Origin of the sequence: Scytonema sp. HK-05 (assembly GCF_963872035.1) — a bacterium.
Taxonomy (GTDB): domain Bacteria; phylum Cyanobacteriota; class Cyanobacteriia; order Cyanobacteriales; family Nostocaceae; genus Kalymmatonema.
In genome coordinates this window covers 1-57,671 of the sequence record NZ_CAWMYC010000120.1, presented here as the reverse complement: position 1 = coordinate 57,671, position 57,671 = coordinate 1, and the positions used below count along the sequence as shown (strand labels likewise).

Below are 57,671 nucleotides of genomic sequence, written 5' to 3'. Positions count from 1 at the left end.
TCGCAAGCCAGAGTCTGATGGACAATTCACTTTCATATACTTCTGTTTTAGTGAATTTCTCCTTGGCTCTACAACAAAATGCTAAAGTTGAAAGAGATTAGTGTGAGACACACTCTTGCTGACTACTGTCATTCAAAATCCCGCAAAAACACAAAAAACTGTCTGTGTAAGAGGGATAAAAGGTGGGTAGTTCGGTGATCCGTGAATCAGCACTCTTCTCAGTAGTAACCAATTCAGTTATAGTACCCGAACCGCGTTGGCATGGGTTTTTGGAAAACTTGGTTTAGTACATCAGAAGCTACCTCAACAACCAAAACAACACCCTTAGAAGAGTATGCAGTGGAAACTGTTGGTAACTCAAGCTCTAATAGTGTTGGCGAAGTTCAACAGCAGGAAACTCGCATAGTTTTTAGTACGGAGCGAGATATCGACCTGTATGAACTAGAGGAACTATGTGATTCAGTCGGTTGGTCGCGTCGTCCTCTGCGAAAAGTGAAAAAAGCTATTGAGCATAGTTTTCTCGTAGCCTCTATGTGGCAAGTGCGAGGAAACAAAAGGCGACTTATTGGTTTTGCCCGTGCGACGTCAGATCATGCCTTTAATGCCACAATTTGGGACGTGGTAGTTCATCCGGAATTTCAAGGTAAAGGACTGGGTAAGGCTCTCATGAAATATGTACTCAAAAAGCTTAGGAGTGAAGAAATTAGCAATGTTACTCTTTTTGCTGACCCCCATGTTGTAGATTTCTACCGGACTTTGGGTTTCATGTCCGACCCAGAAGGCATCAAAGGTATGTTTTGGTATCCTCATTAATTTTTAAATGAACACAGTAGCTTTTCCCACAAACTCAGCTAGGATTTTAAGGTTTCAGTATTAAGACGCTGTTTGCCATAGAGCGAAAAGCGGTAATTCCTTATAAGAAGGTAGGCTGAAAACCCCTTGGCAATAGCTGCGGGGATGAAAGCCACAAGGTAGGCTAAAGCCTACAGTCAATTGACAAAAACGTACGAATGAGCAAAAATGAAAAGTACGATTAAATATAAGCAAGTAACGGAACAGATGTGAAAGACAGTAACATCACGTATGCAAAGCTAACGCTTTAGCACTTGCGAAACTTTAATTGTAGGACGAACATCTAAAAAGACAAAAAACTAGGGAAGGGCATTTCCGAAGTAACGCTACAGGAGTTGAAACCTCTACTCTAGCTGGTGCAAACCTGTTAGTGGCAAGTTTTGACGATGAATGTAGAATCCCCTGGCTTTACGAACAAATCAGCGATAGCAAAATTTGTTCACCCAGGGGAGTGTCAATTGCATCACTTCCAATTACAACAAACAAGCGGTTGTTACTTGCTTGCAGTAGGTGAGAATATGCTACACAAAGCTTGACAAAGCAGGGTGTTGGCAAAAAATAAAAAGCGTGGTACGATTAGAAAGCTAATCTAAAAAGTTACACAAGTCAGTCAAGTCAAGCACTATTAGTTTAATAAACAAGCACTATTAGTGTAATAAACAAGTAAAGGTTAGTTAGCTTCTGTAATCGGGATGTAGCGCAGCTTGGTAGCGCGCCTGCTTTGGGAGCAGGATGCCGCAGGTTCAAATCCTGTCATCCCGATATATAAATATTAATGAAGAAATCCTAGATCAATTTACTGGTCTAGGTTTTTTTACATAATATATATCTGGTTAGATACTTACCAGCCCTTCTCGTGTCCCAGACGCTGGAGACCGACAGGGCACGTGCGCAGAACTTATAAATATGAGTTTGTAAATATGAGTTTGGATCTCGCTGAGCGCAAAGTGTACCTCCAGGGCATAGGAAGCACGCAGTCGCTTCTGTCGGGTGTCTACAAATCCTATCATCTCAATTTGGTAATGTAAATTACCAAAGAATACAGATATAAAAGAATATAGTTTTTTTTGCAAAAATTATCAAAAAATCAAATAAAAAGTCAACATTTGCGTGTTTTTGGACTGTTAGTTTGATTTATAAGTGTATGGACACATAAATTGGATATTTTCCCGGAAGCTGTAATGATGCTGCATTGTGCTTTTATTATTCTCTATTAGCCACAGTTATTTTTAAGCAGTGAGTTACCGCAAAAATGCAAAAATCTGTAAATCTTGAGACATTTTGCAGCCGCAGTAGCAGGAACGATTTAATATTTCTTGTCGTCAACTATAGGTGAGAAAGCCAATAAAATGGCAGATGATGCCTTACGGTAAAGAGAAGATTTCTCGCCGATCTTGTTAAGATACAGCAGGCATCTACACTTTGAGTGCAATTTTTACTAAGGCGAAATTGAAACACCAAAAACAGCACAGTCAATTGGTAAAGAAGGTACTATAACTAAGACTAGTTGGTGCTGTGCAAATCCAACTATTTGTCAGACTTGATTTTAGATGTATTGATGCGAGGAGAAATCATGAATTCATTAGTTCGCTGGGGCACAACATTGAGTTTAGTTGGGAGTACTCTGCTGGCAACGGTTTTTAGCGGGAATGCTCCAGTGCTCGCATTGACAGAACAACAAATTAAAGAAAAATTAGACCCAGTACCAGTGTTTTTGATTACTAACAACCAAGGTGTACCTTTAACTCGTACTGTCAATGCGCAAAATGGACAAAATGGACAAAACGCGCAAAAGAAGCAAGCCACAGTGACAGATGTTTTCATGAATGGACAGGACGCTCAGGCTTTTATCACCCAACTGCAGAATGTGCAAGGCAAAGACCCGAAAATGGCAGAAATGTTAAAAAGCCTGCAAGTGACACCTGTACCCTTGGGGATGATTTATCAAAGACTTCGAGAAAATGCTAAGAAACCAGACAACCTCGTGTTTGCTTTTAACCCTGGAAAGCAGGATCTAGACGGGGCAGTGACATTGCTGCGCCAAAGTGGTAAAGAAGTTAAGCAGTTCCCCAGTGTGCCTGTTTTTATCGTTAGGTCGCCAGACAAGGGGTATGTATCCGTTAAACGGAAAACTGACAACAAGGAAGTTATTCCTCTGTTTTTAAGTCAAAAAGACGCTCAAGGTTTGTTGAACCAAGTCAAGCAACAAGTTCCCAAGGCTGAAATTCAGGTTGTGGACATAGACGGAGTTATTAAAACTATGCGGGATAAAAATGATCCTTGGCTTAGCCAAGTATCTATAGTGCCATCTACCGAAAGTATGCAGTATGTCATTAGCAAGCGAAATAATGCAAAGCCTGGTAGCTCTGCTCCGAATCAAACCCCCTCTGCCAAACCTTCTGCACCTGCTCCTAAAAAATAAGAAAAATATGCCTTAGGGTAGAGGCATGAGGGAGAAGCAGTCGTTAGTAACTGGTTTGCAACTTTGGCAGTGGCGGAACGCGGCAATTCAATCTGCGATCGCCACTGGAATTTCACCTGCTGAAGTAGATTGGTTACTACAAGAAGTTGCTGGGTTAGACCGATTAGCATTGCGTTTGGAATCATTTAAAGACCGAAGTCAGCTTGCTTTAGAGTTATCTTTAGAAGATTTAGACAAACTCTGGCAGCGGCGATTAAATGAACATTTGCCAGTACAATATGTTGCTGGAGCGACTCCCTGGCGAAAGTATAAAATTGCTGTATCCAACGCGGTTTTGATTCCCAGACCAGAAACAGAGTCTTTGATAGATTTAGCTGTCGCTGCAAGTGTTAGTGGGACAGATCCATCTTTAAAACAAGGACACTGGGCTGACTTGGGAACTGGTAGTGGCGCGATCGCGATTGGACTGGCAGATGTTTTCACGAAAGCAATCATTCACGCTGTTGATTACAGTCACCAGGCGCTTCTGGTTGCAATGGCAAACGCCCAAAATCTAGGTTTTGGAGAGCGCATTCGATTTTATCAAGGTTCTTGGTGGCAACCTCTGGAATCGCTCAAGGGTCAGTTTAGTGGCATGGTGTCTAACCCGCCTTATATCCCCACCAACATCATACCTACCCTACAACTTGAAGTCGTTAACCATGAACCACATCTCGCTTTAGACGGGGGTGCTGATGGTTTGGATTGCATCCGCCATTTGGTAGAAGTTTCCCCCACCTATTTACGACCCGGTGGGGTGTGGCTGATTGAAATGATGGCAGGACAAGCAGATACCGTGCAAGAAATGTTGCAAAATCAAGGTAGTTATTGCAATATTCAGATTCACCAAGATTTCGCTGGTATTGAGCGCTTTGCCCTAGCATATAAAAAAAGTACGTAATATAGCGCTTGGATTAGGGATTAGGGATTAGGGATTAGGGATAGTCAACAGTGAACAGTGAACAGTACCAGCATGGTACTTGATAACTGAAAACTGGTAACTGATAACTGATAACTGATAACTGTCGCCAGTCCCAAGTCCCCAGTCCCCGTTAATATAGGAAAATTTTCTTCCTTTTTCCACTGATAATTAGGTATTCTGAGTTCTGAGTTTTGAATTCTGAGTTCTCTTGATGCAAGTTTCCCTAGACGCCCTTGTGGCTGGTGTATGTGCTGGTCAATTAATAAGTTTTCCCACAGATACTGTTCCCGCACTGGCAGCTTTACCAGAACAAGCAGGCTTAATTTACGCAGCCAAGCAGCGGAGTCGCGATAAACCTTTAATATTAATGGCAGCCAGTGCGGAAGAAGTCTGGTCTTTTGTCACAGGTGATGACAATGAGCATAACATTTGGCACACAATTGCCAAGAAATATTGGCCAGGAGCGCTGACTTTGGTGTTGCCTGCTTCAGCAAGTGTACCAAAAGCGATGATTTCTATTCCTGATGGAGATTTAGACACCCAAAAGGGTCAGCCGACTGACTCCATGACAATAGGGATTCGAGTGCCTGATTGTAGGATTGCTCAGACAATTTTGACACAAACAGGTCCTCTGGCAACCACCAGTGCTAATTTATCAGGTCAGCCCCCCTTACAAACAATGTTAGAAATTTCGGCACAGTTTCCCGATGTTTTGACTCTGGCGGCGACGGAACTTAAAGACGAGATACGAGGAATTGGTGTCCCTTCCACTGTTGTTAAATGGACTGGAAAGAATTGGCAAATTTTACGGCAAGGTGCTATAAAGGTAGAGCTTTAAGCCTTGGGTTCAGTAGATAAAAGAGTATTTTCTGTATGGGGCGACTGCCTAGGGCAACTATGCTCTTTGCCGAAACAGGTCTGTTGTCTACTTGAGTTGTCTACTTGAATGGCACTATTTTTAAGGTGGATGAGGCGCTTGTCCATCTTTGCCCTACTTTGAGCAATACTTCGGTAACGCTGCACGGCATCTAACCCAACTTAACTACGTTTGTTTATACATAGTATGGACATTGGATGGGAATGAAAGTTCCCGTTTTGTCCTACATCCTTTAGCTTCAGTAGAAGCTTGTTAGGCTTACCGCTTTACTGTTAAGTTAAAACACATTTAGATTGCGTATTTTTGGTTGTGATAAGGGTGTAGGATGTAGTGAATTTATCTAAACCTATACTTTTTATCCCTTAACCAAATGTGCAAACAAGATGTGCAAGAGCTTATCAACATATAAAAGGGTGCATCTGGAGGCAGGCAAATCTAAGTTCACCAGACTAAACCTGCTTAAGTAGGCTTGGTTTGTCAGATGGATGCTCCTGAATCATCAAGAGTAGTAAGAGTCAGGAACATCGCAGTGTTCCCGCTCAGTGCTGTGTGTAAACAATTCCAAAGTTTTCTCTTCAACCTTAAAACTGGGTCAGAAATAGAAGAATTTTTATCTGTAGCTAGAAATTCAGGATTGGAGGACTCTGTTAAAAAGGAGTGAAAGGGGAACTCCGGAACTTTGTTTTGTGCCTCTATGGTTTATTAAAAACGTGATTGTTGCCAGATTATGAATTGGAGTCACTGGGTATATTTAGGAGTAGGACTAGCATTAGGGGTGAGTGTGAGTGGGTTATTTGCGCGGCGGGAGGCGTCTTCTAGCTCATCCACAGTCTCACCAGTGAATGAACAAGAGGCTACATCGGCACTCCTGCAACAGATCAAGCAAACGCAGCTAGCGTATTTTATGGCAAGGGAAATCAGCCAGTTTAAGGCAGGGTTTTTAGCGCGAACGACTCACGTATTGCGATCGCCCCTCAATGGTCTAATTGGCTTGCATCAGTTAATTTTGTCTAACTTATGTGAAAATCCAGAAGAAGAACGAGAATTTATCGCTCAAGCTCACGAGCGAGCGCTGAAGCTGCTAAAACTGATTGATGAAATTCTCAGCGTTGCCAGAATCGAACATGGTACGAACAAATTAAATATTCAGCCTTTAAAACTAGCGGAACTATTGCAGGAAGTTCACAACTTAACTTATATGTTGGCGGAAAACCGCAATTTTCCCTTACTTGTGATACCACCAGACCCAGAAATTTATATTTTTGCAGACCCTTTTTGGCTACGACAAGTCTTAGTAAATTTGGTGGAAACTTCGATTGGTCTGATGGAGGAAGGCAGTATCTGTATTTCTGCCAAAGTTTCCCACACAAGTGATTGCGTTCACATTTGGTTAGATGTGCCAACTGATGCGGCTCCCCAAAGTGAGCCGATAGATTTTATAACATCACAAGAAAATATGCCTGAGGCTGATGGGAAAAAAGACATTTTCATGCCTGGAATGAAGCTATTACTCAATCAAACTCTTTTGGAAGTGATGGCGGGAAAGTTGGAAATCGTTCCCTTTCCCACCACTGAGGGACAAGCCGACGATGTGAGGAGGCTACAAATATCTATCCCCCTAGTGATTCCTGAAGCTGAATTTCCGCTGGAAGAGAACTAAAGTTAGGTTGATTATATAGCACCATTGTGGTGGTGGAATTAGCCTGGAAACCAATCCTTTCGTAGAACCGCTGCTTGTGAGTAGTCATTAAGTAGACACGTTCAACGCGGTTCATACGGGGATGGCTCAAAACGGTTTCCACCAACTTGCTTCCCAGTCCAACACCACGAAACTCTGGATCGATGGCAACATCCCAAATAGTAGCGCGGTAGATGCCATCGGAAGTTGCTCTGGCAAAGCCAATCAGCCGTTTTCCATCCCAAACGGTAATCACAGGGTCACTGTTGGCAATGGCTATGCCCAAATCTTCGATGCTGCGACCTTTTGCCCAAAAAGCAGAAACGTTTAATAGCTGCTGGATCTGATAAAGATCGATTTCAGACTTGCGATCGCTAAATCGAATTTGAGTATGACTATCATTCATGGATTTTACCGAATTGCACGAGTATATTCGCTATCCTGAATCCGATTTTGCAAGATAGCGGTTGAATTGTATCAATGATAAACTTTAAAAAAATTAATACTTTAATTTAACTGCAAACCCATCTCCATAAAGGATGACTTGGTCCTTGCTGGCGTATCCGACAAACCTGTTGTTCTAGGCGTTGCTTTTCCTGCTGTGGTAGTCCTAGTAGCGCATTGCGGCTTTGCCAAATAAGAACAGCAAGGGTGATACCCAGACAAAAATATAGACCAAGAGTAGCCAAGGGATGATAGTATAGCCCGTATCGGACAGCTACCCAGGTAAAGTATTGTCGCCACAGTGCAATTTCGGAACGTAAATCCCACACACAAACAGGCACAACAGTGAGCCACAAAAAACCGACAAACAACCACCTGCCATATACCTGTAGCTGGTGCAGCTTTTGTACTTGTTTAGCAAAAGACCGATCGCTTTCGTCAGGATACCAGCTATTTGGTGATGGTTGTTCTGGTTGAGCCATAAGTGGATAGGAGATGGAGGGGGGAGATGAGGCAATGGGATAAAGAGCGTAAGCGCAAGCGCACGCCAAGGGCTAACGCGCAGCGTGTCGCAAAGCGACGAGCGCCAGTATTGGGGAGAAAATAAACTATTTATTATTCTTAACTCCTAACTCCTAACTCATCACTCATAACTAACTATCAACTGAAGCATCTATTGATTCGGCGCGATTGGGTAGTACCGATTCGCCTTTGCGCTCTCGCCACCAGGCAAGGAGTGTACTAGCGATAAAAATACTGGAATAAGCCCCAGCTGCAAAGCCAATAATCAATGCTAAAGCAAAATTTTTCAGTGTTTCTCCTCCAAATAGGAAGAGAGCAGATAATGTCAGTAATACGGTTAAGGTTGTGTTTATTGACCGTGTTAGGGTTTGGTTTACCGCATCATCTACAATTTCAGCAATGGGGTGATCAGGATTAGTTTTGAGGGTTTCGCGAATGCGGTCATAAATGACCACAGTATCGTTAACCGAAAAACCTGTAATCGTCAGCAGGGCGACGATAAACAGGCTATCTACTTCTGTACCTAGTGTCAAACCCAAAATCGAAAAAATCCCAACCGTGATTAATATATCGTGGAATAGAGCGACGATGGCAAAGACGGCATAGTCCAACTGGAAGCGAAAAGCCATGTAGACAGTGATGCCAATGAAGGAAACTATCAGAGCGAGGATACCAGACCTAAACAGATCTTGCCCAACGCTAGGACCCACCGTGTCAATTTGGTTTTTCTGAGGGTCAAAAGCGCCTATTTTCTCACTGATAGCATTTTGCAATTGGGTACGCTGTTGGGGAGTTAAAGTTTTTGTCCGAATTAATACACCGTTTTCTTTCCTTGTCTCCTTATCGGTAACAACTTGGATACTGCTATCACCCAGCCCTTGTGCTCTGGCTACTTCCCGGACGACGTTGACATCAATCGCTTTGTCGCAGTTACCTGGTTTGGTACAATCTCGTTCAAACTGCAGTCGCGTACCACCGATAAAATCCAGACCGGGACGCAGGGGAGCACCAAGTTGTTGCCAAGAAATCACCATTGAGATGATACCGGCAAGGATAATCGCGGAGGAAACAATCCACCAAAGCCCTCTTGATTTGTTGATACTGAGTCTCATCGAGCCACCTCTGCCTTATTCGTCACTGGCACGTTCGGACAGAAAAGTTCGGTTTTGCGCAGCGAAGGGAATGAAATTGCCAAAAACATAAGTGTGCGACTACAGGTGATTGCTGAAAACATACTTACGGCAACACCCAAAGCTAAGGTGAGAGCAAAGCCTTTCACCAAACCAGAACCGAGCCAGAATAGCGCTGCACAGGCAATCCATGTTGTGACGTTGCTATCTAAAATACTAGAAAATGCTCGGTAAAAACCGGATTCTACAGAACGATACAAAGATTTGCCTGCTCGTAATTCTTCCCGTGTACGCTCAAAAATCAGCACGTTAGCATCAACCGCCATACCAATACTGAGGATGAAACCAGCAATACCTGGCAGTGTGAGGGTAACGCCTAACAAAGCAAAGCTTGCCCAAGTTAGGAGGGAGTAAATCACAAGAGCTATATCAGCAATCAATCCCGGCAATCGATAGTACACCACCATAAATATTAATACTAAAGTCAGACCACCGATGCCAGCATAAATGCTGCTTTGTATACTATCTTTACCTAATGTCGCCCCAACAGTCCGGATTTCTCCAATTTCTACTGGTACGGGTAACGCGCCACCACGTAGTTGCACGCCTAAGTCGTTGGCTTGTTGTGCAGTAAATCGACCTGTAATCACAGCAGAACCACCAGTAATACCCGTGCTAGCTAATTCTGGTCCTACGGTGGGAGCACTAATGAGTTCGTTGTCCAGAAAAATACCTATACTACGTCCAGTACCGGCGAGTTGTTTCGTCAGTTCAGCAAACACCTCACCGCCCTTTTCATTAAAGCGAATAGCAACATGCCAGTCACTTCCTTGCGTTGGTTCGCCGTAAGCATCCTTGAGGTATTTACCTGTGAGTGGTGGGTTTGTGCTTTCAAATAATTCCGCAATTGCTTTAGTATTATTTTGCAGTTCTTGTTGATTTTTCTCTATAGCAGCTTTATCGTTGCTCTTCCTCAATTGTTCCTGCTTTGCCTTGAGTTCTGCTCTGGATGCTTGAAGAGCAAACACTTGAGTTTCTGTATTTGGCTTTTGCTTGCGAAACTCTAATTCTGCCGTACCTCCCAGGACTCGTTCTGCTTGCTCTGGATCATTAACTCCGGGCAGTTGTACTAAAATTTTGTCAGTACCTACTGTTTGGATCACTGGTTCAGAAACGCCCAAACCATTGATCCGACCTTCAACGACGCTTTTGACAGCATCCAATTCTCGTTCGGTAATTTGCTGAATTTCTGGTGTGGTTTTCACTTGAATGGTAAGCTGTGAACCTCCCCGCAAGTCTAACCCTAGAGGTATAGGAATTGTGGCAATCACCGTAATGGCGGCGATTACCAAGATTAAAATCAAAGCTAATAGCGATCGCTGTCTTTGCATACCCTTACTCGCTGCGACAAAGGCTATGATAGCGCTCTTTGGAAGACTTTTGAGTGATGAGTTGTTAGTTGTAGAGACGCGCCATGGCGCGTCTGTACATTTGTTAGTTGCTAGTTATTCTTTACGACTAACTACTAACGACTACCCACTATCGACTTTGCAGTCCTAGACGCGCAAACCTACCATTTTTTCCACAGCTTCAACAATTTGCTCTGGTTGAACAATGGTCAATCTCTCCATATTACCGTTGTAGGGCGTGGGAATATCTTGGGAAGAAAGCCGCAGTACAGGTGCATCCAATTCATCAAACAAGCGTTCATTGATAGAGGCAATTAATTCTGCTCCAATGCCTCCTGTTCTCATGCCCTCTTCCACGATAATCACTTGATGTGTTTTTCTTACGGATGCACCAATTGTATCAAAATCTAGTGGCTTAAGTGATATCAGGTCAATGACTTCTGGGTCATAACCTTGCTTTTCCAATGTTTTTACCGCTTGCATCACATGATGCCTCATCCGGGAGTATGTCAATATTGTGACATCTTTTCCACGTCGCACAACTTCTGCTTTATCCAAAGGCAGTAGGTATTCTTCTTCTGGTAGGTCTTCTTTCAAGTTGTAAAGCAGAACGTGTTCAAAGAACAACACCGGGTTATCATTGCGGATAGCTGATTTCAGCAATCCTTTGGCGTTGTAAGGAGTAGAGCAGGCGACAATTTTCAATCCTGGTACAGCTTGGAAGTATGCTTCTAGGCGCTGGGAGTGTTCTGCGCCCAGCTGTCTTCCTACACCTCCAGGACCGCGAATGACCATTGGAATTTTAAAGTTACCGCCGGAAGTATAGCGCAGCATACCCGCGTTGTTAGCTATTTGGTTAAAGGCAAGAAGCAAGAAGCCCATGTTCATGCCTTCAACGATTGGTCGCAACCCGGTCATTGCTGCCCCAACAGCTAAACCTGTAAAGCTGTTTTCCGCAATAGGAGTGTCTAGAAGTCGGAGTTCGCCATATTTTTTGTATAAGTCTTTAGTCACTTTGTAGGAACCGCCGTAGTGCCCTACGTCTTCACCAAGAACGAATACAGTTGCGTCACGCGCCATTTCTTCATCAATGGCTTCCCGCAAAGCGTTGAAGAACAGTGTTTCTGCCATTTGACCAATATTATCGATTATTGTTCTTGAATCTTAACGCGCATCTGCTCTCCAAGACGGTGAGCAATTGCACGAGTTGCATCTATAGTCATAAACCGTAAAAAGTGCAGAGGACAACAGAGGCACCCTGATCACAGGTTCTGGTAGTTTTTCGCCTTTTCCTACTGGCACTTTACCTAGTATATGAAGCAGTGACAGATATCACGTCCTTTGTATAAAGCAGACCTTATTGTGGAAACGCAACGCGTGTATCGACTTTCTCCAGGACAAATTGTTTTCAATCCGGAATGTTCTAAGTGATAAGCTAGAACACGTTTGAATGACATAATTTTGTTCGGGAAAATTTTCATAAAAATTCCTAAAATTAGCGTTTGTTGATTGCGGTGTTTAAACTTTAATTAAGGAATATTCTTCTGCAAATAGATATCTTATAGAATACCAGAAAATTTCAGTGTCACACAGCTAACATTTCAAAAATGATTGGAGTATATCAATGAATCTACCTGTTATTTTCGATATTGCTATTGGCTTAGTTTTTATTTACTTAACTTTGAGCTTGATAGCTTCTGAAATTCAGGAGTTAATTTCTACCGTTCTACAATGGAGAGCTAAACATTTAAAACAATCAATTGAATTGCTCATGGCAGGTGGTAGCCAAACTGGGTCAGAAGAAACTGGGTCAGAAGAAATCGAAAAGGCAGTGAAGTTGGTAAAGGAACTTTATGGAGACCCCATAATTAATACCTTAAATCAACAAGCAAAGGATGGAATAGAAAAGGGATTCCGAGACGTTACTAAAACCATTCACTCAAAAGTATCAAAAGAAAAACAAAGTGCTCCTTCCTATATTCCTTCCGAAACATTTGCAATCACTTTATTAGAAACTTTAAAAATTCCCCAGTTAATTGAGTATGTGAAAAATCCTAGTACTCAAAATAACTTGCACATGATACTATCCACTTATAAAGAATTGAAAACAGGTATTAATGACAAAAATAGTGAAAGCTACCAAAGAATCCAAGCAATATATGGAGATATTGAGCAAAACCAAAAATTTAAAAATCTTGTTAATAGTTTACCTGAACACGTACCTGATAAGTTAATTAATAGTCTTACTGTGATTGCTGACAGGACTAGGATAAAAATTGATGACCTCAAAGAACAAGCGAATCAGTTTAAAAAAGAGGTTGAAACGTGGTTTGACCGCTCAATGGATCGGTCAAGTGGTGTTTATAAGCGCAATGCTAAAGGAGTTGCTATCTTAATTGGGATAGCAATTGCTATATTAACCAATACTGATACATTTTTCCTCCTCAACAGACTATCACGGGATTCGGCTATTCGCTCTGTAATTACTCAAAGAGCAATTCAGCAAGCCGAATCTTATCCTAATGATATAAATGTCATTAGGCAAGCTCAGCAGGATTTAAGCGATGCTTCTGTACCCATTGGATGGCAAAACATCAATCAACAGCTTGATCTTGAGCCATTGAATACTAGTCAAGGCAATACTGCTAACGCTATCTTGCGCAAAATATGGAAGGTTATAGCTATGTTATGCGGTTGGGTTGTAAGTGGTTTAGCTATTGCAATGGGCGCGCCTTTTTGGTTTGATGTCCTTAATAAAGTTATTAATGTGCGTAATGCTGGTCCAAAACCTGAGTCGTATACTAAGGATCAGCCGCCTTCAAATTAGCGTTTCACAGCGGAGTTTCCCCTCTTCCTCCACTATTTGAAAGGAGATTACTAACACAGAGTAGGTATGGGGATGCGGTCGAGTCATTCTTTGCTTATCAAGCTACACTCCCAATTTTTGGCTCAAGTTATTCAACTCACTCGTCCTTTGGAAGTGAAAAACTAGGGTATAGCAACACGCTATGAATTGAAGTTAGTACTGTATTTCATAAATTCGTATCGCACTCTTGGGCTTGTAGTTGTTGCGCTAAGCGCGTAGACAAATAAGCGGCGCACCCGTTGGGTAGACAGCGCAACTACGAACTATCACGCTACGAACTTATGCAATCTTGTACTTAGTATCCAGCCTCTCTCAAATGCAAACTTGGCGAATCGCTGACTTGAGTCACCTGATTCATTTGAGGAGGTTGATTGACCTGATTTTCCGGAAATCTTCTAGGTCTTCCTGGTTTACGCTTATGTCGTTGATTTATTGATTTTTCGCTTGCAGCAGCCAGTTCTTCTGGTGTACATTTAAACAGCCGCAATGCATCTAAATATTTTTTAGGTGTCATGGTAGGCTCTGTACGCCCTGCTTCCCAGTTGCGAACACTAGTTTCACTAATTGCAAGCCTGAAGGCAACCTCTGCACGGCTAAGTCCCGCACGCTCTCTCAGGACTTGCATATCCATACCCAATGCTCCCTTTCTAAAACTATAGTACTTATTTATTAAATCAATTGACGTAAAAAAGCCAACTGAGGATTATTTCTTAACTATATTATTTTATAATCTATTGCTTACGTATCTGGCAAACGGGCGATAGCCCTCACCCCCCATAGTTAGTGTTTTTCAAGCGTTTGGGAAGCTGCCTCTGTTTTATAGTGTATTTTTATCTGTCACCCAAAAAGTCTCGCCGATCAAATTTATCTCTTGAGTAGAGGATAATCTCACACCCAGACACAAAGACACCTAGATTGGCTCTGCGCCTTTGCACCTTGGAGTGAGATTATCAAGAAAGTTACCAAAATTTAATTATTTGGCACTTGAGGCAATCAGCGTCTAGCGCAACCACCGCGCCGCATCTTTGGCATGGTAGGTTAAAATCAAGTCTGCGCCGGCGCGTTTAAAGCCGATGAGAGTTTCCATCACCACACGCTGTTCATCAATCCAGCCGTTCAAAGCTGCGGCTTTAACCATAGAATACTCACCAGAAACGTTATAAGCAGCAACAGGCAAGTTGCTCGCTTCCTTCACGCGCCAGATAATATCCATGTATGCCAAAGCTGGCTTCACCATCAGCATATCAGCACCTTCGGTGATATCCAGTGCAATTTCTTTGAGGGCTTCCTTGGCGTTACCAGGGTCCATTTGGTATGTTCGGCGATCGCCAAATTGTGGGGCTGAGTCTGCTGCATCCCGGAATGGACCGTAATAAGCCGAAGCATATTTCGCAGCATAAGACAAAATCGGGGTATCTTGGAATCCAGCTTCATCCAAAGCGCCGCGAATAGCTTGTACAAATCCATCCATCATTCCGGAAGGCGCGATGATATCTGCCCCGGCTTTTGCCTGGGAAACCGCTGTTTTCCCAAGTAATTCCAGCGTTGGGTCATTCAAAACCCGTCCGGTTAAGTCACCCACTTCCAAATAACCGCAGTGTCCGTGACTGGTGTACTCGCACAAACAAGTATCAGCAATCACAATCAAATCAGGTACTGCTTGTTTAACAGCGGTCGCCGCTTTTTGGACAATACCGCAATCATGCCATGCGCCAGTGGCATCCACATCTTTATCTGCAGGAATGCCAAATAAAATAATGGCAGGAATTCCCAGGTCGTACACCTCTTTTGCTTCTTCCACTATTTTGTCTATTGAAAGTTGGAAGACACCAGGCATAGATCTGACTTCATTCGCAATCCCCTCACCTGGTACGGCAAACAGAGGGTAAATTAAATCATTTGTGGTTAAAACAGTTTCGCGTACCATCCGGCGTAGTTGTGGATGGGTACGCAAACGGCGGGGGCGATGAGTCGGAAACATAGGGCTTTTTAAAATTAACAACTAACTTGTGGGGTAATGCTGCACCAAAGGAGCGGCTTACCCCATGAAGTATAGTACGACGTGCTTAAGCTAGTTTTCAGACTATTATGAAACATTAAGAAGTACAGGTTGTTTCGCTGCCTTTACAGGTTGTTTCGCTGCCTTTTCAATGCTCTCAACAATTGTCTGCGCCACCTTCGTACTTGTAAAATAGCTGCCGTGGGCATTACCGCCATTGAGCAACAAAGCTAAAGGTGTCTGGCTAAAAAGTAGGTTCAGATAGTCGAAACCGTTTAATTCGGTGACGACATCTTCCACGTTTACAGATTGACTCAATCCATCGACTAAGCTGTATATTAGGGGGTTGAGGGGCCAAGCCACAGGATCTCCGGGGTGAATGTAGTTCCGCCAAAGTAGTTTGTTTCCATTCAGCTTCTTGCCAAGGTTCTTCAGGAGCGCTTCCAAATTGGGAGTGATGTCATGGGTAGCGCGTTGACGTGCCTGAGATTGTGTCAATTCTGCCGCACCAGCAGCTTGTTTCTCGCCTTTCACTACATCTAGCAGGCTGAACAGAGCAATAGGCGAGCCCATTGTGTGAATACTGGAAACACGAATACCTTCCTGCGCGTTGGGTTCTACGCCATAAAAGTGCCTGCGAATCTCCTGAACATATTTAGAACCTTCGATATTTTCGTCATTCCAACGTTCAGCAAATAGAACGTCGAACAGGATAACTGTTCCCCAGCTATGAGTCACTAGATGCAAACGGTCTTGTGAACCAGCGTTCTTTAATCCCTTTAGCATGTCCTGATTGAGCTTTTCGACAACCTTGGAACCAACAGTGCGGCTGATGTATGAAGCAGCATCACCAGCAAACTGGAGTAGTGTGGTTTGGCGGAATTGTTTGAACCAAAGCTGTTGCCAACAACCGTCTTCAGACTGGAGCTTGCAGAGGAGTTTATCTTCTCCTTCCTTGTTCACGTTGCCCCAGTAAAGAGGTATTTTTTGGAGTTCGTAGCCTGTGTCAATATATTTTGTAATTAGCTCGAACAGTTCGTCGGCGTAGTCCGGCTTTTCTCGTTGGGAGCGAGTATTGACACCATGAATAAATAGGACGTAATCAGTAGCCATAAGCAAACCTTTTAAATTCACATGAGTTTCATAAAGTTACAAAATCGCAAGGCACAGAGAGCCACGTGACGGCTACAATTAAAACCTTGCATCTGTATTTTTTATATAGCTGTCAGTCAAATCAACTTATGCACTTCTTGGATAAGGCATAAATGAAGATCTGTGTTGATCTGATGACTTGACCCTAGTGCTAATATTCTCCGAAAAACTTTACAAAACTTTTTGAGCAAACTTTGATGGACAAAAAACAAAGCGTCATATACTTAGAACAAAAACGCTCTGTAGTCAGACAGACTACAAAAACCGCTTAACTGTGACGCCACTTGCGAGACTCAGGGGAAACCCAACGCAAGTGGCTCCTCTGCCCTACTGCTGCTGATCGCTGTGGGGCAATTTTATATTTTACAGCTATATTGCCGAGCAAAAATATTAAAAGTTCCCTCAAATTTTACATCTGGACATCATTAAAAATTAATGGTGATGTGCGCGCAATGAGTCCAGAATCAATAGTTCATCAACCGATAGTTTTTTGATGAATGACTAAAGGCTAATGAAGCGTGACTTATGACTAAAAAACCCGGAAAATGAAGGGATAGCGGAAGGGTTTATCTGGATCGGTAACAACAGAGAAAATTGCCCAAATTGTCAGTCCCCAGTGGACTAGAAACCATAAACCTGCTAGTGGTAACAGCAAACCTAAGGTTATCCAAGTTAATCCTGTTACAATCGCTCCATAAAGCCATACATTAAAGTGGAAGTTGATTGACTCTTTAGCATTTTCCTTAACAACTGGGTCTTCAGACAGAAATAGTACGGCTATGGGTAGACCTACAGACACTAAGGTAGCACTCAAGAAAATTGCACCATGACTCAGTGCTGATAGAATCTTCCGTTTGTCTGAATCGTACATTCTTTTTTTTCTCCCTTAGTTTAGCGTGGTAATTATACAACGACCCTATCACGAGCATTGTTATCTTAAGATTAAAAGACTCGCTAAAGTTGGAAAAAGTTAAGTTAAGTTAAGTTACAAGCAAGCAAATCACAGTATGTCTACTGAAATACAGTCGGAATTGCATCAAGCAGTTGATCATCGTCGCAACTTTGCGATTATTTCTCACCCAGATGCTGGGAAAACAACACTGACAGAAAAGCTTCTGCTGTACGGAGGAGCAATTCATGAAGCTGGCGCAGTGAAGGCAAGACGGGCGCAGCGTAAAGCCACCTCTGACTGGATGGCAATGGAACAACAACGAGGTATTTCGATTACCTCTACAGTGTTGCAGTTTGAATATCAGCACTGTCAGATAAATTTGTTAGATACGCCTGGACACCAGGATTTTAGCGAAGATACCTATCGTACCTTGGCAGCAGCAGACAATGCCGTGATGCTCATTGACGCGGCAAAAGGTTTGGAACCGCAGACGCGGAAGTTGTTTGAAGTGTGTAAGATGCGCGGTATACCCATCTTCACATTTGTGAACAAACTTGACCGTCCTGGAAGGGAACCTTTGGAACTGTTGGACGAGATTGAGCAAGAATTGGGCTTGCAAACTTATGCTGTGAATTGGCCGATTGGTATGGGCGATCGCTTCAAAGGGATTTATGACCGCCAAGAACAACAAATTCACCTGTTTGAAAGAAGCGCCCACGGTAGCCGCGAAGCTGTGGATACAGTGGTTGATTTAGGCGATGCGAGAATAGAAGAACTTTTAGAACAAGACCTCTACTACCAACTGAAAAACGATATAGAACTCCTAGAAGGGGTGGGACCAGAATTAGATTTGGAATTAGTCCATCAAGGCAAAATGACACCCGTTTTCTTTGGTAGTGCGATGACCAACTTCGGGGTAGAGTTATTCCTCAAATACTTCCTTAACTACGCCCTCAGACCTGGTCCCCACAATAGCACTGTTGGTGAAATTCCCCCCACAAACCCGGACTTTTCTGGATTTGTCTTCAAACTCCAAGCAAACATGGACCCGAAGCACCGCGATCGCGTCGCTTTTGTGCGCGTCTGTACGGGTAGATTTGAAAAAGATATGACAGTGAATCACGCCCGCACAGGCAAAACTATCCGCCTATCCCGCCCACAAAAATTATTTGCTCAAGAACGCGAATCAATAGATGTTGCTTATGCGGGTGATGTCATCGGTTTGAACAATCCTGGTGTTTTTGCCATAGGGGATACTATTTATACTGGTCAAAAGCTGGAATATGAGGGAATTCCTTATTTTTCACCTGAGTTGTTTGCAGTTCTGCGGAACCCCAACCCTTCTAAATTCAAGCAATTCCAAAAAGGCGTTTCGGAGTTGCGAGAAGAAGGAGCCGTGCAAATTATGTACTCAGTGGATGAAGCGAAACGCGATCCAATTTTGGCAGCCGTTGGTCAGTTGCAATTTGAAGTGGTACAGTTCCGACTGCAAAACGAGTATGGAGTCGAAACTCTGCTCGAATTGTTGCCTTACTCTGTCGCCCGTTGGGTTGACGGCGGATGGGAAGTGTTGAACAAAATAGGACGCTTATTCAATAGCACAACAGTGAAAGACAGCATGGGGCGTCCAGTGTTACTATTCCGCAATGAATGGAATTGCCATCAATTGCAGGAAGACCATCCAGAATTGAAATTGAGCGCTATTGCTCCAGTCGTTTCCGGACAACAACCAGTAAATGATTCAAATAGTTAGTTGTTAGTGGTTAGTAGTTCCTACCAACTAATGTACAGACGCGCCATAGCGCGTTTGTACAACTACTCACTATTTAAGAGCGAAGTGCTTGAAAAAGCTCATAGATGGGTATTGTGAAGTACCCAGCACCAAATCGGAGTACCGATTATAGTGGGGGCTAAGCGCTAAGGCGCACGCTCCGCGTTAGCGTTAGCTCCTCCGCAGGAGGCACGCGTCTCATTCGCCGCCGCCTCCTTGTGTTGCCACAACTCGGTCTTACACCGCGTCTCTGGTATTTCTACTTTTATCCTTGCTTTGAAGGAACCCGCGCAGCCGCCCGCCTCCCGCAGGCAGTTATTCATTTTTGTTCCGAGGCTCATCATTATATCTTGTTGGATCAGCGGACTCGCCCATTCCCTAGTTCTGCTAGTTACCTGCGTAAGCGTACTCTTGCACCTTGCGTTTTGTTGTCAGCCAGCTAGGCAGGTCTTCGACCAATACTATTATACAACACTTAGTCGTAATATTCCCGATCTTATTGACAATTCCTCAACCACCCCACTCTCCCATCAACAAGAGCGGTTGATATTGGTCGGAGGTGTTTTCGTCATTGTCCGCCGCCTCTCCCGCCACTAAACGGAGTACCGTTATAGTGGGGGACTTACGGCGAATGAGTTAAAAAAGACCGGAGTGAGAAAATTTTTATGCCTTCACATCCTCAACCATCTTTGGAGGCAGGATTATCCGCAATTAAGCAGGGTGATTTCCAAAGCGCGATCGCGACTCTAGAAGCAGTAGCTGCAACTGGCAACAGCAACACTGTTTTGCAAGCGCAGATAGGGTTAGTCGTAGTTTATGCAAAGAGCGGTAATATCCCAAAGGCGATCGCCTTATGCGAAACTCTCACTCAGAGTCAAAATCCCCAAGTACAACAGTGGGCAAATCGCACTTTAGAGCAATTGACACTACCCGATCAAGGTAGTCAAACATCAACAACTGATGCCACAGGATTTGTCCCGATTGAGCAGCAGGAAACAACGGGAGCTGGGGAGCTGGGGAGCTGGGGAGTTGGGGAAGCTTCGCTGACACCCAGACACCAGGAAACCGAACCACAGGGAAATTTTCTCTCCTCATCTCCCTCATCTCCCTATCTCCCCATACCCCCTCCTCCAGCCAGTCGCGAAAAAGCTAAACCACCGACAATTCATTGGCGACAAGCAAGAAGAGCACAGTCTTGGCAAAGACTGCAAAAGCTGAACTTAATACCCTTTCGGCTGCTGATGGTAGGAACATTCATCGCTTTATTTTGGCTGATGCGGGAATTGCTCGTGTTGCTGATGCGATTTATCAACGATATCCTTAGTAAACTACCATATTTGCAGCCAATACAGCTATATTCCGCTAATCCTACTTTATTCTTGCTATTGCTACTGCTCATATTGATAGGCTTTTCTCCCTGGTTACTAGACCGAATACTTATAATTTTTTACAGTCATAGAAAATTAGAGAGAGACACCTTAAATAGATACAGTAAAGAAGCTGTTCGGGTGCTGCAAGGCTGTTGTCAGCAGAGAGGCTGGCAGTTACCAAAACTTGGTGTTTTACCTTTGGCAGCACCCTTAGCGCTAACTTATGGTAATTTACCCCGCACAGCCCGAATTGTAGTGAGTCAGGGGCTGTTAGAGCAACTGGCAGATGATGAGATAGCCACAATTTATGCGAGCCAGTTAGGGCATATTGTCCATTGGGATTTTGTCGTGATGTCTTTGGTGCTACTCGTAACAATCCCAATATATAAAGGTTACCAGTATTTTTCTCAATGGGGAGACAGAACAACAGCGCGAATTTGGCGTCCTATTGTGGCTATTATGGCAAGCTTCACTTACGGAGTCTGGTGTTTGCTGACTGGAACGAGCATATGGTTGTCACAGTTACGGCTTTACTATAGCGATCGCTTTGCTGTTGACATCACTGGTAATCCTAATGGTCTTGTCCGTGCCTTACTCAAAATTGCGATTGGTATTGCTGATGATATCCAAAAACAAGAACACACCAGTTGGCAGTTAGAAAGCTTAAATATACTAGCACCTGTGAGCTACCAGCAAAGTATTTGTTTGGGTAGTATTGCTCCCCACACGACCTTTGAATCGTTTTTAATGTGGGACTATCTTAATCCCTACCGTTGGTGGTTTGTAATTAATAATACTCATCCTTTGCTCGGCGATCGCCTGCAACGTTTGGTATCAATAGCCCGCCGTTGGCATTTAGAAACAGAATTGAATTTAGAAAGCCAACAGCCTTTAAGGGTGAAGCCTCAATCTTTTTTCTTTCAAATCGCTCCCTTTTTAGGAATTCCCATAGGTGTTGTGTTTGCCGTTGTGATTTGGCTCGTTTGGCAAACGGCATACGCACTTAAGTTTTTGAACTTAAAGTGGATATACGATGATTGGTCTTTTGTGACAGGTTGCGTACTGATTGGATTTAGTATCGGTACATTATTCCGGATCAATTCTTTTTTTCCTGATATTAAATTTAGCACTGCCCAAACCGATGACCGATTGCCTAACCTGTTATCCAACCCAGCGATTCTGCCATCTGACAGCATTTGCGTCCATTTCGTCGGTAAGCTGTTAGGTCGCCGAGGTGCAAGTAACTGCTTGGGACAAGATTTAATCCTGCAATCCAACACAGCTTTGGTGAAATTACACCACATTTGGTGGATAGGGCAACAGGTCAATCCTCAGGACTTGATTGGTCGGCAGATTATAGTCACAGGTTGGTTACGGCGAGGAGCAACGCCTTGGATTGACATCCAAACCTTGCAAACTCAAAGCGGTACAACTATCTACAGTCCTCATCCCATTTGGTCTACAGTTTTGGCTGTTGCGGCAGAAGCTTGGGGAGCATACATCCTTTTAAGAGGTTAGTCAGCGGTATGTAAAGAAAAGTTGCATAAATCGAAATAAAATGTTACATTTATTCATATTAACAGTTGCAACCGATATAACAAGAAGACCATTAGTTAATTATCTGTGCGGCTGCTTGCGCCAATATATTCCCTTTTTCTTCCCAACACAGCAGTTATCAGCCAGCCACAGGCTGGTTTTTGTTTCCCAAGTCGCGACAGAGCAGCCCCCACTATAATCTTTGATTTGGTGGTGGGACGCCAGAGCCCTAGGTCGGGAGACCCTCCTGCAGTACTGGCTCATGAATCGGCACTCCGGGATTAGAGACTGTTGAAGGGGAAAAATCGTCAAAATTTGCGAGAGCTTTGTTGCCTCGGACATAATTTTTCGTAAATCCTAAGGGAGGCTTGTGCGAACAAAGCAGCATGTCCCAAGGACTTATGGAAACAAGGGCCCCTAATCCCTAATCCCCATTGCCCCTAATCCCCAGAAGGGACCCCGAGTTCCCCAGTCCCCAGTCCCCAGTGCCCTTCAGCAAAAACCAAACTTTAAGAAAAAGTGTACTTTATGCTACTATGCGATTATGAGATCGCTGGAAATGTCTAATATGAACTAGCTAGGTGTAAAATAGCGTGATAATGTAAGGGATAATGTTTGATTCTTCGGAACAAAAGTTTAGAAAAAGTTTCCAGTGGCAAGCAGTAGGCTGTAAAATTTAAAATTCTTAAAATAAAGGTGTTATTAGCGTTTTGCGCTTTTGTATTATGCAAGCTTTATCCTGGTAAAAAACTGTATTGTATTGGTTAACAGTTTGGAGAAAAAAATTGGTTTGTGGCAGCATTGGTCAATAGTATGTTGTCGATTGCCAGAGCCAAGGTACTGTTTTTTGCCTGGTCGTTTTCACTCAACTCGTGGAGGTGTAGTCATGTCCGTTCGCCTATACATAGGCAATTTGCCTAAAGAAGAAATAGATCGTCAAGAACTGCAAGCAGTTTTTGCAGAAGAAGGCGATGCAGTTACCACAAAACTGATTAAAGACCGAAAAACAGGCAAATGCCGTGGATTCGGTTTTTTGACAGTAAACAATGACGAACAAGCAGACCAAATTATTGAAAAATACAATGGTCAAGTGTTCAAAGACTCTCCTATAAAACTCGAGAAAGCATTACCTCGTACAAAAGGAGAGGAAAACAACGAGGAGCTACCTAGTAAACCTACTCCTAATCCTGTAAGTAGCACCCCTACTCCTACTCCAATAAGAGAAAGCAATCGTAGGGAAAAAAGCTCCAACAACAACAAGAAGTCTCGTCGTGGTGGCGGTGCTAGGGAAAACACACCAGTAGCATCTGGTACGGATGACGCTATTCGTCCAGATCCCCGGTGGGCTAATGAGTTGGAAAAACTCAAGCAAATGCTTGCGGCACAAACCACAAGCTAATGCGCAAGCAAGAAAGATTAAAAATTAAAAATCAAGTTTTTTTGATTTTTAATTTTTAATTGTTATCCCAGAAATGGCGAAGGCTATCTAGTTAAAGGGAAGTTGTAACCATTGTTGTAAGTGCGATCGCAACTGTTGGGTGAAAAGCGATCGCTGGCTATATTTTTCTGAGCGAATAGGCTTGCGTTCTTGATCTAGTGTCCAACCATAATCGCTACTCAGGCGCAGCCTGTCTTGCCAGTCTGAAATAGAAACGATCAGCCCAGATGCAGGGCTGTTGTCCACACCTTGTACACGGAAGACATAGCTAAATGTATTCTGTTTGCCAGGAGCGACGGTAGAAGGTTGACCGCATTCTACCAAAAGTCGCGATCGCACTTGTTCGACAAGACCGGGTTTTTCCAAATCTTCGAGAGTCCGAACCCCTAAAGTTAGGGCAAAGTAAAAATCTTCAACCGGAATAAATTCTAATTGCATAGGATATCTGTCAGAGGTTGCCACAGACGAGTACCTTAAGTCATTGTGTCAAAGCGCTCGTCGTTGTCAATTAACTTATCATCAGCCGAGATATTTCTTTTTAGAAATAAGATGACTGATTGAGAATGTAATCAAAATGGTGAAACACAGCAGGGACACGCAGCCCATCACAAGCTTCGTACAGCACTCTCCTCTCTTGAATGTTGTCAGTCATGGCAAGTGCAGCAGCTGTGTCTAGTAGCGTGATGTCGTCACTCGCTTCGCTCAAATTCACGCATTCACGCATTCACGCATTCAAAATTAATTAGTGGGAGCAAGGAAGCGCCACTCAGAAAGTTGACCACCAATATCATTGATTATGGTGGGGGCTTGTACCCAGAATTAATCAATTCAAAAAAAGATTCTTAATTTTTGAACTTTGAACGAGCGAACTTTGAATTCAAAAAAGGTCATCTGTAAGATCTGCATCCTGCGTCATCGTTAGTCCCCAGCCGTCGCCAGAAACGCTTTCAAAGCCATTAAGGGCAGCAAAATCACGAGCTAAGTTAACTATTGCAGCCCACACGCCACATATATAAGGGTTTGGAACCCGGAGTAAGGTACACCAAAGAAATAATGAACCACAGATGGACACAGATGGACACAGATAAATAATTACTTCATTCAATTGAGTTGCGCTATATCTGCTGCCCAACCAAACACGTTACCCTTGCTGGCATCTTCCCGGCAGATCTGCCACGCACGTGCCCCTGTGATAAACTTCTGCGGTGACACCTGTATGGATCTGTGAAGTACCCACCACCAAAACGGAGTACCGTTTATGGTGGGGGCTTCCAGTTTCATTGGTCAGTGCCACGTTAGGTATACCCGAAGGTATTCGTCACTCAAGACGATGATGGTCTTACCTGTCCTCCGGAGGTTTGGGACTCGCCCCTTACTCCCGTACACCCGTGTGTACCCTGGCAGCCGCCCGCCTCCCGCAGGCAGTGAATTTCTTTTCCGTACATCCTTGTGTGGCTTATCTTTTACCGGAGAGCGTAATCATACGAACCAGTGACCAGGATCTTTCCCCTTTTCTCTCGCTAGTTACTTTCGCAAGCATCCTTTCTGCTACTTCGTGTTGTGGTCAGCCGAGTGGTGAGGGAGCCAACCAATAATAGTATACCAGTCAAAATAGACGGATTCCGGACAAAATTTAGAAATACTTGGTGATTCTTCGGACATCCCGCTCCCGCGCTCACTTACAGTCAACATAGGTCGGGGATGCCCTCATCATCACCCGCCTTATATCCCACCACGCTCACGGAGTACCGTTACAGTGGGGGCTTTAGGGCGAATTTTGGTAAATCCGCCTGAGTTTTTAGAGTATCACCGAAAACCTCTCTCCTACAAAGTGGTGAACCGATTGTGAGATCTGTAGCAATCGTAAATCATTCTTGAACAACAAGATTCCCGACTTCTCACAGAAGTCGGGAATCTCAGCCAATCTATTTATGCGCCAAGCGCAGGCTGCGCCAACACAAATCTGCGGAGGATTGCTATATAGAAGGTTATAGCTGGTGTGTCCATCTTCTTCTGGTAGGAATAGTTTCATATCTAGGCGTTCAGTGAGTGCAACCTGAAAATTGTCTTAATATGTCATCAAATATACTTTAAATACAGAAAATTTAGTATTAATTATTACTTCTAATCACTCAAAAAACTAGATTCTTGTTCAAAGCTGTAGTATAAGTTTCGACTTTTAATTTCAACTCACTATTTTTGAGTAATCCTCGTTTCATACAGGTCTACTTCCAGAAGTTTTACTGAGAAATTATGGTAGTAAGCAAGAAACTATAAATTTTGAGGATAGAAGGCAGATTATAAACATTGTCTTTAAGTCTTTGAACATACTTAATTTATTTACTATCTTTTTACAACAATCTACACTGAAGACATGAATATAGATAAAAATCTATAGGTGTAATTAGAATTACAAAGTTTAGGCTTACTTATGAATGATATTAGCTAAAAATATATCACACTAAGTATAAAGAATTTAAATATAAATACGTACATAAAAACCTTACTTCTGGCAGCAGATGTATAAAAATATGTGGCATATTAAATTAAAATAAAGATTAATTAAACTTTCTGCATACATAGAGATATACGGCTAATCAGCAACTGACTCTGCCTGAAACCTCTTGAAGCGAAAACACCAACAAACTATGAACTCTAGAACTGAACAACGTATCGCCTTGATTTCAGTACACGGCGATCCGGCGGTTGAAATCGGGAAAGAAGAAGCTGGAGGACAAAATGTATACGTGCGCCAAGTTGGAGAAGCACTAGCTAAACTTGGGTGGCAAGTAGAAATGTTTACCCGCAAAGTGAGTGCGGAACAGGAAACAATAGTTCAACATAGCCCAAACTGTCGAACCATCCGGTTAGAAGCTGGTGCCGTTGAATTTGTGCCACGAGACAATTTGTTTGGATACTTGCCAGAATTTATAGATAATTTCCTCAAATTCCAGCAAGAAAATGGCTTTGTATATCCTTTGGTTCATACAAATTACTGGCTTTCTAGCTGGGTAGGAATGCAGTTGAAGGAAATCCAAGCAAGCAAGCAGGTTCACACGTACCACTCCCTAGGAGCAGTTAAGTACAACACGATTAATACGATTCCTCTGATTGCTACTACCCGGCTAGCTGTGGAAAAACAGGTGTTGGAGACAGCTGAACGAATTGTGGCGACAAGCCCGCAGGAACAAGAACATATGCGATCGCTTGTTTCCACAAAAGGAAGTATCGACATTATTCCTTGTGGTACTGATATTGGGCAGTTTGGTTGCGTAGAAAGAATTGCAGCAAGAGCTAAGTTGGGAATCGACCCGGAAGCAAAACTCGTGTTGTATGTAGGACGTTTTGATCCACGCAAAGGTATAGAAACACTGGTTCGTGCTGTGGCAGAGTCGAAATTGCGATCTGAAAAACTCCAGTTAATTATTGGTGGTGGTAGCCGCCCAGGTCACAGCGACGGAATAGAACGCTCGCGCATTGAAAGTATTGTCGCGGAATTAGGCATGAGTGACTTTACGACCTTCCCTGGTCGTTTGAGTCAGGAAATCCTGCCATATTACTACGCAGCTGCTGATGTTTGTGTTGTTCCCAGTCATTACGAACCTTTTGGACTGGTAGCAATCGAAGCGATGGCAAGTTACACACCAGTCGTAGCAAGTGATGTTGGCGGACTTCAGTTTACAGTAGTCCCTGAAGAAACTGGTTTATTAGCACCACCACAAGATGTTGGTGCTTTCTCTGCTGCGATCGACCGAATTCTCGCTAATCCCCAATGGCGAGACAAGTTAGGTCAAGCTGCTAGAAACAGGGTTGAAACAAAGTTCAGTTGGGAAGGAGTTGCATCTGAGCTAGCTCAACTTTACACCCAATTGTTACAACATAAAGTTGAAGAAATACCAGAAGAAAAGCAGAAAGAAGCGATATTAGCGAGTTAACAATACCGAGTAAGAGGACATAAGTCGTGAATAGTCAACACTCTATAGGTTAAACCTAACTCTGAGTAATTATAAGTTTTGACTATATCCCGATTGTCCATTATCCATGAGCGACAAACAACTCACTCAATACCGTTAAAAATCTTAACAAAGAGGATTTCATAGAAGACTTCGTAAAGAAGTCTTTTTGTTTGTTGAGAATTTTTATTTGAGAAAAATTTATGTTTTACCAAAAAATAAAGAATGAAAGCCCCTGCATTCATGCATGGGCATGAAATACGCTCTGGGAATTCATTCCCCGTCCAAGTATTTGTGCTATAATTACGTCAATAAGTTTGACGTAAAGATGCTGGTATTTGAAGCAAAACTGGAAGGAACAGGCGAGCAATACGGGAAGCTGAATGAGGCTATTCGTACTGCTCGTTTTGTTCGTAACAGTTGCGTCAGATACTGGATGGACAATAAAGACATTGGGCGCTACGAGCTTTCTGCTTATTGTGCGGTTCTTGCTCAACAGTTCGAGTGGGCAAAGAATCTCAACTCTATGGCGAGACAAGCTAGCTCTGAAAGAGCGTGGTCTGCAATTTCTCGCTTCTACGACAACTGCAAAAAGAAGAAGCCAGGAAAAAAAGGATATCCGTGCTTTAAGAAAGAACAAACCCACGGTTCTGTTGAGTACAAGACCAGTGGCTGGAAGCTTTCTGAAGATAGGCGGTATATCACTTTCTCTGATGGATTTGAAGCGGGAACCTTTAAGATGTGGGGAACCCGCGACTTGCACTTCTACCAATTGAAGCAGATTAAACGTGTCCGCGTTGTTCGCCGTGCAGATGGTTACTACGTCCAATTTTGCCTTAACCAGGAACGTTTGGATAAGAAGGAGCCAACACTCAAGACTGTTGGTATTGATGTTGGGCTGAACCACTTCTACACTGATTCTGACGGCAGGACAGTGCACAATCCGCGTCATCTCCGTAAGTCTGAGAAGTCTTTGAAACGGTTGCAACGCCGTATGTCTAAGACTGAAAAAGGTTCCAAAAATAGGGCTAAGTTTAGAAATAAACTGGCTAGGGCGCATCTCAAGGTAAGTCGCCAGCGTAAAGACTTTGCTGTCAAGACGGCAAGGTGCGTAGTGATGTCTAACGACCTCGTGGCGTATGAGGACTTGCAGGTGCGAAACATGGTTCGCCAGCGCGTTGGGCGGGTTCCCCGACTTGAAGCGACTGGCGAACCCGTAAGGGTGAGAAATCGACACCTCGCCAAATCGATATCTGATGCAGCGTGGACTCACTTCCGCACTTGGATTGAATATTTTGGCAAAGTCTTTGGCGTGATCACAGTTGCTGTACCACCTCATCACACCTCCCAGAACTGCTCCAACTGTGGGAAAGTCGTCAAGAAAACTCTTAGCACCAGAACACATACTTGCTTGCATTGTGGACATATCCAAGATAGAGACTGGAACGCTGCACGCAACATACTAGAAAAAGCACTACGTACGGCGGGGTCACGTCGGAACTAACGCCTCTGGAGAGAATGACCAATACTTGGGAGAGGAAACTCCTCCAAGCAAGTCAACTCGCGGAAAGAGGAACTCTAAGAAGTGATTCTTGGAATCCCCCGCCTTATAGGCGTAGGGAGAATGTCAAAACTTAAAACAGATTGTCTGTGTCTGTTTTCGAGAATTTGCCCAAAAAACAAGGAAATTTTATATTTAGTCAAATTTTCTGTAAAATACAATGCTTTTTCTCGCCATTGTGCGAAGTCATGTCTTAACCTCTAAAGTATAGAAGTGATTGCTTGCTTCACCACTTAAGTAACAACCAAAGCCAACCGAAACAGGAATCAGTAGTTTGATGAATCTACACTTGTTTATTTTATACAGCAGCAATATTGGCGTTAGTCGTCAGAAGTAGAATTTGCTCGATATCTGGCTGTTGAGTTGAAAAGGTGTACCTCAATAAAGATGCAAACTGTTGTATGTGTTGGAGTAAGATTTTTGATTTATTAGGTGCAATCTATTAAATTTAGTAGCAATTTGGGTGTGCAATCAGCTTCGCTGCGCCCGAAAGCAACACAGAGATGTTAATAAATCAGCCATTCAAAGGGAAAACTATGCTTCGTGTACGCAAGTCTATCAATTACAGCAAGTCACTTATTGTTTTGGGGTTAGCTACGCTGGGTTTATTTGTAGCACCTCATTCTGCCAAAGCCTTGACACTCGTCAATCAAACAGGTTTTACTGACACAGACTTTGAAAACCTGATAAATCAGGGTCAATTTAACGAATTGTTTGTTGCCGAAGGTCGCATTGGCGATTTGGGTGGTACTGCAACTTATGAACTCAGTATAAATGAGGATGTTGAGAAAGGTGCTAATCCCGTACAACAACAGCAGTATGCTTGGGAGAATAATAAGCCGGTAGACTTCAGCCTGGAATACACAGGAAGTACCGTTAACTATACGGTTGATGGCAAACTCCTCAGCAGCAACGCTTTTAATGGTCCGGTGAATGACATTTTCATCCGTACCTTTGCCTCAAATAACAGTGCTGTATCTCTGACTAACTTGGCGTTTAACGGTGAAGGAATTGGAAATTTGAGCTCTTCTTCTCTAGGTATTGCCTCAGACGTAGATTATCTCCAAATTAGTCAAATCAGTGATCCATTCGTGATCACTGGTAAAACATCGTTGTTCTGGGCTGCAACCCCACCCAGAAATTCTCAACTGGCATACCAAATTAAGGTTGGCGGCAGTTCCTCAAGCACAAGCGTACCTGAACCAGGAACAGTTGGTGCAATCTTCTTGGCGACAGTGGCAGGTATAGGTTATGGCAGAAGAAAAAAAGTCAAAGTAGCTAGTGGTCTGTTTCATTAATTCTAATGAGTTACAAGATCCCCGACTTCGTAAAAGTTGTCGGGGATCTGACCCCTAGGACATGTCAAAATTAATGACATAAACTACTAGCTAATAGGCTTAAAAACTAGTCAAAAAAGCAGCGGTCAGCATGATATTTGAAAAAATCAGTACAGCTGACCGCTTTTTGCTTGCCCCACTTTATGCTGAATCAGAGAAAATGGAATTATACTGACAATCGATACTCAAACAACAACGGCCAATCGTCGTGCAAACATTTGACTTCACAACGCTCAGCGCTGTTTGTAGCGACATCCGCGCTCACTGGCTACCATCACGCATAGAACAAGTATATCAGCGCAATAGCTACACCATTGCCATAGCACTCCGCACTCTCAAACCACGGGGTTGGCTAGAAATTTCCTGGCATCCCCAAACAGCTCGCCTTCATATCGGCGATCCACCACCAAGAACACCAGATACTTTTACCTTTAGCCAACAACTACTGCACCAATTAGGTGGTTTGGCATTGGTGGGGCTGGAGACAATCGCTCCTTGGGAACGTGTCGTTGATTTGCAATTTGCCGGTCGTCCGGGAGAAAGCGCCCTGTATCACCTGTACATTGAAATCATGGGCAAGTACAGCAACGTTGTTCTCACCGATGCCAATAACATCATTATCACCGTTGCCCATCAAGTCAGCCAACAAAAATCCAGCGTCCGCCCCATTCTTACAGGGCAGCCTTATGAAACACCACCGAGTCTAACTGCTGCTATACCTAGTTTGAGCGAATCTCAAGAACGCTGGCAAGAACGAGTCAGCTTAGTCCCAGGAGCTATCAAGCGTCAGTTGCTCAAAACCTATCGCGGTGTCTCACCTTCACTGATACAATCGATGCTGCTGGTATCAGACATAGATCCAGAAAATTCAACAGACACCCTAAAACCCGAAGATTGGCAACGGCTGTTTCACCATTGGCAAGAATGGCTGCTCATGTTGGAAAGCCAGAAGTTTGAACCTGCTTGGACAAAAGAAGGATACACTGTACTTGGTTGGGGTGCCCTGAAGCCAGCGAACAATATCCAAGAGTTACTCAACCGTTACTACACCGACCAAAGCAATCAACAAACATTTTCTCAACTGCGGCATCAGTTGAGCCAGAAACTGAATAATATTCTGGAAAAATTACGACTGAAAGCTGCTAATTTTGAGCAACGCTTGCAGCAGTCTGAGAACGCGGATGAGTATCGACAAAAAGCTGATTTGTTGATGGCGCATCTACATGAGTGGCAAGTGGGAATGACGGAAATTATCCTGGCTGATTTTGAAACTAGCAAACCGACAAAAATCGCTTTAGAACCAGATAAAAATGCTGTACAAAATGCCCAAAGTCTTTATAAACAGCATCAAAAACTCAAACGCGCTCGCACTGCTGTAGAACCCTTATTGGCTGAAGTCAAGGCTGAAATTGAGTATTTGGAGCAAGTGGAAGCGGCGATTTCTCAGATCGAGAATTACACAACAGCAGAAGATTTACAAGCTCTAGAAGAAATCCGCGAGGAACTGATCCAGCAACGCTATTTAGAAGACTCAGGGTACCGCCGTCGCAGTTCAACGGAAGCCGCTAGCACTAACTTTTATCGTTACAGCACCCCTAGCGGTTTTGAAGTCTTAATTGGTCGCAACAATCGCCAAAATGATCAATTAACCTTTCGTGTAGCCAACGATTACGATTTATGGTTCCACGCTCAAGAAATTCCTGGAAGCCATGTGCTGCTGCGTCTAGAACCGGGAACTCCTCCAGAGGAAGCCGATTTGCAATATACTGCTAACTTAGCAGCATACTATAGTCGCGGTCGTCAGAGTGACCAAGTGCCAGTTGTCTACACTCAGCCAAAACACGTCTACAAACCCAAGGGAGCCAAACCAGGAATTGCTATTTACAAGCAGGAGCGTATTATTTGGGGACAACCGCAATTAGTTGAAATAAGTAAAAAGTAAAAAGTCAAAAGTAAAAATAAACTATTTTGACTTTTTCTTGGCAGATGGTTGAATTCTTCTTAAAGATAGAAGCTATTTTCCTTCGTAAACATCTTTTTTTGATAAATGCCAATAAAAAGTCTGTGTTGGCTGTTACAATATTGTTAAGAAAAGTTTCCCGTTACGTTTTGAGAACGTGCTACTTGGGTTTGACCCTCTTGAGAAGACAACGCAAAGAAAAATTTTAATAGACCAGCTGTGGTAGGCTGGTCTTTTTGTACTGACTAGAAACTGAGTGTAGTTCTGAACGCACCAATGACAACACCATCGTTGTCATTGTTATGATCCGGCGCTGTCAGCCAGATGACTCCCGGAGTAATGGTAATGTTGTCGGTTACTTTGTATTGGTAGAACGCTTCAACGTGATAGGAAGTGTCTCTATCTTTGGAAATTTCATTAATGCTCGAACCTGTCACCTTAGGCTCCATACCGAAGATAATTCCTGCTAAGTTTCCTTTTTTACCAAGGTCAGGAAATCCGAGAGTGACAGCCCAGTTCCAAATATCAAGCTCTCCACGGTCAACTCTCCCTCCTTCGGTGGATAAGTTACGAGCGTTAGTATATCCAACCCAACCACCCAAAACAAACTTCTCACTCAAACCAAGGGATGCTTGTACACCGTAGGAATTGCTAGCAAATGGCACACTCACTACCTCAGGTTCTCCAGTCACTTCAGGGGGAGGCGCAATTTCAGACGCAAGGAAGGATATAGGATTTGCCCGCACACTACCAGTACCCAATTCCTGATTGTAGGCGTTGATGTAGGTCAAGCCAATAGTAAAGCGATCGCTGGGTTTAAATGTTAACTGTGCCAGCGCACCGTATGGACCATTGAACAAACCATTCTTAGAGGACGGATCATTGGGTGAACTCGCCAAATACGCCAGACTGAGTGAAAGTGCATCACCAAACTGTTGAGTGACTCCCAACCCCGCACCATCCATGTTGTAATAAATTGGGTTGCGCGTGCCAAAGCTGGACAAAGCACCAAATGCGCCGTCCCCATCAAAGATATTTACTGTATCGGTAACGTCGTCTGCTGCACCTGCGTTGGCAAGAGCGATCACTTCTGTACTTTCTGTAAGGGGGAATTTGTAGTATAGTGCATCGATAAAAGCATCTGTGGTACCGTCTTCATCGGCAAAAAACAGGTTGCCCTCCGGTGTGCCAATGTCAGGGCTGAGAATATTATTAGCCTGGATTCTGGTGAAAAGTTCATCTTTTCCTGTGAAGCTGGTCACAAACTCCACACGCGCCCGCACCCCAAATGTTGTATTGTTGTCCTTTACATCTACATCGTTGACTCTATCACCTGCTATAACATCAGTGATTGCAGCAACAATTTGCCCTTGTAGTTTGGTGGTTGTAGAAAATTGATTTGCCTCCAATTCAGCAGATCTTGCTTCCAAAACATCCACACGACCTCGTAGTGTCGCCAATTCTGCTGTAAATTCCTCTTGCAGTCTTTGTAATGTGGCTAAATCTTGTTTGTTTACCAAATCTGCTGTAGCAGTGGCAATGAGTTCGTTAACCCGATTGAGACAAGCATTCAAACCAGCTGCAAATTCATACCGCGTCATCGCCCGATTACCGCGATAAGTCCCATTCGGGTATCCAGCAATACAGCCGTAGCGCTCCACCAGGGATTGCAGTGCTTGAAATGCCCAATCTGTGGGTTGTACATCCGATAGCTGAGACACCGAAGTCACTTGTGCCATTGTCTTGTTTTGAGGGATTTTCTCAGCTACTTTGATTTCCAAATTGTCAGGCGTTTCCCCTGCAATTGCGCTGGCACTCATTACTAACATTGTGCCGAAAACCGCTGGACTCACCAGCAGGGATTTCCAGAATTTTGTCATTTTTTCCTCACACCCATTCTCAATGAACACCCACACTGCGCTTTGTCAAAGCTTATTGTTATTAGAAAGTAGTCTCATTAATTTATCAGTAATCCGCAAATTGTTTAATCAGAAATTTCAAAAATTACCAATAAACTTATATGCCCATCAAGGTAGCACCCTTACAGGATGTTTGAGAAGTATAAAATATTTTCTTTGATCCCCCCTGCCCCCTTAAAAAGGGGGGTAAAAGTCCCCCTTTTTAACAGTCAACAGTACCAGCCGCAGTTATCAGTTAAATACGAGTGGTCGCGCGTCCCCCACCAATTGGACCTTTATGCGTTGGTGGTGAGCCACTGCGGTCTTGGGGTTTCCCCAAGTAGAGCAAGTGGCGAACCCGGAGGGCGGTGAGCGCATCCCCCACCATACGCCTGACTGACTGATAACTGATAACTGATAACTGATTTAAGGGGAGCCAGTGACGGGTACGCAGGGGTGTCCCCAAGTAGAGCAACTTGCGTGGATTTAGGGGGATGATTGATAATTTTTGGTACAAAACTACACTTTCCAAACATCCTCTTACAGGACAAACCCTAAGAGTTGAGTGCGGATAAATCTATTCATTCAGTCAACCAAGCATGCACGCAGCAGGACTTGTGCTTGCAACAAAAAATTTTGTTGCAACTACTAACACTCAACCGCAGAGGTTTTACTTGAGAATGAGAATAATTATAATATTAAGAGGTAAAATTAAGTCTTATTGTCAATAGAAATTTAAATCAAGGGAAAGCAAACAGCTTCCAGCAAGGAGAGAAAACAGTGCTCTGGATTTATGAAGGACGTAAAACAAAAAGACACAGAAGCGGTATGATACCTCTGATTGCTCTGCTTATGTTCTCACTGAGTAGTGGGTGTACTCAATCTAACACCAATCAGGCAACAGCTCCTGAACAGTCACCGCAGGCACGAGAAGCTGCGTCCACTCCATCGCCACAGTCAGGAAAAATCAAAGTGGTGACAACATTTTTACCGATGTATTTGTTTACCAAAGCGGTCACTGGGGATGCAGCGGATGTGGAAATTTTAGTGCCGCCGGGAACAGAGGTACATGAGTACCAATCTACGCCAGAGAATGTAAAGGCGATCGCCACGGCAAATGTGTTGGTAAAAAATGGCTTGGGTTTGGAAGGATTTTTAGAAAACACCGTTAAAAATGCCCAAAATCCCAAATTGTCTGAAATTGATGCTAGTAAAGGTATTCAACCCTTAAATGAAATTTCACCTGTTGAGAAAACCAGTAAAAAAGAGGAAGAACACGACCACGAACACGCAGAGGGAAACCCGCATGTTTGGTTAGATCCAGTTTTAGCAAAACAACAAGTTGCTAATATTAAAGATGGTTTAATTGCTGCCGACCCTGGGAATAAAGCGACTTATGAATCAAATGCAGCAGCTTACATCAAGCAACTGGAAAGTTTAGATAACGATTTTAAGCAAACTTTACAAAAAAATCCCAATTGTACTTTTATTACCTTCCATGATGCCTTTCCATACTTAGCGAAACAATATAACCTCAAGCAAGTTGCCGTCGTGGAAATTCCAGAAGACCAACTTGCCCCAACTGATGTGCAAAATGCAGTTAATGCAGTGAAAAAGTATAAAGTAAAAGCTTTGTTTAGTGAACCAGGGGTAGATAACAAATTGTTAACAAGCCTTTCTAAGGACTTGAATTTAAGTTTGCGTTCCCTGAATTCTTTAGAAACTGGCGAGAGAGATCCGCAGCATTATTTCAAGGCTATGCGAGATAATTTGCAAACCTTAGAATCAGCCTGCAGATAAATGTTTTCATTTGTCATTTGCACTTTATATAAAGGACTAATGACCCATGACCCATAACCAATGACTGATGACCGATGACCGATGATTAATAATTTTCCTATTTTAAAGGTAGAGGGATTGACTGTCTATCAAGGTAGCTACCTAGCTGTTCGCGATGTTTCGTTTGAATTATTTTCAGGAACGAATACAGCCATAGTTGGTCCTAATGGTGCGGGTAAAAGTACGCTGGTGCAAGCAGTTTTGGATTTGATTCCACGAAGTGCTGGCAAAATTGAAATATTAGGTCGCCCAATAACACGCCTGGAGAATTTACGTCACCAGTTGGGCTATATGCCACAAAATTTTATCTTTGACCGCAGCTTTCCCATTTCTGTGAGTGAATTGGTAGGGTTAGGATGGGTTCGTTCATCTGGCTCTAATTCTGCAACAAGCGGAGGTGAGACCAAAAAAAAGTTTTCTTTTGGAGGTTTCGGGGGATGGCGCAGAGCGCCCGCTGAGTCCTCCGGACACGCTACGCGAACGCGAACGAGTCGGGAAAAATCAGCAGCAGTCGCTGAAGCTTTGCGGCGAACCGATGCTTACCATCTACAAAATCAAGCTATTGGAACTCTCAGTGGTGGTCAACTTAAACGGGTGTTGCTAGCATACTGTTTGGTCATGCCTCGGAAACTTTTGGTGTTAGATGAGGCGTTTGCTGGAGTAGATGTGCAAGGTGCAGCAGATTTTTATACGCTGTTGAATGAACTTAAGCAGGAAGAAGGATGGACAGTGTTGCAGGTTTGCCATGATATTGATATGGTGAGCCGTTATTGCGATCGCGTTATTTGCTTGAATCAAACCATCGTTTGCACTGGGGTTCCAGAAGTTGCTCTTTCGCCGCAAAACCTTTTAGCGACTTATGGTCCTGCCTTCAGTCGCTATCAACATAATCATAACTAAGTTATGAAAAAGATAGAAGAAAGAAGAAAGAAGAAAGAACAATTTCTTCATTCTTCACTCTTGATTTCAATACGCTTCAGTTAAGGATTGTTGGTGATAGCGAAGCGTGGCACGAATGTGCCATAGATTGCACACGTGTAGAGACGTTGCATGCAACGTCTCTACATTGACGTCTTGATAACGGTTTTGGTCTTATCACCAAGCGTATTGCTCTTGATTTTTTTTGCATTCTTCAGTCTTGATTGCTATTCATCTAGGTGTTCGGCAACAGCCTGATAAAGATGCAAAACATGGCTGTCGTGGAGGCGATAGAAGACATTACGACCTTGCTTGCGGTAACTAACCAAACGGCTCGCCCGTAAATTTCTCAGTTGGTGAGAGACGGCAGATTCAGTCATACTCAGTACTGCTGCCAAATCACTAACACAAAGTTCTTGTTGCGCTAACAGTGAGAGAATTCGTAGACGATTAGCATCTCCTAAAAAGCTGAGAAATTCTGCCATGCGCTGGGCTTTGTCACTGTTGAGAATCTGATGTGACAGAGGTTGAACGTTATCGTTCTCTATCTCGCGTCTTTGATTGTACTTAGTAATTTCTTTTTGGGGAAGAGAATTGGTGACATGAACTGACATAGTATTACTGTAGATACCTTATTGTTATTTCTTAGTAAAAAAGAAATTTTATAAACTCAAAATACTATCAAAATTTTGTCAAAAAAATAACATATGTTTTTATTTGATAATTGCCAAATAGCTTGGCTTGCCGTCACCAATGTCAATGACCTGGTGACATTGCTACAGTTTCCCTTCATGCAACGTGCTATTGCAGGTGCTGTTTTGATGGGAACACTGGGCGGTTTACTAGGCACTTTTGTCACTTTGCGCCAGTTGTCTTTTTTCAGCCATGCTGTTGGTCATGCTGCTTTAGTAGGTGTGGCGTTAGGTGTGCTGCTACAGTTAAATCCCACCTGGATGCTGCTACCATTCACACTCATTTTTGGGTTGGTTGTCCTTTACTTTATAGAGAAAACTGATTTAGGTAGCGACAGCGTTCTAAGCATTGTCTTGTCAGGTGCCTTAGCCGTGGGCGTGATTCTTACCAGCTTAATTAAAGGATATCGCGGCAACCTGATGGGCGTGCTATTTGGCGATATTCTCGCTATTGACATGACAGATTTGATTTTGACCCTGCTTGTGCTTGTTGGAGGCAGCCTATTCTTATTATCAACCCTCAGGCAGCAAATTTTGTTAACACTTAACCCTGCTGTGGCAAAGGTTCAAGGCATTCCAGTTCAGTTGTACCGATATGGGTTTGTCGTACTGCTGTCATTAGCTGTTGCTGTGGCAATTAAAGCTGTTGGCGTTTTACTCGTCAACGCTTTTTTGGTCATTCCCGCCTCTTGTGCCAAACTGATGAGTCACCACTTTAACCGCTTTTTGTTGCTGTCGGTGATTGTCGGTTCCATAAGTAGCTTTGCTGGCATAATCGTATCGGGTCTTTTCAACTTTGCCTCTGGTCCTAGTATTGTTCTTGTTCAGTTTGTGGTATTTTTGACAGTTTTCGGGTGGGTCAAGTTGAGGACAAAAGCCGCATAAAATTTTTTTCTGTTAGGACTTGCCAAATGATTATGACTTTGCTACATTAAGTAATCGTGGCAAACAAAAAAAACCACGCCGGGATAGCTCAGTTGGTAGAGCAGAGGACTGAAAATCCTCGTGTCACCAGTTCAAATCTGGTTCCTGGCATTCACAGAAATAAACAGCAGATAAGGATTTAAAGCTTCTTGCTAAAGGTAAGAAGAGGCAAGTAGTATATATTTTGACTAGAAAATGACTAGAATATCTAATAGAGTAGAGGTGTTTTTCTAGTCATGTATACCAAACCTACACAAGTTAGAGCTAGCAAGGGTTTTATTTGCGTAGGCGTTGATAAAGGTTACTTACGGTTGCAGTTTCCTAGAACGCTATTTGCTGATGGCAAACAACGCTATGTCACCTTAAAGCTGAAAGACACACCAGAAAACCGAGTGATTGCTGAACAATTTGCAAAAGATGCACAAGCAGACCTAACACGCTACCAACTAGGTGATGAATCAGCTTTTGACTTTACCTTAGATAAATACAAGCGTAGAGCAGTTCAAGAAGTTTCTAGTCAAATTTCTAGTCAACCAGAACTGACCTTAGATCAGCTATGGCAACAATACGTTGCTTTCAAGGCTAAAACAGCTAGCGTGTCTACCATTGCTAAGGACTACAAAAAGACTGAGCGATTCATTGCTAAGTTGCCTACCAAGTCACTAAACGATGCTGTAGCTATCCGTGATTGGCTAGTAGCTAACTGTACCCCTAATGCTGCAAAACGGTACATGACACAGATTAACGCTTGCTGTGAGCATCACCTGATCAACGGAACTATCTCAACTAACCCTTTTGTCTTAGTCAAGAAAACTATCACCATGCCTAAATCACAGAGAAAGACTCATGACGTGATTAAGGCATTTACAGCAAGTGAGCGTGACGCAATTTTAAATACCTTCAAGTCCAACCGCTACTACAGCCATTACTACAACTACGTGTATTTTTGCTTTTACTCAGGATGCCGTCCCAGTGAAGCGATTGCTTTGACTTGGGGTAATGTATCCAATACTCATATTCATTTCGATTGTGCAGTGGTAGAAGGCATTGATGGATTGACTCTCAAGGACGGCTTAAAAACTCAAGATGCTAGAGATTTTCCTATGAATGCCCAAATGAGAGCCTTTATACAGTCAATCAAGCCAGAAGGAGCAAAACTTGATGACCTAGTATTTCCTAGTCCTAAAGGTAGCTACATTGACTCTCACAATTTCTGTAACCGTGCTTGGAAGTCTGTATTAGAGAAATTGCCTGATATTCAGTATTTACCGCCATACCACACGAGACACACCTTTATTACTTTGTGTCTGGATGCTGGTATTCATGAGAAAGATGTTAAAAGATGGTGTGGTAACAGTGCAGCAATCATCATTGCTGCCTACGCCAGCTTTAAGCGTGATTTGGTTATACCAGAGCTTTAACAGTGAACAGTACCAGCCGCAGTTATCAGTTAAATACGAGTGGTCGCGCGTCCCCCACCAAGAGCACCTCAGGCGTTGGTGGCGGTGAGCGGGTCCCCCACCATACGCCTGACTGACTCAGGACTCAGGACTCAGGACTGATTTAACCGTTGCGATCGCCTTCAGGTTGAAGAAGCTATTCGATGTCATTTGTAACAAGTTAAAAGCGAGTCGATTTTGTCAATACGTCCAACTACAGAAATAAATCTGTGTAAGTTGGCTGTTCAAGTCAAAGCAACTTCACAGCACTTTTCCACAAATGTGTGGGGATGACACCAAAAGCTTATCGAGAACAGACACGCCGATGTTAAAGGCTAATTGTTGACTATCGCCGAAGGCGCAGCATAGCCCATCGCACTACTACTGACATAATTTAATTTGCGGCGATCGCAAACTATTTCGCTACAAATCAAATTGCGATCATTGGCATGAGTGTCACATAGTACGATGAAGGAGGCGCTGGCTCACTTGTAAACTATCCAGCAACAACGGCAGCACAAGCTTGCGATCGCTTCATTTGGCAATTTGGAACTGGCAAATCTTTTTATGCCAGCAGTTGTTGAGTAACAAATTGTTTTGTCGTCCTTGCGGTGCTATCAGACTTAATGTCACCCTGATGAGTGGATCAGGTTTTTAGAAAGCGATCGCTTTTAATGAGTAGTAATAATCGAACTCGAAAAATCCTGCTGTTATCAGCAAATCCTAAAGGTACCAGCCGACTTCGTCTGGATGAGGAGATGCGCGAAATTGAAGACGGATTAAAACGAGCAAAAAAGCGTGATGATTATTTAATACAAACAGCAAAAGCAGTACGCCACAGAGATATACGTAGAGCTATTCTGGATTACGAACCACATATAATTCACTTTTCTGGACATGGTTCTGGAGAAGAAGGCTTGGTTTTTGAAGATGAAACCGGTCAAACCAAGTTAGTTGATGCAGAAGCTTTAGCGGAATTGTTTCAACTGTTCGCTAACCAAATAGAGTGTGTTGTCCTCAATGCTTGCTACTCAAAATATCAGGCACAAGAAATAGCCCGACACATTAATTATGTGGTGGGTATGAGTCAGGCAATTCAAGATCAGGCAGCAATTGAATTTGCTGTGGGTTTTTATGATGCTCTAGGAGCAGGTAAGAGTTATGAGTTTGCCTATAAAGTTGGTTGTAATGCCATTCGCATGGCAGGCTTAGCACAAGACTTAATACCTCAACTCATCCCTAAGAGTGATTTACCGCTTCAGTTTTCCTCAGAAGAACTATCTGCAAACTTGTCAGCAATATCAACAAGCATATATATTCAACGCCCACCGATTGAAGAAAAATGCTATAAAGCTATTTTGCAACCTGGTGCGTTGATTCGTATTAAAGCTCCGCAAAAGATGGGTAAAACATTGCTGTTAGAGAAATTACTCGACTATGCTAGGCAGCAGGGTTATCAAACAGCAAAATTAGATTTGAAGCTAGCTGATAGTTCTACCCTAGCAGACTTGAAGACTTTCTTGCAGTGGTTGTGCGTCAATGTTTCTGACAGTTTGGAACTGGAAGCTAAGTTGGATGACTACTGGCAAGATAGTAACGGACTGAATACAAGCTGTACTCGTTACTTTCAAAAATATTTATTATCAGAAATTGATAGTCCTGTTGTTCTTGCCATAGATAACTTTGAGCGGCTGTTTAAATGTGAAAACATTTTCTCCGAATTTTGCTTACTGCTGAGGAGTTGGTATGAAACTGCCAAACAAGGGGACAGGATGGGTAAAGTTTGGAAAAAAATTAGGTTAGTGGTGGTTAATTCGACTGAACTTTATCCTACTTTAGACACGAATCGCTCACCGTTTAATGTTGGATTAGCGATTGAATTACCTGAATTTAACCAGAAGCAGGTAGAAGAAATGGTGAACCAGTATGAATTAAATGGACAGTTGGGAGAACAAGATTTAACTCAACTGATGGAATTGTTAGGAGGACATCCTTATTTAATGCAGGAGACGTTGGAGAATCTCAAAAGTCACCAAATGCCTCTAAAAGAACTTTTGACACTCGCCGCAACGGAACAAGGAATTTTTAGCCACCATTTACGAGAACTACTGGAATGTTTACAAGATAATCCTCAGCTAGAATCAGCTTATAAAAGAGTAGTGACGGCAAATGAACCTGTGCAACTTAATCCTGAAATTACCTTCAAACTGCACAGTTTAGGGTTGGTGAAAATTGTGCGTAATGATTGCCTTCCTAGCTGCGATTTATATCGTCAATATTTTTCGGTACGCTTGAGGTAAGTTATGGATGAAGAGTATATCAACGAATATATCTTTTCTGGAAGCTTGCCTGAAAATGCTAGCACTTATGTCACACGGGAAGCTGATGAGGAATTGTATGAAGCACTTAAGCAAGGGAAATTTTGTTATGTATTGAACTCCCGACAAAGTGGAAAGTCCAGCTTGCGTGTGAGAACAATGAGCCGCCTCTCGGAAGCTGGTGTGGAGTGTGCATCGATTGATTTGTCTTCTGTTAGTATTCAGAGTGCAACGCAAGAAAATTGGTATGCAGATTTGATTGTCAAGCTCATTGACAGCTTTGACTTGGATGTAGATTTTCAACAGTGGTGGGAGAAGAACCAATTAAACTCATCTTTGCTGCGATTTGGTAATTTTCTGGAAAAGAAGCTGCTGGTAGAGATTAGAGAAAATATTGTAATTTTTATTGACGAAATTGATAGCGTTTTAAGTCTCAAATTTCCTACTGATGATTTCTTTGCTTTTATCCGTTCCTGTTATAATCAGCGTGTTGATAATCCCGAATTTAATCGCCTCACCTTTTGTTTGTTGGGAGTCGCATCACCAAGCAATCTAATAGAAGATAAACAACGTACCCCATTTAATATTGGTAAAGCTATTTCTCTGAAGGGGTTTCAACTGCATGAAGTTGAGCCATTACAAATAGGTTTGGAGGGGAAATTTAGTAAGCCTCAAGCGGTGATGCGGGAAATTTTAGAGTGGACAGGAGGACAACCGTTTTTGCACCACCTTAATTTCCGATGCCATGACAGGAAAAATAGACGTTCGCAAGTGGAACGCATAATAAAAATAGATGACATTCTCCTCACTCCTGCGAATGCTACTATGAATCCCCTAACCCTTGACCTTCGCCCTGTCATTCGCCTCACTCACGAACAATTTGAGCAAATTGCTCTTGCTAACCCCGATCTACGGATAGAACTTAGTGCTGATGGAGAATTATCTATTATGCCTCCCACTGGCGGAAATACGGGTAGACGCAATGCTGATCTTACAACTGACCTTAATTTGTGGAACCGTCAAACTCGTTTAGGCGTTGTCTTTGATTCCTCCACCATTTTTCGCTTACCCAACGGTGCAGAACGTTCCCCTGATGCAGCATGGATTATCTTAGAACGCTGGAATGCTCTCACCCAAAACGAACAAGATTCTTTTCCCCCGCTTTGTCCTGATTTTGTCATTGAATTGCGCTCCAAAACTGATTCGCTTAAACCGTTACAAGCAAAAATGCAGGAATACCAGGACAACGGCTGCCGTTTGGGTTGGCTGATGAACTACCAGGATCGGCAAGTCGAAATTTATCGCCCTCAACGCGAAAAGGAAGTCTTGCAATCGCCTCAAACCCTGTCTGGTGAAGAAGTTTTACCAGGGTTTGTTTTAGATTTACAAATGATTTGGGAATAACTCCACCCTGATGAGTGGCTACGTCAAAACCTCTAATATCAAGTCCGGTTAAATACTTATCATTACCCTAAGAACCCCACCCCGGTAAAGCTGCGCTTCACCTCCCCTCCTCGCAAGCGGGGAGGGGATTAAGGGGTGGGGTGCAGTTAACGTGGCAATCATAACTTGCGGGGAGGGGATTAAGGGGTGGGGTGCAGTGAATGTGGCAATCATAACTAATTAGCCGGACATGATATGAGGCATCTGGCAAATAGATATTCAATTATTAGTGACGTTCTCCCGACACTGACCGCAAGCGGTACAGTGCGGGCTTCTCTAAATCGCTTTAGAGATTTTCCTGCTTCATTGGTCGCATCTAGATGAGCACACTCGTGTATGCTTATCCCCGAGAACGATACCTCCACAGGCAGTTTAGAGACTCCTGACGCCCCACGGAGTCTTTGTACAAGGAACAAAAGTTCTGTACAACCAAACCAAACTGGTTTTACGCATTGATGGTTTCATGCATGAAGCAATCTTTCTCAATGCAACCCCCTACCAATTGTCATGGTTCTGTACCGTTCCCAACGTTCGCACTGTTCACCTGCATTGCAGTTCGTTTGTGTCGAGTGGTCAGTGGTTAGCTGATACAATTAGTGTACCAGATTGGTACACAAAATGATTGAGAAGCAAGAGAAACAGGTTCATCTTCGCGTTACAGAAGAGGAATGGGAAATACTAGAGCAATATGCAAAGAAAACAAGACGAAGCAAGTCAGATATCATTCGTGAGTTCATGCGTTCATTGGCAACTTCGGGGGCATTGAACCCCACTCAGTTGCCCTGAGGGGTCCATGTATCCCGGCACCAATCCTCCGGCTATGGTGCGGGACTTATAGCCCCTCAAACTCCCCGTCAGTTAAGTCATATTATTAAGGAAAGTTGCAAAAGTCGTGACTTGAACGGCTGAGCAAATTTGCCTACTTTCTCCAAAAAAAGTAAAAGGAATTAGTCATGACAGAGGCAAGAAACATACTCGGCGGAGATCTAGAAATGTGCTGCTCTTCTCCCATCACTGGATATTACCGCGATGGGTTTTGTAATACAGGAGGTATGGATTTTGGCATGCACGTTGTTTGCTCGCAGATGACAGCAGAATTTCTTGAGTTCACCAAATCGCAAGGAAATGACCTGAGCACCCCTATGCCAGAACATCAATTTCCTGGTTTAAAAGAGGGCGATCGCTGGTGTTTATGTGCTGCTCGTTGGCAAGAAGCTCTTGAGGCTGGCGTTGCTCCCCCCGTCGTCCTCACAGCAACCCATCCTAGAGCTTTGGAAGTGGTTTCCTTGGATGATTTGAAGAAAAACGCCTTAACTTCTTCCTAAATAAAATCTAAAAATTTGTTTGACTTAGTAGCCGCCCATACCACCCGATACATTGTCTGTAACTTAAGAGCGATTTTCACAACTTCAATTAGAGTCATAATCGAGCAGGACTTGGAGTGGGTGTAACAAAGTTAAGCAATGGTTACAGTCGTTGTCGTTATCAATATACTGATATCGCTGGTTCTTCTGTACGTAGCTTGGCGAGTGCGCAAACTTAAGCAACGGCTGACAAGGCTAGCTAATATCTTTATTGCTGCTGAACTTAGTAGTCATAGGGTATTATATGGCGCACCCGCAGCTATCTCTATAGGTCAGCGAAATGTTCATAATCTGCGGCAGACACACCAATCACCACAGCTACAAATCCAGCGAGTACGGCAGATTTTCAGCCTCCTTGCTCTCGGACAACAAGTCTGGCGTCGTAATTTTATTAGGTTACGCTCAAAACCTCTGAAAATGAGGAAGTAAACAGTATAGGAGGACACAGGAACAAGGCAGAATGTCTCAGATTATAGATTGAGTGAAGCAGTAGGTTTTAGAGTTTTGGTTACATCCCAACCCTGTTGGCTACGTCAAGGCAACCTTTGTGGGTAATTCATTGTCTCTGTAAATAGGAAGATAAAATCTTTTGGATTTCGCTGCGACGTGAAAACCCGCATAAAATGGGTGTAAGGAGAGGAACAAAAAATGTCTAACAACCGTTCTGGATTATTTGTTGGCGGTATGATGATAGGAGCTACCCTCGGTGCCTTAACCGGGTTGCTGATTGCTCCACGTACGGGACGCGAAACTCGTCAACTCTTGAAGAAATCTGCCAGTGCGTTACCAGAATTGGCAGAAGATATATCAACGAGTGTGCAAATACAAGCAGATCGCCTTTCTGCAAACGCACGCTCTAACTGGGATGAGACTTTGGATCGACTGCGGGAAGCGATCGCAGCTGGCGTAGATGCCAGTTTGCGAGAAACCCAAGCGGTAAAGCAGCAAAATGCTCAACAAGAGTCTGATTCCCTTTCTCAACATCTAGATAGCTAGTAGAAGATATTAAAGTGATTGACCCCCTGTTTTGGCTGGGACTGTCTATACTCCTAGTCGCCGCCAGTCTCACTGCTGTTTTGGTGGCGGCGATACCAGCTTTGCAGGAATTAGCAAGAGCAGCCCGCAGTGCAGAAAAGTTATTTGACACTCTTTATAAAGAGTTACCACCCACTCTAGATGCCATTCGCATGACCAGTTTGGAAATCACTGACTTAACTGATGATGTCAGTGATGGGGTAAAAAGTGCTGGTCAAGTCGTCAAACAAGTGGATCAAAGCCTTGATAGTGCCAAAAAGCAAGCGCAAAACGTTCAAGTCGGCACGCGCAGTATCATGGTCGGTGTAAAAGCTGCCTGGAAATCCTTTACTCGCTCGAAATCTTCAAAACGAACAGTTGACCGTCTGCCGCCATCTCAAAAAGCAAAGCTAACATTGCAAGAACGGCAAGCCTTAAGGCAAGAGAATCGCTTCACAAATACGCAAGGTTACAGCATCAACAATGATTACAACGATGCTGCTGATTGGGAAACCAATTTTGAGCAAGAAGATTTACAGCGTCAGACAGAATCTGAGAATTGGTCTGATAAAGAATAGCGTGGCAAAGGTATATGAGAGTGGGGGCGCAGTGCTTTGTGCCCTTATTCTCATATACCTAACCTTGTAACTTCTGGATCTAAAGCATTAGATTAGATTAAAGTTAAAAAGTGTAAAGAAGTATCACTTTTCGCGTACTCTTTTAAAACAACTTGTTCACTTTTCCTGTGGATATCTGTATAAAAAAGCTCATGCACCATAGTTTTTGGCGACGAATTCTGGCTTTTGTGACAGTATTTTTCCTAGCTGGATCAATCTGGGCAACGCATTCTCCCAGCGCATACGCTTATGACAATCCTGAATTACTACCCGCTACCCCAACCCCAGTTGTAGATTTAGCGAAATCTCTGACCAGCGTTCAAGAAGAAAAACTTGTTAAAGAACTAGAGCAATTTGAAGCCGAAACCGGCTGGAAACTGCGAGTATTGACCCAATATGACCGTAGTCCAGGTCGGGCTGTGATCAAGTTTTGGGGTTTAGATGACAAAAGCGTTTTATTGGTTGCTGATTCTCGTGGCGGTAACATTCTCAGCTTTAGTGTCGGCGACGCGGTTTATGAACTCCTCTCACGCACTTTCTGGATTGAATTGCAAACCCGCTTTGGCAATTTGTACTTTGTGCGAGAAGAAGGCGAAGACCAAGCGATTCTCCAAGCTATGGAAACAGTGAAAACTTGTTTGCGTCAGGGTGGTTGCGCTGTTGTTCCCGGACTCCCACGCGAGCAGTGGATTCTGACTCTGATTACTTCAGTTATTGGTGGAATCATCTGTGGATTGGCAGCTCAACCTCGTGAGGAGGGACAAATTTTTGCTTGGCAATGGGCTTTAATCTTTTCTCCTTTATGGGGAATCTTATTTATTGCCTTCGGTCTTGGACCAGTAGTTACACGAACAAGCGAGTGGCTACCTATCATTCGCAATATTTCCGGTTTCCTCATCGGTGCTTTGGTTGCTTACCTTTCCCCTATTTTCAGTCGCTCTTCTCCTAGTGCTGAATCCTAGACCTTTGACAAAAGTCAATTTTTTGAAAATGGAACCACAGATAAACACAGATGCACACAGATAACTTATCTGTATTTATCCGCGTGCAATGCTTTGTGTATCTGTGGTTTCAAATACCCTTAAACAAGGGATTGAGGGGAGATATAGCGGTAAGAACCTGGAGTAAGGTACACCAAGGAAATAATGAACCACAGATGTAGGCGTAAGCCGTGCCGTAGGCTACACAGATAAATCTGTACTTCATTGAAATGAGAAGCGCTATAAGGGAGATGAGGGAGATGGGGCAGACTCCTAATGCCGTACAGAGATGAATTTTAAATTTTGAATGAGCGAATGCGTGAATTGATTTGTCCTCCTCATCCCCTCTAACTCTCCACCCTACGGCGACGGCGACGCGGTCTTTCATCTTCTTCATCGCGGCGCAGGCGGCTACTGACCCCAGTAAAGAAATCACGTTGGATACAAGGATAATCACTTACCCATAAGTCTCGACTGGGAATATAAATATCGGAAATTTCGTCAATACTGCTCAAATCTGGGCGATTCGACATAACCAATAATTCTGCCCTCTGACCGCGAGCAATGACTTTGTAGGCAACCCGCAGCGGCGCTTGATACTCAACAGTAAATCCTGTGTCATCGCCGATTTCCAAGTTAATCCGTTTTTCTCGGTTTTCGACAATCACCAAATCGCCTTTTTTATCGACAGTTTCCTGTTTACCAATCAACTCTTCTGTAATCCAGTAATCCAGCACTCGACCACGCAGAAAACCGCTGTATTTGTAACGGCGGCATTTTGCATTCCGCATACTAGCCCAAAACACTGGTCCCCACAGCCAGTAAAAAGCACCAATGAGTCCGATCAAAAATACGATACCAAAATCAAGTCCCAGAAAAACTTTGACAAGGAAAACAACAGCAACTGTCACTACAGAAATGAGCAGTCGCTGCAAAAAGTCTGAGAAGTTTCCCCAGTAGTACTTGTACTGTAGACCAGTGGCAATGAGAGGAATGAGTTGTTCAAATTTCTGGCGAGTCAGTGGGACTATCATGAGTGCTAAGTTCTAAGTGGTGAGTGCTGAGTCTTTTAAAGAATTTTTTCTAATCCATATACTAACGACTTTAACTGGAGGACTTTACGAATTGCCAGTAGGACTCCTGGCATATAGGCAGCGCGATCGCTTGTATCATGTCTGAGCGTATAAATTTGACCTGCTGCACCAAAAATGACTTCTTGATGAGCAATCAGTCCCGGTAAACGGACGCTATGAATTCTAACGCCCTCGTCGGCTTGGCTACCCCGCGCACCTGGTAATTTCTCCGTTTCTTCCACAATAGCCTGGTTATATGTTTTACCAACTTCTGCCAGCATTTGAGCAGTTTGAATTGCTGTACCGCTGGGAGCATCAGCTTTTTGGTTGTGATGCAGTTCAATAATCTCAACGTGGTCAAAATATTGAGACGCAGCGACTGCTGCTTGTTGCAGCAGTACCACGCCAATACAAAAGTTGGGAATAATCAAACATCCAGTACTCGCCTTATCCGCAAATTCTGCTAAGTCTTGAATTTGTTCTTGACTTAACCCGGTGGTACCTACAACTGGACGAAGACCATAGGCGATCGCACTACGAACGTTGTCATACACAGAATTGGGATGGGTAAAATCTACCATCACCCCTGGCTGTCTTTCTTGAGCCGCAAACGCTAGCATCGGTTCCAATTGATTGGTAATTGGAATTTCCAAAGCTTCACCTAAACCCGCCAGTTCTCCTGCATCCTTCCCTTGAAGTTCGGGAGTTGTATCAATCGCACCTACAAGATTCATATCTGGTGCTTGCGCCACCGCTTTTACCACCTCACGACCCATTTTGCCCGCAGCACCGATGATCACAACTGGGATTGGACCTTGATTCACCATAAGAGCAATACTTTTTACATCAACAAAGGAATTGTAAATCCAGCAGGGGAGCTATTGGCGTAGAGAGAAAACAGGATTGTAACTATTTTTGATAGCAGCCCATTTACTAGCAATAGGCATTCGCCAACCAGTCCCAAAAGCGCGATCCGTAATTTTCAATCCCGGGGGTGCTTGTCGGCGTTTAAATTCCGAACGCGCCACCAAACTAATCACTCTGTCTACAGTCGCTGGATCATGACCGGCGGCAACAATTTGTGCTGCTGATTCGTGGTTGTGAATCAGGCGTTGCAAGATGTCGTCCAAAATGTCGTAAGCTGGTAGCGAGTCTTGGTCAACTTGACCTGGTTTAAGTTCGGCGCTGGGTGCTTTGGTGAGGACGTTTTGTGGAATAATTTCACCATTACGATTTAACCATTGGCAAATCGAATAAACACGGGTTTTAGGCACATCAGCAATGACTGCTAACCCTCCATTCATATCACCGTAAAGCGTGCAGTAACCAACTGCCATTTCTGACTTATTGCCAGTGGAGAGAAGGAGATGACCGAATTTATTGGAAATTGCCATCAATAAATTCCCCCTAATTCGGGATTGAAGATTCTCCTCTGCTAGTCCAAACTCTGTTCCTGCAAATAACTCAGCTAGCGTCTTGTCATACCCTTGCATTAACTCGCCTATTGGTATGGTGTGGGTTTTTATCCCAAGATTTTCTGCCAAGACATCAGCATCACTGATAGAATGCTCGGAACTATAAGGGGAAGGCATGAGGACACCAAGGACATTTTCTTTACCCAGTGCTGCGGTAGCAATAGCCGCCACCAATGAAGAATCTACTCCGCCACTTAACCCCAACACTACCTTAGAAAAGCCACACTTGCGGACATAATCTCGCAATCCTAAAACCAAAGCTTGCCAAATTTCTTCCTCGTCAGAGTTATATTCTGGTGATATGGAAGCTAACTGCAAATCGCGTTGCACCTCATCAAATTCCACAACGACCAAATCTTTTTCAAAACCATAGGCACGACACACTATTTCACCCTGACGATTCAAGGCAAAACTTCTGCCATCAAAAATTAAATCATCATTTCCCCCGACTTGATTGGCATAGATAATCGGTTGCCGAAAACGCACTGCACTATGCTTAAGCATTGCTTCTCGAAACTTCTGCTTGCCAACACTGTAAGGAGAGGCAGACAAATTCACAATAAAATCTACACCCAAAATTGCTAAGTCAGCAATTGGATTAGTGATATAACTTCGCTTGCCCCAAAAATCCTCATCATTCCACAAATCTTCGCAAATCGTAACACCAATAGGAACATCATCTAATGTGAAATAATTAGCTTCTGAACCAGCTTCAAAATAGCGATGTTCATCAAACACATCATACGTTGGCAAAAGGCGCTTGTGAAAAAGTTGCTGTACCCTACCCTTTTCTAGTAAAGCAATGGTATTAAATAAACTTTTCCCGCCATGAGTGTGCGCTGTTAAATTGTTTTCAACGGTTCCTACCAACACAGCTAATTCTGTTGGCAAATCTCTTGCTAATTGTTGTAAGGCAATGTCCATTGCCTGTAAAAAACTAGGATTTAGTAACAAATCACGCGGTGGATAACCACATAAAGAAAGTTCTGGCGTTAGCAACAAACGCGCACCTTCTGATACTGCCTTTTGTGCCGCCTCCAGAATTTGTCGTGCATTTCCAGGCAAATCACCAATTGTAGGATTAATTTGAGCGATCGCAATTTTCATTTTTGATTTTGGATTAAAGGTTAGACTTCTGGCAAAGATTGGAATTTATTATGTAAAACCACAGATGGGCACCGATAGACACAGATAATTCAAATAATCATTTATTGCTAGGCTTCTTTTATAGAGATGCAATTCGTCATTCTTTACAGAATTTTACAGCTAATAGATAAATTAATCAGGTACAGATAGATAATTAAGTTCTATCTTGCCAATGTTTCATTTCTTCATCAATAAAATAATTTACCAAATCTCGATAAAGCTTTTCAATTACGTCTGGATTTAACCCTGCTTCTTCAGCCCAAGCACGTCTTTCCTGTAACATAGAATTAAATCTGTCTGGTGCTTTTACACTTTTTGCACTTGTTTTAAACTTTGCTGCTGTTTTCACATATGCAAATCTTCTCCCTAAAGCTGCGATGACTTCCTTGTCAATTGCATCAATTTCTTGACGAATATCTTCAATATTAGAACAATCCTCTGGTTTTTTCATATCTTCTCTTTTTGCGTATTTGCCGTTAAATAAAAACTAAAGGTTTATCTTTAAACGGAGCAAAAGCTTCGGCATCAAAACGATATAAAGTCGCTGGACGACCAGCACCACGCGACACTTTTATTCCTGTATCGCATAAAAAACCTAACTTGAGGAGACGCGCTCGAAAATTAGAGTAATCCGAAAAATTATCTCCTAAGACTGTCGTATATAACTGATATAAATCATTCAAAGTAAACATTTCTGGCAAAACTTCAAATGCCACAGGACTATACTCCAACTTATTTCGCAAACGCCTGTGTCCATATGCCAAAATTTTGTTATGGTCAAAAGCTAATTGCGGCACTTGTTTCACTGGATACCAAGCTATTCCAGTAACTCCATCAGCAATCAATTCTGCTTCCTCAAACCGTACGAGGGCAAAGTAACTCACTGATAGATAACGCACTGCATAACTATCGGTTGCTTCTCGTGGATCTCGTTCAGGACCTCCAAAAGTATACAGCTGCTCCAAATAAAGGTTTTTTACCCTGATTTTTTCAGCCATAATGCGATAAGCAGCATCTTCTAAAGACTCACCTTGACGCACCAAAGTACCAGGAAGACTCCAATGATTTAAAAATGGCTCCTGCTGTCTCATAACTAATAAAACTAGCAGTCGGTTCTGTGCAGTATCTACAGAGAAAATTACGTTATCAACACCAACTTTGAAATCTGCTAAAGGTGATTCTTTTAACTGGTCTGCAATCTTTCTTTGGTTGCGTCCTGGCATGGGAACTAATTGTTCAAAGCCTTGCTTTTCCTTTATAAAGTTTTTTTGGTGGCAATTTTTCACATTGAAATGGATGACAGATTTTTATTACTACATTTTTCGGTAATCGAATTCTTGTAAAAGTATGATTAATGGATATTTATAACCACAGATGCACACAGATTAACACGAGTTATTTATCTTTGTGCATCTGTGGTTAATCTGTGGTTTCATTTTCATCCAATTGACTTTTACAAAAGGTTTAATAGACAAAGTCTGAACAATCAACCAACAGGTTGGTAGTTCAGGGATCATGGAATTCTATGGTAGCGGAGGCGCTCATAGTTCAACAAGCCAAATTTCCGGACAACCATTTGTACAAATGCTCTCTATGAATATAGTCAACAACAAGAGGTGTTAGGGCTTCCTTGTCGCCATTTTCACGATAAGCTGTCGAGGACACATCTGGACCAATAAAATTGGCAACTGTGACTTTCCCCCCGAGATTTTGCACCACCTGGAAGCTAGATTCATCTATTGCATATCCTGGGCGCGGTACGACTAAAAGTTGTACTTGCTGTAACAAATCTTCAATCCGGTACCAATGAGGTAGCTGAAAGAGCAAATCTGAACCTATCACCAAGGTAAACTCTGCCTCTCCCCAACGCTGTTTTGCTTTCTCCAAGGTTTCCAGCGTTCTCAAGCTACTCAATTCCTGTTCCAAACCAATATTGTGCTTCAAGCCATTTATGTCCGCAATCAGCAAGTGCAACATCGCCACCCGATGTTCCAAAAGTGTTTGATGCGACTTAAATGGATTATTCGCCGCCCAAACTGCCACATGATCAAAATGCTCTGACAGCCAGCGGATAATCGCTTGATGCCCAGCAGTTGGTGGATCGGCACTCGTACCAAATAAAGCAACTTTCATAGTCATTAGTTAATAGTCATTAGTTAATAGTCATTAGTCATTAGTCATTAGTCATTAGTTAGGAATTTTCACCCCATCCCCCTCATCCCATGTGTACCTACGCGGTATTGTTCTTCGTCTTTTGAGTCAACTCTTCTAACTGGGTGGAAATCTCTACCCTGACTGATACCGGATTATCCAAACGGCGCGTCTCATCCGGCAAACTAGCAACCGAAGTAGCAGTTCTTTGTCGAATTTCCGCCAACGTCTCTACGGGTTGCACTCGTTTGCCTTCCTTTACAAACAACTGCAACAAAGGCACTTCCGAAGATTGAAGATTGAAGATTGAAGATTGAAGAAATTTTCCATTCTTATCTGTTGTTTCTTCTGTTTTCTGTGTTTCCTCTTGTGCAGCCAAGTCCAAAGAGTCTGCTTTCACTTTCCCTCCCTCAAACAAGCGAAAAATCTGCTTGCGTCCTGGGTAAGTTGCCTTACCACTCGAGTGTTTCATCACGGGGATGCCGTCAATTTCCACCAGTTTGTAGACACCATTGATAGGGGAACCTGTCACCAGTCGCGTTCCCAGTCCATAACCATCAATCTGGGCACCAGCAGCGATCAATCGGGCGATTTCCCACTCGTCCAAGTCGCCGCTTGCCAAAATTGATACATTGGGAAGAAGCGATCGCACTTGTTTTGACAATGACACTAAATCACCAGAGTCCAACCGAACCCCTGATAATTTCATTTCTCCTGAATTGACCTTCGCCGCTAACCGCTTGGCAGCAGCGATGGTATCGTAAGTATCAATTAACAAAGGGGCACCTGGAAAATACTGATGAAACACTGTGAACGCTTGGTCTTCGCTACCTTCCATTGCTGACAGTGCCATAACAAGAGCGTGAGCCATCGTACCACTAGGTTTTTCTCCCAGTTGTAGCGCAGCTAACACGTTTGATGTCGCATCCAAACCACCAGCCAACGCTGCACGCGCCGCCCACAAAGATCCTTGAGGGCTAAAGGCACGTCTTGTCCCAAATTCCAGCAGTGTTGCTTGAGACGCCACATCGCGTAATCTTGCTGCACGTGTGGCAATCAAACTTTGGTAATTTAAAGTATTTAACAGGTAAGTTTCTACCAGTTGCGCTTGCCAAAGGGGTGCTTCCACTCGCAACAGAGGTTCATTCGCAAACACTGCTGTTCCCTCGGGTACTGCCCAAACATCCCCAGTAAAACGTCCCTGAGCCAGCAGTGACCAAAAACTCTCCGGGGCATTGGCAAAAATTCCTGTCGCCTGCAAAGCCTTTATCCCATCCGGACTAAAGCGGAATTTTTCCAAATATTCCAATCCTTGCGCCAGCCCCATAGCAATCAAATAGCCAAAATTGTCTGGCAAACGTCTGACAAACAACTCAAAGCTTGCTCGTCGTTGTTCTAAACCTTCACCTGTATAACAAGCTGTCATTGTCAACTGGTAAAGATCTGTCAGCAAGCTGTAATCAACAGCAGAAACTGTCAGTTCTGGATTGTTCTGCTGTTGCTGGTTGTTTGTATATCCATAGTTCAAGTTTGGGAAACTTGTCATCGAAAATTTGGGTAGAAACCCCGTCCTTGTAGGACGGCTTTACATTCTTTGTGAACCATTACCGCCTTGGGGTTACTTGACTCGGTGTACTTTTGTAATGTACTTTCAAGCTTGACAATTACCCTTACGGGTTCGCCATGTACCTCCAAGGAGGGAGACCCTCCTTCAGTACTGGCTCACCATCTCAAATCGTTCACCCCAACGGGAGAGCCAGTTCCCTGGGCGTGGGAAACCCGCCGATGACTGACTGGACTCACCTGTACGCATAACGGTTTTGCTCCGTTCGGCGTTAGCCATAGAGCCTTCCCAAAAGGGAGTAAAGTTAGCCGAGACTTTGTTATTGGTCGGTACTATATCAAAGACACTGGCATAAAGACTGTATACCTGTTTAATCCTTGATTTCTAGAGCTACAGACGGGCGTTAGCATCCGTAGGTAGGAACTTAAACGCTTACCAATAACGTAGTACTCAAGGTACGCGCGTCGGGTCAACTAATCCGTTTGACTTGAGGCTAGAAGCCCCTAGCATGGACGGCAGGGGTGTTGACGGCATAGCGCCCTTGGAAGAATACTTCTTTGCTTTATGGTAAATACTACCATAAACAAATGTTAATTGTTGAACGAGAATTGCAAAAAACTGCTTGAAACAGCTTCAGATTCCCGACTTCTTTAACAAGTGGGGAATCTTGTAGTTCAGGAATGATTTAGGATTGCTATATAGCAAAGGGTTTAGTGAAATGTGAAAGTATGCCAAATGAAGGATGAATAGTCACATTTCACATTCTAGGCGTTTCAAACCCTTATCCTTTAGCTTAAATTTGGCTGTTTTCTAAGCTAAAGTATTGCAACTATCTATCAATGAATATTGCAGAGAATGTAGATATATTGCCAATGAGCGCCAACAGAGAAGATCAGGAACTAGAGTAGATATGTTAGGAGAGATATCGCAATGAAAGCGATTACAAAAAACGGGGGTCTTATATTATGGCTTTCTCCAGGATGCTTGCTAGGGTGATGCAATATATTTCTGAAGCTGCAATGCGTATTTTTGGACCTAATGATGATGCATATCCTAATATCGGTGTACAACCGTTTACAGGAGAGCCTTATAACGAAAGGGCAGCCGATACTTGGTAAATGATTTTATAAAAATAGCTAATGAAAATCAAAATAGGTGGAGATGAAAATCCGACATCCACCTATTTTTTTAGTTCTTAATCATGAGTGATTCTCCGCATTGTTGCGTCTCCTGGTTAACAGTGATCCCACTCAAATTCAGCGAGTAGTAGTAAGCAGACGACCATTAAACCCCCAGTCACCAGAAATTGCCAACCACCGCTATACGGCAAGATGAAAATTCCCAGTAAATGAACTATGCCTGTGAATAGCAGGGTGCGTGATCGCACTGCTAACCCAGTACAAAGATAGCCGAGGGCACATAATCCCAACCACAGTGGACAGAGATTCAATAATATTTCTCCCCATCCTAAGAAGATACCCAAATCAGTTAACACCACCCCCAATAACATCAGCAGTACCCAGCAATACAGTATCCAGATGACCTGTCTTCGCTTTACCCAATAGGTACTCCAATAGACCATTGCTGCAGTACCAATAAAAGAAAGGATTGACCACAAAGCCGCCTGCAAATCCCAACCTATAGGTAAAAACTGGGCAGTTGCAAACATGGGGATGAGAAGCAAACCCCAAATTATGAATGCCTGATCTATACGGGTATAAAAATTTGAATAAAGCTTAATGTTGCCGATCTGCCAGTTAACTAGCCAAAGTCCTTCTTCTAACTCGTGAATATTTAGCGGTGCTTGTTTGCGACGCAGAGGTGGCACAGAATTATTAAAAAAGCTCATTTTATTCATTGCTGAATTTTAGGAAAATTTAACTTTTTCGGCTAAAATAGCCATATTTCTTTTTTTTATATATTTATTTAGTAACTTCTAATCTGAATCTCTCTCTAGCTATGACTTTAGCTATGTTATATTCTGTCCTACGTTATAAATTTGTTAGATTTTTTACATACAGCAGATTCCAGGTAAATGAGGTACAGTCTTAGTAGTGCATGAATGGCTAAAATGAAAGGTTACTCCAACGAAACAGCGAGAAAAAATAGTAAAGACCTACGAACAGGGAGACACCTCAGTCAGGAAGGTGGCCTCGAGATTTGGTGTAGCTAAAAGTTTTGTACAAAAACTGCTCTCCATGAAGAAAACTCAAGGTCATTTAAAACCGAGACAACAGACTGGAGTCATGAAGGGAGAGTTGGATCAATGTGAAACTCAACTTGCTGCAATGGTTGAACAATATCCAGACGCGACATTATTAGAATATTGTGAATATTGGGGTACAACTTATAATCATTGGGTTAGTACAAGTACCATGTGTCGTGCATTACAAAAACAAAAACTTACGTTAAAAAAGCGAAAAGTTGCGTGCGGTGAGACAGCCCTGCAGGCGGGTTTCCCCCCGTAGGGGACTGCGTATCTCTTTCAGAGACGCTCCGCGAACGCCCTTGGCGTGCCGTTCGCCGTTAGGCGTGGCGTTAGCCATAGGCATACCCGAAGGGGGGTTCCCCCCGTTGAGCAAACTTTTCAACTTGCTCCGCTGCGGAGTCCCACACCGTAATCTTTGATTACGGTGTCGGGAGGAATTGCGGGGGAATTTGAGCGCGTCCTGCGGCCGACTCAAAA

General features: G+C 43.2%; 53 protein-coding genes, 2 tRNA genes and 3 pseudogenes (1 of these 58 running past the window's edge). 33 read left to right on the top strand and 25 right to left on the bottom strand.

Features of this window, described 5'->3' with window-relative positions:
* From AACT52_RS25485 to AACT52_RS25455, 7 genes are all read left to right on the top strand, one after another.
* Positions 1–85, top strand: partial view of a hypothetical protein gene (locus tag AACT52_RS25485; RefSeq protein WP_143172879.1) — the final stretch only. 179 nt of this gene lie to the left of the window's left edge; the window shows 85 of its 264 coding nt (coding positions 180–264); the start codon falls outside the window, past its left edge; it ends in the stop codon at positions 83–85.
* Between the two features lie 176 nt (positions 86–261).
* Positions 262–813, top strand: coding sequence for a GNAT family N-acetyltransferase (locus AACT52_RS25480; protein ID WP_073633832.1), 552 nt, complete (start codon positions 262–264; stop codon positions 811–813).
* Positions 814–1,540: 727 nt separating this feature from the next.
* A tRNA-Pro gene (locus AACT52_RS25475) sits at positions 1,541–1,614 on the top strand.
* A gap of 811 nt (positions 1,615–2,425) precedes the next feature.
* Complete coding sequence (locus AACT52_RS25470) at positions 2,426–3,274, top strand: Tic22 family protein (RefSeq protein ID WP_073633831.1); 849 nt, start codon at positions 2,426–2,428, stop codon at positions 3,272–3,274.
* 25 nt (positions 3,275–3,299) lie between these two features.
* Positions 3,300–4,214, top strand: a complete 915-nt coding sequence (prmC, locus tag AACT52_RS25465) for a peptide chain release factor N(5)-glutamine methyltransferase (RefSeq protein ID WP_073633830.1) — start codon at positions 3,300–3,302, stop codon at positions 4,212–4,214.
* A gap of 229 nt (positions 4,215–4,443) precedes the next feature.
* Complete coding sequence (locus AACT52_RS25460) at positions 4,444–5,073, top strand: L-threonylcarbamoyladenylate synthase (RefSeq protein ID WP_073633829.1); 630 nt, start codon at positions 4,444–4,446, stop codon at positions 5,071–5,073.
* A 766-nt stretch (positions 5,074–5,839) separates the two neighbouring features.
* Positions 5,840–6,772 (top strand): sensor histidine kinase, encoded by a 933-nt coding sequence (locus AACT52_RS25455; RefSeq protein WP_073633828.1) that lies wholly within the window; start codon positions 5,840–5,842, stop codon positions 6,770–6,772.
* Here AACT52_RS25455 and AACT52_RS25450 read toward each other — a convergent pair.
* The 5 genes from AACT52_RS25450 to AACT52_RS25430 form a co-directional block, all read right to left on the bottom strand.
* Positions 6,723–7,196 carry a GNAT family N-acetyltransferase gene (locus tag AACT52_RS25450; RefSeq protein WP_073633827.1) on the bottom strand — a complete coding sequence of 158 codons (474 nt, stop codon included), beginning with the start codon at positions 7,194–7,196 and terminating at the stop codon, positions 6,723–6,725. The genes AACT52_RS25455 and AACT52_RS25450 overlap by 50 nt on opposite strands.
* A 106-nt stretch (positions 7,197–7,302) precedes the next feature.
* The gene (locus tag AACT52_RS25445) at positions 7,303–7,716 is read right to left on the bottom strand and encodes a hypothetical protein (protein WP_073633826.1); all 414 of its coding nucleotides are present in this window, start codon (positions 7,714–7,716) and stop codon (positions 7,303–7,305) included.
* A 171-nt stretch (positions 7,717–7,887) separates the two neighbouring features.
* The gene (gene secF / locus AACT52_RS25440) at positions 7,888–8,868 is read right to left on the bottom strand and encodes a protein translocase subunit SecF (RefSeq protein WP_073633825.1); all 981 of its coding nucleotides are present in this window, start codon (positions 8,866–8,868) and stop codon (positions 7,888–7,890) included.
* Entirely contained in the window at positions 8,865–10,277 is a 1,413-nt protein-coding gene (gene secD / locus AACT52_RS25435; RefSeq protein ID WP_073633824.1) for a protein translocase subunit SecD, read from the bottom strand. Before secD ends, secF begins: the two co-directional genes overlap by 4 nt.
* A 165-nt stretch (positions 10,278–10,442) precedes the next feature.
* Positions 10,443–11,426 (bottom strand): alpha-ketoacid dehydrogenase subunit beta, encoded by a 984-nt coding sequence (locus AACT52_RS25430; RefSeq protein ID WP_073633823.1) that lies wholly within the window; start codon positions 11,424–11,426, stop codon positions 10,443–10,445.
* Positions 11,427–11,919: 493 nt separating this feature from the next.
* Between AACT52_RS25430 and AACT52_RS25425 the strand changes: the two genes are divergently transcribed.
* Positions 11,920–13,122 (top strand): hypothetical protein, encoded by a 1,203-nt coding sequence (locus AACT52_RS25425; RefSeq protein ID WP_073633822.1) that lies wholly within the window; start codon positions 11,920–11,922, stop codon positions 13,120–13,122.
* A 334-nt stretch (positions 13,123–13,456) separates the two neighbouring features.
* On the opposite strand, the gene AACT52_RS25420 is transcribed toward AACT52_RS25425, so the two are convergent.
* From AACT52_RS25420 to AACT52_RS25405, 4 genes are all read right to left on the bottom strand, one after another.
* A complete protein-coding gene (locus tag AACT52_RS25420; protein WP_073633821.1) occupies positions 13,457–13,792 on the bottom strand; it encodes a helix-turn-helix domain-containing protein in 336 nt (111 codons plus the stop codon).
* 369 nt (positions 13,793–14,161) lie between these two features.
* Complete coding sequence (gene hemB / locus AACT52_RS25415; RefSeq protein WP_073633820.1) at positions 14,162–15,142, bottom strand: porphobilinogen synthase; 981 nt, start codon at positions 15,140–15,142, stop codon at positions 14,162–14,164.
* Positions 15,143–15,247: 105 nt separating this feature from the next.
* A complete protein-coding gene (locus AACT52_RS25410) occupies positions 15,248–16,273 on the bottom strand; it encodes a hypothetical protein (protein ID WP_073633819.1) in 1,026 nt (341 codons plus the stop codon).
* 568 nt (positions 16,274–16,841) lie between these two features.
* Positions 16,842–17,183, bottom strand: coding sequence for a DUF4870 domain-containing protein (locus AACT52_RS25405; RefSeq protein ID WP_073633818.1), 342 nt, complete (start codon positions 17,181–17,183; stop codon positions 16,842–16,844).
* A 136-nt stretch (positions 17,184–17,319) separates the two neighbouring features.
* Between AACT52_RS25405 and AACT52_RS25400 the strand changes: the two genes are divergently transcribed.
* The 3 genes from AACT52_RS25400 (at position 17,320) to AACT52_RS25390 (ending at position 23,280) form a co-directional block, all read left to right on the top strand.
* Positions 17,320–18,957, top strand: coding sequence for a peptide chain release factor 3 (locus tag AACT52_RS25400; protein ID WP_073633817.1), 1,638 nt, complete (start codon positions 17,320–17,322; stop codon positions 18,955–18,957).
* Between the two features lie 683 nt (positions 18,958–19,640).
* On the top strand, positions 19,641–21,863 hold the full coding sequence (locus tag AACT52_RS25395; protein WP_073633815.1) for a zinc metalloprotease HtpX: 2,223 nt from the start codon (positions 19,641–19,643) through the stop codon (positions 21,861–21,863).
* Between the two features lie 904 nt (positions 21,864–22,767).
* Positions 22,768–23,280: an RNA recognition motif domain-containing protein gene (locus tag AACT52_RS25390; protein ID WP_073633814.1), complete on the top strand. Its 513-nt coding sequence runs from the start codon at positions 22,768–22,770 to the stop codon at positions 23,278–23,280.
* An 87-nt stretch (positions 23,281–23,367) separates the two neighbouring features.
* Here the strand turns inward: AACT52_RS25390 and AACT52_RS25385 are convergent, their stop codons facing one another.
* From AACT52_RS25385 to AACT52_RS25370, 4 genes are all read right to left on the bottom strand, one after another.
* Complete coding sequence (locus tag AACT52_RS25385; RefSeq protein WP_073633813.1) at positions 23,368–23,757, bottom strand: hypothetical protein; 390 nt, start codon at positions 23,755–23,757, stop codon at positions 23,368–23,370.
* Positions 23,758–23,857: 100 nt separating this feature from the next.
* On the bottom strand, positions 23,858–24,043 hold the full coding sequence (locus AACT52_RS25380; RefSeq protein WP_073633812.1) for a hypothetical protein: 186 nt from the start codon (positions 24,041–24,043) through the stop codon (positions 23,858–23,860).
* Between the two features lie 377 nt (positions 24,044–24,420).
* The gene (locus tag AACT52_RS25375) at positions 24,421–24,600 is read right to left on the bottom strand and encodes a hypothetical protein (RefSeq protein WP_073633811.1); all 180 of its coding nucleotides are present in this window, start codon (positions 24,598–24,600) and stop codon (positions 24,421–24,423) included.
* A 517-nt stretch (positions 24,601–25,117) separates the two neighbouring features.
* Positions 25,118–25,351: a hypothetical protein gene (locus AACT52_RS25370; protein ID WP_143172878.1), complete on the bottom strand. Its 234-nt coding sequence runs from the start codon at positions 25,349–25,351 to the stop codon at positions 25,118–25,120.
* Between the two features lie 616 nt (positions 25,352–25,967).
* On the opposite strand from AACT52_RS25370, the gene AACT52_RS25365 reads away from it, so the two are divergent.
* The 4 genes and pseudogenes from AACT52_RS25365 to AACT52_RS25350 all read left to right on the top strand — a co-directional run bounded on the left by AACT52_RS25365 (position 25,968) and on the right by AACT52_RS25350 (position 32,112).
* Positions 25,968–27,254: a glycosyltransferase family 4 protein gene (locus AACT52_RS25365; RefSeq protein WP_073633810.1), complete on the top strand. Its 1,287-nt coding sequence runs from the start codon at positions 25,968–25,970 to the stop codon at positions 27,252–27,254.
* Between the two features lie 346 nt (positions 27,255–27,600).
* A pseudogene (locus tag AACT52_RS25360) lies at positions 27,601–28,861 on the top strand (RNA-guided endonuclease InsQ/TnpB family protein).
* A gap of 508 nt (positions 28,862–29,369) precedes the next feature.
* Complete coding sequence (locus AACT52_RS25355; protein ID WP_073633851.1) at positions 29,370–30,131, top strand: choice-of-anchor W domain-containing protein; 762 nt, start codon at positions 29,370–29,372, stop codon at positions 30,129–30,131.
* 247 nt (positions 30,132–30,378) lie between these two features.
* On the top strand, positions 30,379–32,112 hold the full coding sequence (locus tag AACT52_RS25350) for an Rqc2 family fibronectin-binding protein (RefSeq protein WP_073633809.1): 1,734 nt from the start codon (positions 30,379–30,381) through the stop codon (positions 32,110–32,112).
* Positions 32,113–32,375: 263 nt separating this feature from the next.
* On the opposite strand, the gene AACT52_RS25345 is transcribed toward AACT52_RS25350, so the two are convergent.
* On the bottom strand, positions 32,376–34,010 hold the full coding sequence (locus AACT52_RS25345) for an iron uptake porin (protein WP_073633808.1): 1,635 nt from the start codon (positions 34,008–34,010) through the stop codon (positions 32,376–32,378).
* Positions 34,011–34,284: 274 nt separating this feature from the next.
* A complete protein-coding gene (locus tag AACT52_RS25340) occupies positions 34,285–34,545 on the bottom strand; it encodes a hypothetical protein (RefSeq protein ID WP_143172877.1) in 261 nt (86 codons plus the stop codon).
* Between the two features lie 311 nt (positions 34,546–34,856).
* Here AACT52_RS25340 and AACT52_RS25335 point away from each other — a divergent pair, with 311 nt between their 5' ends.
* Both AACT52_RS25335 and AACT52_RS25330 read left to right on the top strand, forming a co-directional pair.
* Complete coding sequence (locus tag AACT52_RS25335) at positions 34,857–35,828, top strand: metal ABC transporter substrate-binding protein (protein ID WP_073633850.1); 972 nt, start codon at positions 34,857–34,859, stop codon at positions 35,826–35,828.
* Positions 35,829–35,909: 81 nt separating this feature from the next.
* Positions 35,910–36,767 (top strand): metal ABC transporter ATP-binding protein, encoded by an 858-nt coding sequence (locus AACT52_RS25330; protein ID WP_073633806.1) that lies wholly within the window; start codon positions 35,910–35,912, stop codon positions 36,765–36,767.
* A gap of 245 nt (positions 36,768–37,012) precedes the next feature.
* Here the strand turns inward: AACT52_RS25330 and AACT52_RS25325 are convergent, their stop codons facing one another.
* Positions 37,013–37,399, bottom strand: coding sequence for an ArsR/SmtB family transcription factor (locus AACT52_RS25325; RefSeq protein ID WP_083630543.1), 387 nt, complete (start codon positions 37,397–37,399; stop codon positions 37,013–37,015).
* Between the two features lie 93 nt (positions 37,400–37,492).
* Between AACT52_RS25325 and AACT52_RS25320 the strand changes: the two genes are divergently transcribed.
* The 14 genes and pseudogenes from AACT52_RS25320 to AACT52_RS25260 all read left to right on the top strand — a co-directional run bounded on the left by AACT52_RS25320 (position 37,493) and on the right by AACT52_RS25260 (position 47,558).
* Complete coding sequence (locus AACT52_RS25320) at positions 37,493–38,362, top strand: metal ABC transporter permease (protein WP_073633805.1); 870 nt, start codon at positions 37,493–37,495, stop codon at positions 38,360–38,362.
* A 77-nt stretch (positions 38,363–38,439) separates the two neighbouring features.
* Positions 38,440–38,512, top strand: a tRNA-Phe gene (locus tag AACT52_RS25315).
* A 125-nt stretch (positions 38,513–38,637) separates the two neighbouring features.
* Positions 38,638–39,822 (top strand): tyrosine-type recombinase/integrase, encoded by a 1,185-nt coding sequence (locus AACT52_RS25310; protein ID WP_073633804.1) that lies wholly within the window; start codon positions 38,638–38,640, stop codon positions 39,820–39,822.
* A gap of 263 nt (positions 39,823–40,085) precedes the next feature.
* Positions 40,086–40,172: pseudogene (locus AACT52_RS41515) on the top strand (hypothetical protein); the annotation flags it as partial.
* Between the two features lie 342 nt (positions 40,173–40,514).
* Positions 40,515–42,140: an AAA-like domain-containing protein gene (locus tag AACT52_RS25305; protein WP_073633803.1), complete on the top strand. Its 1,626-nt coding sequence runs from the start codon at positions 40,515–40,517 to the stop codon at positions 42,138–42,140.
* Positions 42,141–42,143: 3 nt separating this feature from the next.
* Positions 42,144–42,932: pseudogene (locus tag AACT52_RS25300) on the top strand (AAA-like domain-containing protein); the annotation flags it as partial.
* A gap of 51 nt (positions 42,933–42,983) precedes the next feature.
* On the top strand, positions 42,984–43,562 hold the full coding sequence (locus AACT52_RS25295) for a Uma2 family endonuclease (RefSeq protein ID WP_073633848.1): 579 nt from the start codon (positions 42,984–42,986) through the stop codon (positions 43,560–43,562).
* Between the two features lie 502 nt (positions 43,563–44,064).
* The gene (locus AACT52_RS25290) at positions 44,065–44,223 is read left to right on the top strand and encodes a hypothetical protein (protein ID WP_158054773.1); all 159 of its coding nucleotides are present in this window, start codon (positions 44,065–44,067) and stop codon (positions 44,221–44,223) included.
* Complete coding sequence (locus AACT52_RS25285; RefSeq protein WP_083630541.1) at positions 44,220–44,387, top strand: ribbon-helix-helix protein, CopG family; 168 nt, start codon at positions 44,220–44,222, stop codon at positions 44,385–44,387. Before AACT52_RS25290 ends, AACT52_RS25285 begins: the two co-directional genes overlap by 4 nt.
* Positions 44,388–44,554: 167 nt before the next feature.
* Positions 44,555–44,926 carry a DUF2237 family protein gene (locus tag AACT52_RS25280; RefSeq protein WP_073633802.1) on the top strand — a complete coding sequence of 124 codons (372 nt, stop codon included), beginning with the start codon at positions 44,555–44,557 and terminating at the stop codon, positions 44,924–44,926.
* 138 nt (positions 44,927–45,064) lie between these two features.
* Positions 45,065–45,394 (top strand): hypothetical protein, encoded by a 330-nt coding sequence (locus tag AACT52_RS25275; RefSeq protein ID WP_073633801.1) that lies wholly within the window; start codon positions 45,065–45,067, stop codon positions 45,392–45,394.
* Positions 45,395–45,613: 219 nt separating this feature from the next.
* Complete coding sequence (locus AACT52_RS25270) at positions 45,614–45,961, top strand: YtxH domain-containing protein (RefSeq protein WP_073633800.1); 348 nt, start codon at positions 45,614–45,616, stop codon at positions 45,959–45,961.
* Positions 45,962–45,975: 14 nt separating this feature from the next.
* Positions 45,976–46,557, top strand: coding sequence for a hypothetical protein (locus AACT52_RS25265; protein WP_073633799.1), 582 nt, complete (start codon positions 45,976–45,978; stop codon positions 46,555–46,557).
* Positions 46,558–46,748: 191 nt separating this feature from the next.
* Positions 46,749–47,558, top strand: coding sequence for a TPM domain-containing protein (locus AACT52_RS25260; RefSeq protein WP_073633798.1), 810 nt, complete (start codon positions 46,749–46,751; stop codon positions 47,556–47,558).
* A 365-nt stretch (positions 47,559–47,923) separates the two neighbouring features.
* Here the strand turns inward: AACT52_RS25260 and AACT52_RS25255 are convergent, their stop codons facing one another.
* The 8 genes from AACT52_RS25255 to AACT52_RS25220 form a co-directional block, all read right to left on the bottom strand.
* Positions 47,924–48,610, bottom strand: coding sequence for a phosphate ABC transporter permease (locus tag AACT52_RS25255; RefSeq protein ID WP_073633797.1), 687 nt, complete (start codon positions 48,608–48,610; stop codon positions 47,924–47,926).
* Between the two features lie 35 nt (positions 48,611–48,645).
* Entirely contained in the window at positions 48,646–49,476 is an 831-nt protein-coding gene (gene dapB / locus AACT52_RS25250; protein WP_073633796.1) for a 4-hydroxy-tetrahydrodipicolinate reductase, read from the bottom strand.
* Between the two features lie 51 nt (positions 49,477–49,527).
* Positions 49,528–51,231, bottom strand: a complete 1,704-nt coding sequence (locus AACT52_RS25245; RefSeq protein ID WP_073633795.1) for an NAD+ synthase — start codon at positions 51,229–51,231, stop codon at positions 49,528–49,530.
* Between the two features lie 193 nt (positions 51,232–51,424).
* Positions 51,425–51,721 (bottom strand): isochorismate lyase, encoded by a 297-nt coding sequence (locus AACT52_RS25240; protein ID WP_073633794.1) that lies wholly within the window; start codon positions 51,719–51,721, stop codon positions 51,425–51,427.
* A gap of 25 nt (positions 51,722–51,746) precedes the next feature.
* Positions 51,747–52,493, bottom strand: a complete 747-nt coding sequence (locus AACT52_RS25235) for an NUDIX hydrolase (RefSeq protein WP_073633793.1) — start codon at positions 52,491–52,493, stop codon at positions 51,747–51,749.
* 325 nt (positions 52,494–52,818) lie between these two features.
* The gene (locus AACT52_RS25230) at positions 52,819–53,403 is read right to left on the bottom strand and encodes a nicotinate-nucleotide adenylyltransferase (RefSeq protein ID WP_073633792.1); all 585 of its coding nucleotides are present in this window, start codon (positions 53,401–53,403) and stop codon (positions 52,819–52,821) included.
* Positions 53,404–53,500: 97 nt separating this feature from the next.
* The gene (locus AACT52_RS25225; protein ID WP_073633791.1) at positions 53,501–54,967 is read right to left on the bottom strand and encodes a nicotinate phosphoribosyltransferase; all 1,467 of its coding nucleotides are present in this window, start codon (positions 54,965–54,967) and stop codon (positions 53,501–53,503) included.
* A 165-nt stretch (positions 54,968–55,132) separates the two neighbouring features.
* Positions 55,133–55,264, bottom strand: coding sequence for a hypothetical protein (locus tag AACT52_RS25220; RefSeq protein ID WP_272937119.1), 132 nt, complete (start codon positions 55,262–55,264; stop codon positions 55,133–55,135).
* 686 nt (positions 55,265–55,950) lie between these two features.
* Here AACT52_RS25220 and AACT52_RS25215 point away from each other — a divergent pair.
* On the top strand, positions 55,951–56,103 hold the full coding sequence (locus tag AACT52_RS25215) for a hypothetical protein (RefSeq protein WP_198940988.1): 153 nt from the start codon (positions 55,951–55,953) through the stop codon (positions 56,101–56,103).
* A 116-nt stretch (positions 56,104–56,219) separates the two neighbouring features.
* Here AACT52_RS25215 and AACT52_RS25210 read toward each other — a convergent pair whose 3' ends face one another.
* Complete coding sequence (locus AACT52_RS25210) at positions 56,220–56,834, bottom strand: hypothetical protein (RefSeq protein ID WP_073633790.1); 615 nt, start codon at positions 56,832–56,834, stop codon at positions 56,220–56,222.
* A gap of 256 nt (positions 56,835–57,090) precedes the next feature.
* On the opposite strand from AACT52_RS25210, the gene AACT52_RS25205 reads away from it, so the two are divergent.
* Complete coding sequence (locus tag AACT52_RS25205; protein ID WP_073633789.1) at positions 57,091–57,453, top strand: helix-turn-helix domain-containing protein; 363 nt, start codon at positions 57,091–57,093, stop codon at positions 57,451–57,453.
* Positions 57,454–57,671: the final 218 nt, after the last annotated feature.

Coding starts and splice junctions, on each gene's coding strand:
- AACT52_RS25480 (WP_073633832.1), top strand. CDS start 262: ATGGGTTTTTGGAAAACTTGGTTTAGTACATCAGAAGCTACCTCAACA.
- AACT52_RS25470 (WP_073633831.1), top strand. CDS start 2,426: ATGAATTCATTAGTTCGCTGGGGCACAACATTGAGTTTAGTTGGGAGT.
- prmC (WP_073633830.1), top strand. CDS start 3,300: ATGAGGGAGAAGCAGTCGTTAGTAACTGGTTTGCAACTTTGGCAGTGG.
- AACT52_RS25455 (WP_073633828.1), top strand. CDS start 5,840: ATGAATTGGAGTCACTGGGTATATTTAGGAGTAGGACTAGCATTAGGG.
- AACT52_RS25450 (WP_073633827.1), bottom strand. CDS start 7,196: ATGAATGATAGTCATACTCAAATTCGATTTAGCGATCGCAAGTCTGAA.
- AACT52_RS25445 (WP_073633826.1), bottom strand. CDS start 7,716: ATGGCTCAACCAGAACAACCATCACCAAATAGCTGGTATCCTGACGAA.
- secF (WP_073633825.1), bottom strand. CDS start 8,868: ATGAGACTCAGTATCAACAAATCAAGAGGGCTTTGGTGGATTGTTTCC.
- secD (WP_073633824.1), bottom strand. CDS start 10,277: ATGCAAAGACAGCGATCGCTATTAGCTTTGATTTTAATCTTGGTAATC.
- AACT52_RS25430 (WP_073633823.1), bottom strand. CDS start 11,426: ATGGCAGAAACACTGTTCTTCAACGCTTTGCGGGAAGCCATTGATGAA.
- AACT52_RS25425 (WP_073633822.1), top strand. CDS start 11,920: ATGAATCTACCTGTTATTTTCGATATTGCTATTGGCTTAGTTTTTATT.
- AACT52_RS25420 (WP_073633821.1), bottom strand. CDS start 13,792: ATGGATATGCAAGTCCTGAGAGAGCGTGCGGGACTTAGCCGTGCAGAG.
- hemB (WP_073633820.1), bottom strand. CDS start 15,142: ATGTTTCCGACTCATCGCCCCCGCCGTTTGCGTACCCATCCACAACTA.
- AACT52_RS25410 (WP_073633819.1), bottom strand. CDS start 16,273: ATGGCTACTGATTACGTCCTATTTATTCATGGTGTCAATACTCGCTCC.
- AACT52_RS25405 (WP_073633818.1), bottom strand. CDS start 17,183: ATGTACGATTCAGACAAACGGAAGATTCTATCAGCACTGAGTCATGGT.
- AACT52_RS25400 (WP_073633817.1), top strand. CDS start 17,320: ATGTCTACTGAAATACAGTCGGAATTGCATCAAGCAGTTGATCATCGT.
- AACT52_RS25395 (WP_073633815.1), top strand. CDS start 19,641: ATGCCTTCACATCCTCAACCATCTTTGGAGGCAGGATTATCCGCAATT.
- AACT52_RS25390 (WP_073633814.1), top strand. CDS start 22,768: ATGTCCGTTCGCCTATACATAGGCAATTTGCCTAAAGAAGAAATAGAT.
- AACT52_RS25385 (WP_073633813.1), bottom strand. CDS start 23,757: ATGCAATTAGAATTTATTCCGGTTGAAGATTTTTACTTTGCCCTAACT.
- AACT52_RS25380 (WP_073633812.1), bottom strand. CDS start 24,043: ATGCGTGAATGCGTGAATTTGAGCGAAGCGAGTGACGACATCACGCTA.
- AACT52_RS25375 (WP_073633811.1), bottom strand. CDS start 24,600: ATGAAACTGGAAGCCCCCACCATAAACGGTACTCCGTTTTGGTGGTGG.
- AACT52_RS25370 (WP_143172878.1), bottom strand. CDS start 25,351: ATGAAACTATTCCTACCAGAAGAAGATGGACACACCAGCTATAACCTT.
- AACT52_RS25365 (WP_073633810.1), top strand. CDS start 25,968: ATGAACTCTAGAACTGAACAACGTATCGCCTTGATTTCAGTACACGGC.
- AACT52_RS25355 (WP_073633851.1), top strand. CDS start 29,370: ATGCTTCGTGTACGCAAGTCTATCAATTACAGCAAGTCACTTATTGTT.
- AACT52_RS25345 (WP_073633808.1), bottom strand. CDS start 34,010: ATGACAAAATTCTGGAAATCCCTGCTGGTGAGTCCAGCGGTTTTCGGC.
- AACT52_RS25335 (WP_073633850.1), top strand. CDS start 34,857: ATGATACCTCTGATTGCTCTGCTTATGTTCTCACTGAGTAGTGGGTGT.
- AACT52_RS25330 (WP_073633806.1), top strand. CDS start 35,910: ATGATTAATAATTTTCCTATTTTAAAGGTAGAGGGATTGACTGTCTAT.
- AACT52_RS25325 (WP_083630543.1), bottom strand. CDS start 37,399: ATGTCAGTTCATGTCACCAATTCTCTTCCCCAAAAAGAAATTACTAAG.
- AACT52_RS25320 (WP_073633805.1), top strand. CDS start 37,493: ATGTTTTTATTTGATAATTGCCAAATAGCTTGGCTTGCCGTCACCAAT.
- AACT52_RS25310 (WP_073633804.1), top strand. CDS start 38,638: ATGTATACCAAACCTACACAAGTTAGAGCTAGCAAGGGTTTTATTTGC.
- AACT52_RS25305 (WP_073633803.1), top strand. CDS start 40,515: ATGAGTAGTAATAATCGAACTCGAAAAATCCTGCTGTTATCAGCAAAT.
- AACT52_RS25295 (WP_073633848.1), top strand. CDS start 42,984: ATGAATCCCCTAACCCTTGACCTTCGCCCTGTCATTCGCCTCACTCAC.
- AACT52_RS25290 (WP_158054773.1), top strand. CDS start 44,065: ATGCATGAAGCAATCTTTCTCAATGCAACCCCCTACCAATTGTCATGG.
- AACT52_RS25285 (WP_083630541.1), top strand. CDS start 44,220: ATGATTGAGAAGCAAGAGAAACAGGTTCATCTTCGCGTTACAGAAGAG.
- AACT52_RS25280 (WP_073633802.1), top strand. CDS start 44,555: ATGACAGAGGCAAGAAACATACTCGGCGGAGATCTAGAAATGTGCTGC.
- AACT52_RS25275 (WP_073633801.1), top strand. CDS start 45,065: ATGGTTACAGTCGTTGTCGTTATCAATATACTGATATCGCTGGTTCTT.
- AACT52_RS25270 (WP_073633800.1), top strand. CDS start 45,614: ATGTCTAACAACCGTTCTGGATTATTTGTTGGCGGTATGATGATAGGA.
- AACT52_RS25260 (WP_073633798.1), top strand. CDS start 46,749: ATGCACCATAGTTTTTGGCGACGAATTCTGGCTTTTGTGACAGTATTT.
- AACT52_RS25255 (WP_073633797.1), bottom strand. CDS start 48,610: ATGATAGTCCCACTGACTCGCCAGAAATTTGAACAACTCATTCCTCTC.
- dapB (WP_073633796.1), bottom strand. CDS start 49,476: ATGGTGAATCAAGGTCCAATCCCAGTTGTGATCATCGGTGCTGCGGGC.
- AACT52_RS25245 (WP_073633795.1), bottom strand. CDS start 51,231: ATGAAAATTGCGATCGCTCAAATTAATCCTACAATTGGTGATTTGCCT.
- AACT52_RS25240 (WP_073633794.1), bottom strand. CDS start 51,721: ATGAAAAAACCAGAGGATTGTTCTAATATTGAAGATATTCGTCAAGAA.
- AACT52_RS25235 (WP_073633793.1), bottom strand. CDS start 52,493: ATGCCAGGACGCAACCAAAGAAAGATTGCAGACCAGTTAAAAGAATCA.
- AACT52_RS25230 (WP_073633792.1), bottom strand. CDS start 53,403: ATGAAAGTTGCTTTATTTGGTACGAGTGCCGATCCACCAACTGCTGGG.
- AACT52_RS25225 (WP_073633791.1), bottom strand. CDS start 54,967: ATGACAAGTTTCCCAAACTTGAACTATGGATATACAAACAACCAGCAA.
- AACT52_RS25220 (WP_272937119.1), bottom strand. CDS start 55,264: ATGGCTAACGCCGAACGGAGCAAAACCGTTATGCGTACAGGTGAGTCC.
- AACT52_RS25215 (WP_198940988.1), top strand. CDS start 55,951: ATGGCTTTCTCCAGGATGCTTGCTAGGGTGATGCAATATATTTCTGAA.
- AACT52_RS25210 (WP_073633790.1), bottom strand. CDS start 56,834: ATGAGCTTTTTTAATAATTCTGTGCCACCTCTGCGTCGCAAACAAGCA.